This is a genomic window from Aequorivita aurantiaca (assembly GCF_030410135.1).
Lineage (GTDB): Bacteria > Bacteroidota > Bacteroidia > Flavobacteriales > Flavobacteriaceae > Aequorivita > Aequorivita aurantiaca.
On sequence record NZ_JAUGQQ010000004.1, the window covers coordinates 115,344 to 173,014 of the forward strand.

Here is a 57,671-nt window from a genome sequence, read left to right on the forward strand (position 1 = left end):
CCGAACGTGCCCGTTTTCACGGTTTTGTCCATTTCTTCTTCTAATTGAAAAATAAATTTTTCATAAATGGGAATGGCAATTTCAGGTTTTGCCGCTTTTATAAAAGAGGGACGGTTTCCCTTTTTGGTGCTTGCGTGAAGGGTGAATTGGCTAACAACCATACATTCGCCCTTCACATCCAAAACTGAAAGATTCATTGCTCCGTTTTCATCGGAAAAAATACGTAGCCGAGCTATTTTCGCAGTTAACCATTTAATATCTTCCATGGTATCTTCGGTTTCGATACCCAATAAAATAAGCAGTCCGTGCTCTATTTCAGAAAATATTTTCGCATCAATAGTTACAGATGCCGATTTTACACGTTGAATTAGGGCTCTCATTTTATCATTTCGGCTTTAGGGCAGCGGCTGCTGTTTCTGAGTTTAGCGTGTCGGTTGTTATTAAATTTTAAATATTAGGGATTTGGATTTTAAAATTTAGGATTTTACTTTTCATGAATATCCTTTCGGAAATGGTCCTCCTCTCCTTCCAAAATCTGCAAATAACTTTTGTAGCGCGACCAAGCAATCTCTTCATTTTCCAATGCCTTTTTTACGGCGCAGTGCGGTTCTTCCAAATGCAGGCAGTTGTTGAATTTGCAATCATTTTTCCTTTCGAAGAATTCGGGAAAGTAAACGCCAATTTCTTCTTTGTCCATCTCCACTACGCCAAAACCTTTAATTCCAGGGGTATCAATTATCTGTCCGCCAAAGGAAAGATCAAACATTTCTGCAAATGTTGTGGTGTGCTGCCCCTGCAAATGTTGTTCTGAAATTTTTGAAGTTTTAAGGTGGAGGCCGGGCTCCAACGAATTTATGAGTGTAGATTTCCCCACGCCGCTATGGCCCGAAAACATTGAAACCTTATTTTTCATCAATGCTGTTACCTTTTCAATATTTTTTCCAGTAATGGCTGAAATGCCAATGCATTCATAGCCGATTTTTCTGTAAAGCGCCGCCAGAAATTTTATTTCCAACAATTCGTCTTCGGTATAGGTATCAATTTTATTAAAAAGAAGTACTGCTTTTATGTGATATGCTTCCGCAGTAACCAAAAATCGGTCAATGAAAGTGGTGAAAGTGGGCGGATTATTTAATGTAACCAACAGAAAAGCAAGATCTATATTGGCCGCAATAATGTGGGTTTGTTTTGAAAGATTTACAGATTTGCGGATGATGTAATTTTCCCTTTCGTCAATATGTTTGATAACGCCCACGGTTTCATCACCCTTCTTCTCAATTTCAAAATCGACGTGATCGCCTACCGCCACGGGGTTTGTACTTTTAATCCCGCCAATCCGGAATTTACCTTTGATGCGGCAATCGTAAAAGCTTCCATTTTCCGCTTTCACGGAATACCAACTACCGGTGGATTTATATACGATTCCTTTCACAGCACAAATTTGCAAAACTTTTTAATCATTCATAACTTTTTTCTGATGATTGATGGACTCTTGGTGAATGGCTTTGTACAATTTCAGCACAAATTCCTCACTTAATTTGTTGTGTTCACCTTCTAAAATCATGCGTCCCAAAACTTCATTCCATCGTTTAACCTGTAAAATGGCCACATTATTTTTCTTTTTAAGAAGCCCAATATTATCAGCAATTTTCATTCGCTTCCCGAGCATTTCCATCAGTTGGTCGTCAATCAAATCTATTTGTGTGCGCAGGGTGTTCAAATGATTGTTAAATTCCGCTTCATTGCCTTCCATCTTCCGAATTTTCAAGTCCACCGTCATTTTGTCGAGTGCTTTCGGGGTAATTTGCTGTTTTGCATCGCTCCATGCATTGTCTGGATCGAAATGGGTTTCAACCATTAGTCCGTCGTAATTCAAATCTAGCGCGGTTTGGCAAAGGTCAAAAATAATATCCCTTCGGCCGGCAATGTGTGAGGGGTCCAAAATCAGTGGCAAATCGGGAAAACTATTCTGCAAATCTATCGGAATTTGCCATTCGGGATTATTTCTATACCGCGTTTTTTCATAAGTTGAAAAACCACGATGGATTACACCCAATTTCGAAATGCCGGCTTCATAAAATCGTTCCACCGCGCCCAGCCATAGTGCCAAATCTGGGTTTACGGGGTTTTTTACCAACACAATCTTATCGGTTCCCTTTAAGGCATCTGCAATTTCCTGCACGATAAACGGCGAAACAGTAGTGCGTGCGCCCACCCAAAGTATATCAACATCGTGCTTTAGTGCCAAATCTACGTGGTTTGCATTTGCGACTTCGGTTGCTGTCAATAAGCCTGTTTCGTGTTTTGCCCTTTGGAGCCATTTTAATCCCAGCGCGCCCACGCCCTCAAAATTTCCGGGGCGGGTGCGTGGTTTCCATATGCCCGCCCGCAACACGGAAGTATCAGTTTCTTTAAGTTGGTGTGCAATTTTGAGGACCTGCTCCTCGGTTTCGGCACTGCACGGGCCGGCAATTACCAACGGATGGCTCAGGCCGAATGCATCCAACCAATTTCGGAATTCCTTTTTGTTTTCCATATATTCAATTTCAAAAAAAAAGTCCCAATATGGGACTTTCAAAAGTATATTATAAAATACAACAATCCCTTTAGCTAACGCTTCTCAAAAGATGCCACCAAAAATTGGATGTATTGAAGATGTTATTTATGTTCATAGCGGCTAAAGTAGCCAATAAATGTGATTTTGAAAACGTTTTGGGAAAAATTTTAAAGGCCGAAGCGCCACCACTTCGGAAGAAATTTGTGTAGTTTTGTTTTCATAAAAATATGTCGATACAAGTAGAAAATATCACCAAAATTTACGGCCATCAAAAGGCACTGGACAATATTTCCTTTAAAATAGAAAAAGGAGAAATTGTGGGTTTTCTTGGGCCTAATGGCGCCGGAAAATCTACGATGATGAAGATTCTCACAACGTTTCTGCCAGCCTCGGATGGGGTTGCATTTGTTAATGGTTTTGAGGTGAACAAAGATGATATTGACGTTAAGAAAAGCGTGGGCTATCTGCCCGAGCACAACCCGCTTTATTTGGATATGTACGTTCGGGAATATCTTTTTTTCAACGCTGGAATTTATAATATTCCAAAAACTGAGGTTGAAAATGTAATTGAGAAAACGGGTTTATTGCCAGAAGCCAACAAAAAAATCGGTCAACTTTCAAAGGGTTACCGGCAGCGTGTTGGGCTTGCAAATGCGCTTTTGCACAATCCCGAAGTTTTAATTTTAGATGAACCAACCACGGGCTTGGATCCAAACCAATTGATTGAAATCCGGCAACTCATAAAAAACGTCGGAAAAGAAAAAACAGTTTTGCTTTCCACCCATATTATGCAGGAAGTTGAGGCCATTTGCGATCGCGTAATTATTGTTAATAAGGGTGAAATTGTGCTCGATAAAAAACTGTCAGAATTAAAAAACAATAAGCAGCAAATTATTGAAGTAGAATTTGATTATCGCGTGGAAGAGGTGGCCCTACAAAAAATTCCGAAGCTTGAAAAGATTGAAAATTCAATAGGTTTTGTGTATCAACTCTATTTCGAGACCGAACACGATATGCGCGGAAAGGTATTCGATTTTGCGCACGACAATGGTTTAAAAATTCTTCAATTGCACCAAAAAAATACTACTCTCGAAAAACTATTTTCTGAACTCACTATTCAAAAATAAGTTGACCGCTGTAAAGGACTTCAACCTCAACAATGGGGGGTCTATTTTTGCAAATAACGTTGCCCAAACTAACTATTTGACCTCTAATGGATTCTTGTGGATTTACCACTATAGGCCCGGTACTTCGATGGTAGACATTTAAATTCTGAACAATTAAGTTTTCCGAATAAATCCTACAATCACTCGCGTAAAGGCCAAAATTGGCGTTGGTCGCACTACCGCTTAAATAAAATTTTGATAGGCCATTGGCAACAATCGTAAGATTTTCAACATTCAAATTCAGTTTAAAATCCCCGTCAATATGATATTGGTCCTCGTTATGTTGATCTTCAGAAGCCAGGATTAAATTTGGAAATCCCAAGACACCGATACTTTCCACGGCCAAGCCGGTGCTACTTCTAATTTCGGTGAGATTTGGAGTGGTGATATATACGTGCGTCAATCCGTAGTCCCGCACCAAATTACAAGCGTTATTATTGTGGATTTGGAGAACGCCGTTTGCAACGGAAACTTCAATGTCGCTCATTAAATTTTCTCCTGTTTGCACCATCACTTTATGTTCCTCACCTTGCTTTACGAACAGTTTTATTCGTTCCCAAACTATAATTTTCTGAAAAGGTTGAATTGGCATTTCTTGTTGCACGGTTTTTCCTGCGGTTTGAATGCAGTCCCATCCATTTTCGGAATTACAACCAAAAAGAGCTAACACGAAAAAGAGGTAAAATATGTTCTTCATTTATGATTTTTATAAAACAAAAAATGTAGCAATTTACAGCCTGTAACCCACACCAAATTCTACGGCTTCTGCTTTTGCCCAATGTGCATGGACGGTTACGGCAGCGAAAATAGTGTCCTTCCAAAAATAGCGTTTAAGTCCCAAACGGTTATAAATTCGGTTTTCAAAAGCATACGGCCAATAGACATAATAACCCAATTGTGAGATGAACGCTGCTTTATTAAATCGCCATTCATGGCCCACAAAAAGCCCAACTCGCTTATAATCCTCATCGCCCGAAAGTCCGTCCTCGGGATAGGCGATGGAGCGATAGTTTATCAATTCTTTTAAAAAAGTGGAAAAGAAAATGTCTACTCCTCCGGTAAAAGTGCTTTTATAATTGATGCGTTTGTCCACAAAAGCCGAAATTACGTAAAACGGCTCTTGGCCCAATCCAACCACATCACTTTCATTAATTCCCGTTCTAAAAGCGAAGTTGTATTTAAACCTTTCGGCGTGAGTGCGACTTAGAGAATCTTCTTTTTTAATATATTCTGGGAATTCCTCATAATCCAATTGATAGCTGAGGCCAGCATTCAGCAAAAAAGAATTGGTGCTATTATTGGGCGCTTTAAAATTCGCATTGCTATAATGAATAATCGTAAATCCTGCATGGAATCCCAATCCTTTGTAAATATTTTCTCGAACGTAATTTCCCTTTAAAAAAGTAGTGCTTAAAAGTTGCGTGCCGTAGGCATTGTTATTGTAGTTTGAATTCGTATCAAAAGGACTCTCAGAATATGCAATTCCCTGTCCCACCCGAAGCATGAGGTGCCTATTTAAAAAATACCAATTCATATGGCCATACACGCCCCAAACATTGCCAAGGTATTCATTGTGCATGTCCTGATACGCCAGCGTAAATCCCCAATCGGGATAATTGTAGCGCCGCTCCCATTCATTGAAACCGTACGTTTTTCTGTTAAGGGAAAGGAAAAAACCAGTGGGGTGACCCGAAATTAAATGTTGAATGTCAGGATTGTGCTCGAGCACCGTGCCGTAAAAATAATCGGCTTCCAGAGAAATTGGTTTCAATTCCTTTTCCTGTGAAAAGATTGGAAAACTTAAAAGTAAGGCAGCGAATACGGAAAAGAGGTGCTTCATATTTTTCAACGCCGGTAAAGATAAACTAATCTTTAAATAATAAACGGCCGGTGAAAAATTCTTTTACCTCAACAACCGCAGGGCGGGAATAACTAACAATATCACCGGTTGCCATTATTTTCCCGACAATACTTTGTTGCGGGTTTACCACCATTTTGTTAGCACTTCTTTGAAAAACCTCAAGTTTATCTATCAATAAATTTTCGCCTTCAAAACGGGGCATTTCATCAGCAAAGTTCAAATTTGCTATTTCAGTGAAACCGGATATGTAGAAAACGCTTTGGCCGTTGGCGCTTACGCGGAATTCTTCACAAACAATATTCAAATAAAAATCGCCGCTTTTACGAATATTTTCCGGACCCGTACTGCTATTGCTAATCAATGTTAGTTTTGGAAAATTTAAAATTCCCTCGCCAATAACGTCATAAGCGGAACTGTTTCGAATTTCAACAATGTTCGGCGCAGTTACAAAAATCTTTGTAATTCCGTAATCGCGCACCAAATTGCAGGCATTTCTATCTTTTACAACCAACGTGTTTTCTTCAACAATTACTAAAACATCACTCAGAAGATTTTTGCCCGTTTCCAGTATTATTTCCTGGGTATTGCCCTGTTTTAAATATAATGTTACGTCGTCCTCAATGCGAATTTTTGAAAATTCTGAAACAACAAATTTCTTTGAAACAGTTTCTCCCGCCGTTTGGGTGCAATCCCAAGAATTTTCAGAATCACACGAAAACAGCAAAAATAGAAATCCGATAAACAGTAATTTCTTCATAATTTATATTCTAATCCCCACACCAAATTCAACACCTTCCACTTTTGCACCGTGCGATTTTAGGGTAATTGCACTAAAAAGTTTGTCGGTAAAATAATATTTCAAACCAACCCGAAAATACGTCCGGCCTTCGAAATCATACGGATAATAAACGTAAAAACCCGCTTGGGTAATTAAAGCCAAGTTATTGAATCGCAATTCATGCCCGGCAAAAATTCCCACGCGTTTATAATCCTCATCGCCTTTTACATCAAAACTTGGAAACGCCACGGAAAGGTATTCTATTTCTTTTTTTAGAAATGGCAAATAGAAAAAATCTCCTCCGAATTGCACTGTACTTTTATAGCTCAACCGCTTATCTGCAAATGCAGAAACCACGAAAAACGGATGTTGACCGAGATTCAAATAATCACTTTCATTCAAACCACCGCGAAGTATGAAGTTGAACTTTATGGGTTCTGAAATTTTCTGAGGATTCGAATCCGAAATATACGTCGAAGTTTCATCGGTCACGGAATATTGCACACCCACATTAAATGTGAAGGCATTCGTGCTGGAATTTGGCGCCTTAAAATTTCCGTTGGAATAATGCACCAAAGCAATCCCAGCCTGCACTCCGAAGTTTTTAAAGAGATTTTGTTTTTTATAATTCAGCATCAAATAAGTGGAACTCAACAAATGTGTCCCGTATGCATTGTTTTTGAAATTCGTTTCCAAATCAAACGGATTTGTATTGTAAGCAATTCCCTGTCCTATTCGGAAGAAAAGATTTCGCTTCAAAAAGTAAAAATTGAAATGCCCATAAAGCCCATAATTTTCACCCAAAACATCGTAATGCGCATTTTGATGCACGAAAGAAAACCCCCAATCGGGATAGTTATATTCTTGATGCCAACGTTCGGTTCCATACGTTTTTCGGTTAAAACCAATAATAAAACCATCGGGATGCGCTTTCACCAAATGTGAAATATCCTTGTTATGCCGAAGAATAGTTCCGTAGAAATAATTGGCGTCCACAAAGAAATCCTTGCTTTTTTCCTGCGAAAAAACAAAAGAAGTCGTGAAAAAAAACAGCAAAAGAGTGATTCGAGACATCACCGCAAATTAAAGCATTCTCAAAAAACCTGCGAGGCAATCTGCCTAATATTGCTGCTTTTTCCCATAGAATAATAGTGAAGAAATGGCACGCCAGCCTTCACAAGTTCCTTGCTTTGCTTTACGCACCAATCAATCCCAATCTGCCGAACAGCTTGATTGTCCTTTGCTTTTACCACTTCCATTACCAACGCATCCGGCAAATCGACCTTAAACCGATGCGGAATTAAATTGAGGTGCGACTTCACGGAAATAGGTTTCAAGCCCGGAATAATTGGAACGGTAATGTCTTCCGCTCTGCATTTTTTTTCAAACTGAAAGAATTTCTCGTTGTCAAAAAACATTTGTGTAACAATATATTCTGCGCCGTTTTTAATTTTCTTTTTCAAAAAATGGATATCGCTTTCACTGCTCGGTGCTTCCATATGTTTTTCGGGATAACCGGCAACGCCCACGCAAAAATCGGTGGGAAACGTATTTTGAAGTTCGTCATCCAAATAAGTGCCCCTGTTCATAAAATGTATTTGAGAAACAAGATCGCAGGCGTATTTATGCCCGTTTTTATTGGGGGTGAAATAGGTTTCGCTTTTCACCGCATCACCCCGTAGCGCCATTACATTGTCAATTCCCAAAAACTGAAGGTCGATCAAAAAATTTTCGGTTTCCTCTTTTGAAAAACCTCCACAAAGAATATGTGGCACGGCATCAACCTCATATCTATTTTGAATGGCGGCACAAATTCCAACCGTTCCGGGACGTTTACGAACTACTTTTTTCTCTATCAAACCATCTTTCAATTCCTTAAAAACATATTCTTCGCGATGATAGGTTACGTTGATGTACGGGGGTTTAAATTCCATCAACGGATCAATATTCTCAAAAATGGAGTGTATGTTTTCACCTTTTAAAGGCGGTAAAATCTCGAACGAAAATTGCGTTTTTCCGTTGCCGTTCTTTATGTGCTCGGTAACTTTCATTTAGTCTGCAAGGTTTGTTTTCAGCCAATTCGTGGCTTCGTCTAAATTCATATTTTTTCGGGTTGCGAAATCCTCAATTTGGTCTTCCTTAATTTTTCCAAGGCCGAAATAACGCGCTTCTGGATTCGCAAAATAATAACCCGAAACCGATGCCGCCGGCCACATCGCCAAACTGTCGGTGAGTTCTACCCCAATGTTTTCATTTACGTTTAAAACCTCCCAAATGGTGCGCTTTTCCAAATGGTCGGGACAGGCGGGATAACCCGGCGCGGGACGGATTCCTTTATATTTTTCTGAAATCAACTCTTCGTTGGAAAGAATTTCTTCGGAAGCGTAGCCCCAATAGTTGGTGCGGACTTCTTTGTGAAGATATTCCGCAAACGCTTCCGCCAAGCGGTCTGCCAAAGCTTTTACCATTATAGCATTGTAATCATCGTGATCCGCAACATATTTGGCGGCCAATTCCGCAGTTCCAAAACCGGCGCTCACGCAGAAACAGCCCACGTAATCTTGGATTCCAGTTTCTTTGGGCGCAATGAAATCTGCCAAAGCAATATTGGGTTTTCCTTTAGCCTTTTGGGATTGTTGGCGAAGAGTTCTAAAAAAATTCTGAATTCCGAATTCTGAATTCTGAATTATTATATCATCATTTACAGAATTCGCCTCAAAAATTCCAAAGACAGCGCGCGCTTCCAACAATTTTTCAGAAATTATTTTGTCGAGCATTTGTTGTGCATCCTTAAATAATTCCGAAGCTTGTTCGCCCACCACTTTATCGGTTAAAATATTGGGATATCTTCCGTGCAGCTCCCAACTTCTAAAAAAAGGCGTCCAATCTAAATAATCCAACAATAGATTTAAATCGAAGACTTTTAGAATGTGAACTCCCAACTGATTCGGTTTAACTATTTCAGAAGTTTTCCAATCTATTTGAAATTTATTTTTCCGTGCTTCGGAAATTGGGAGATATGTTTTTACCTTTTGGCGTTTTAAAAAATCCTTTCGGAATGTATCATATTCCTGTTTTATATTTTCTTTATAGGAAGTCGAAGTTTCCTTTTTCAGCAAATCGCCAACAACGGTAACCGCGCGGGAAGCGTCGTTTATATGTACGACTGCGCATTCATATTCGGGATCAATTTTAACTGCCGTGTGCGCACGGCTCGTAGTTGCACCGCCAATCAATAAGGGAACCTTAAAATTTTGCCGCTGCATTTCTTTCGCTAAAAAAACCATTTCGTCCAACGAAGGCGTAATTAATCCGCTTAAACCGATGGCATCCACATTTTCCTCTTTTGCGGTGGCGATTATTTTTTCCGGCGGCACCATTACGCCCAAATCGATTATTTCATAATTATTGCACGCCAAAACAACGCCGACAATGTTTTTACCGATGTCGTGTACATCGCCTTTCACAGTTGCCATCAATATTTTTCCCGCGTTTTTGGAATCCGTAATCTGTGGGTTTTTCAACTTTTCCTCCTCAATAAAGGGGAGCAAGTACGCCACTGCTTTTTTCATAACCCGCGCGCTTTTTACCACTTGCGGCAGAAACATTTTTCCGCTGCCAAAAAGGTCGCCGACCACATTCATCCCAATCATTAAATTCCCTTCAATTACTTCAATTGGTTTATTAGCGGCTTGTCTTGCTTCTTCAATATCTTCTAAAATAAATTCATCAATTCCTTTTACCAACGCCCTTGTAATACGGTTTTGCAACGATTCTTCGCGCCAAGAGAGATCAATTTTACTTTCCTTTGCACTTCCTTTTACGGTCTCGGCAAAATCGAGCAAACGTTCCGTTGCGTCTTCACGTCGGTCGAACATAACATCTTCAACGCGCTCCAATAAATCCTTCGGAATATTATCATAAACCTCCAGCATTGATGGGTTTACAATCCCCATATTCATCCCGGCTTGAATTGCGTGGTACAAAAACACGGAATGCATCGCCTCGCGGACGGGATCATTACCCCGGAAACTAAAGGAAACATTGCTCACCCCACCGCTTACGCTCACATGCGGCAGATTTTCCCGAACCCAGCGCGTGGCCTCGATAAAATCAATAGCGTTTTTTCGGTGCTCATCCATTCCCGTTGCAACGGGAAAAATGTTTAAATCGAAAATAATATCCTCGGGCGCGAATTTCACTTTGTTCACCAAAATGTCATAGGAGCGTTTGGCGATTTCTATCCTTCTGTCGTAATTATCGGCTTGGCCCGTTTCGTCAAACGCCATCACGATTACCGCCGCGCCGTAGCGTTTTATAAGTTTTGCGTGATGGATGAATTCTGCCTCACCTTCCTTTAAACTGATGGAATTCACAACACATTTTCCCTGCACAACCTGCAAACCGGCTTCAATAATTTCCCATTTACTACTGTCAATCATAATAGGAACACGGGAAATATCGGGTTCGGCAATCACAAGATTTAGGAATTTCACCATCGCTTCCTTTCCATCAATCAAACCATCGTCCATATTGATGTCAATGATTTGTGCGCCGTTTTCAACTTGATCCCGCGCAACGGCAAGCGCAGCTTCAAAATTTCGTTCTTTTATAAGACGAAGAAACATTTTTGAACCGGCGACATTGGTGCGTTCCCCCACGTTAATGAAATTACTTTCGGGGGTGATGACGAGCGGTTCAAGACCGGATAATTTCAGGTATTTTGGTTGTTGGTTGATAGTTGTTGGTTGATGGATTTTCATAATAATTTTTTGTAATAATTTATAAATCCGTTCAACAGTTTTTTACAACTTTCAATTTGAGAAATGATTTCCTTCAATTGATTTTCATTTATAAAATTTTGATCCAATGCAAGCAATAATTGCGTTTCCAATTCATAAAGTGAACCTCTTGAAATATATAAAAATTGAATTGTGTCTTTCGAGGTTCTTCTTCCACAGCCTTCGGCGATATTTGACGGTATGGAAACAGCACACCTTCTTATTTGATTCGTCAATCCATATATTTCCTCCCTCGGAAAACTTTTTGTCAACTCATAAATTGAATTGACCAGCTTTCGAGAAAATTTCCAAACATCCAAATCTCTATATTCCATATGGTTGTTAGTTCTTAGTTGATGGTTGATGGACTTTTCTTGTTATTTTTTGATATTGATAAATTCATTTTCCGTTTTCAATTTTCAAATTGCCATTTATAAAGTTTATTTGGTTTTATTGAATGCTTTTAACCATCAACTATCAACCAACAACAATCAACTAAAATGGTAAATTCTTTAAATCCACATTTCCTCCGGAAATAATAATTCCAACTTTTTTATTTTTAAACCGTTCTTTTTTCCGAAGCAAACCTGCAAAAGCTACCGCACTGCTTGGCTCAACTATAATTTTCATCCGTTCCCAAATAAGTTTCATTGCTGAAATGATTTCGGTTTCTTCAACACGAATTATTTCTGAAACATATTTTTTTATTATCGGAAAATTGACATCGCCGAGGAAGGTTTTAAGTCCGTCGGCAATTGTATTTGTGGTTTCATTGAATTCTATTTTTCCACTTTGAAGACTTCGAAATGCGTCGTCAACTCCAAATGGTTCGCCGCCGATTGTTTGGCAGTTATTTCCGAAATAATTCACAGAAAGGGAAGTCCCCGCAATCAATCCGCCGCCGCCAACGGGCGTGAAAACATAATCCAAATCCGGGTGCGTTTGCAGCAATTCCGCGGCTGAAGTTGAGTTGCCAAGAATTACATTTCTGTCATTTGATGGATGAATAAATGTTGCACCTGTTTCTTTTTGGATTCTTTCCGCTTCGGTTTCACGGGCGATTGGAGTAGATTCAGATTCCGTGATTATTCCGCCGTAACCTTTTACTGCTTCCTTTTTTACTTGTGGCGCATTTTCAGGCATAACGATATATGCTTTTACGCCAAGATTTCTCGCCGCCAAAGAAAGTGCCTGCGCAAAATTTCCTGAGGAATGTGTTACAACCCCAGCTTTTTTCTGTGCTCGCGAAAGTTGTAAAATAGCATTCGTCGCACCGCGCATTTTAAAAGCGCCCATCTTTTGAAAATTCTCGCATTTGAAGAAAACTTCGGCACCGGAAAGTTCATTTAAAAATGCAGATTTCAGAACGGGCGTGTTGTGAACATACGGTTTAACGCGATTGCACGCCTCTTCAACTTCTTGTTTTAATGGAATCATACAGCGAGATTTTCAGATTGAAAAACAGGGCGCGGTTTGTATTGGAAAGCAATTTCAGCAATGGCTTTAATATGTTCTGGAGTAGTTCCGCAGCAACCACCGATTATATTCACCAATTGTTTGTCTAAATATTCCTTAACCTGCGAAGCCATTTGGGTGGGGCTTTCATCGTATTCCCCGAACGCGTTTGGCAACCCCGCATTTGGATAGGCGCTCACGGCAAGATTGGTGCGGTTTGCAATCACTTCGAGATGGGGCGTAAGTTGTTTGGCGCCCAAGGCACAATTGAAACCTACGCTCAAAAGTGGAATGTGCGAGATTGAAATCAGAAAAGCCTCTGCCGTTTGACCGGAAAGTGTACGTCCGGAGGCGTCTGTAATTGTTCCACTTATCATTATTGGAATGTCGAGATTTCTTTCTTCTTTTATTTCATCGATTGCAAAAAGTGCGGCTTTTGCGTTCAGTGTATCAAAAATAGTTTCTACCAAAAGTAAATCCACGCCTCCGTCAATCAAAGCTTCGGCTTGTTGTTTGTAGGCTACACGCAGTTCTTCAAATGAAATTGCCCGAAATCCAGGATCGTTTACATCGGGGCTCATACTTGCGGTTTTGTTTGTCGGACCCATCGCTCCAGCTACAAACCGTGGTTTGTGTGGCTCTTTGGCGGTAAATTCTTCGGCTACTTTTTTTGCTATTTTGGCGGATTCATAATTAAGTTCATAAACCAAATCCTTCATATCGTAATCGGCCATCGCGATTGTGGTACTGGAAAATGTATTTGTTTCCACAATATCAGCGCCTGCAGCGAAATATTTTGAATGGATTTCAGCAATTGCCTGCGGTTGCGTTATTGAAAGCAAATCGTTATTTCCTTGAACCGATTTATGAAAATCCTTAAAACGTTCTCCACGGAAATCCTCTTCGGAAAATTTATAGCGCTGCAACATCGTGCCCATTGCGCCGTCGAGGATTAATATTCGGTTTTGAAGTGCTTGTTGTATTTTATTCATTTCTTGATTTTTGATTGAAATTCAAATTTGCGTGAGGGATTGAGGCTTTGTTTGAGCTCTTTATTTTTTTGAAAATAAAAATAAAAGCGAGTGCCGAAAGCCCGACCCGTTTTTCGCGGGGCACGCCATAAAAAAAATTATATCAAGAAAAGGTGAAGGAAAAACCTATTTGTTGTTATCTATTCCGCAAAAAACGGATAGAATGTAGCACCTTTTCCGAAAGTTCGGGAGGTTGCTAAGGCGTCAAAGGGTCTATTCCCTCGGCCTTTCTTGATAACATTTAACTATGAATATGAACTTGAACAAAGTAACGGTATAAATTTATAAATTCAAAAAAAGATTTGAATCTTTATAATTGTTTTCCGTTAAGTATAATGCTGTATGTAATTTTCACCGAAGCCTCCAATGTGATCGAAACTGAACAGTATTTTTTAAAACTGAGATCTGCAGCGCGGATGGCTTTGGCTTCGTCAATTTTGCCTTCCAAATAAAGTGTTACGTGTATTGCCTCAAACGGTTTTGCATCCCGCACTTCCTTTCGCAAACCTTCAACTTCCATTTTATAGGAAGTGATTTCCTGTCGCTGTTTATTCAAAATCATTACAACATCAATCGCGCTGCAACCGCCCACGCCCATCAATAAAAGTTCCATTGGGCTCGCGCCTTTTGAGGGTTCATCAGTTTTGTTGTCAATAAAAACGGATACGCCGGAAGCGCCCTTTGCTTCAAAAAGATAGTTGTCGTTTATTCTGTTTAGTGAGACTTTCATTGTAGTAATTTTAAACCTACAAGGTTTTTTAAAACCTTGCAGGAAGTTTAGTTTTCTTTGTCGCTAATTCTCAAAATATCCCCAAAAACACCTCTTGCCGTAACAGCTGCTCCAGCTCCTGCTCCTTGGATTACAATTGGATTATCACCATAGCTTTCGGTATAAATTTCAAAAATTGAATCACTGCCTTTTAGCGCTCCTAACACACTATTTTTGGGAACCGACACCAAACTTACATCCAAAAGCGCACCCGTTTCTTTTGATAAATCGCCGTGCAAATCTGCAACATATCTGAAAACAAAATCTTTCGATTGATTTTTCTTTTTTATTTGAAACGGAACGTCCAATTCCTGTACTCGAGTTAAAAATTCCTCTTTTGAAACGCTTCGCAAATCCTTTGGAATCAGGTTTTGAATCGAAATATCGGCAAACTCATTGTGCAAATCCAATTCACGAGCCAAGATAAGCAATTTCCGCCCAACGTCATTGCCACAAAGGTCTTCGCGCGGGTCCGGTTCGGTAAATCCTTTGTCGATTGCCGACTTTAAGACTGAACTAAATGATTTTTCTTCTTCCGAAAAAGTATTGAAAATATAGCTTAGCGAACCTGATAATACACCTCGAATTCGCGTGATATTTTCTCCCGAAAGATGCAAAAGTTTAATTGTATCAATCAACGGAAGCCCAGCGCCAACATTGGTTTCATATAAATACTGGCGTTTTTTTGACGTCAGCTTTTGACGAAGTTCTTTATAAAAATTCAAATCCAACGTATTTGCAATTTTATTCGACGAAACCAAATGAAAATCATTGTCAACAAAGGCTGAATAATTTTGAACAAACCCAGAATCGGCCGTATTATCCACTAAAATCAGGTTTTGCAGGTTGTTGGTTTTTGCAAAGGAAATCACTTCTTCGGGATGATAGTCTTTTCCCGATTTAATTTTTTCTTCTATCCAATTTTTGGTCAATCCATTTTGCTGAAGCAATACGGTTTTCGAATTCGCAATTGCGAAAATATTCAGTTCCAAATCGCGTCTTCGGGAAATTTCTTCTTTCGAGGAGATTATTTGATTTACCAAATGGCTGCCCACATTTCCGTGGCCGAAAATGGCAATGTTTATCTTTTTCTTTTTAATCTTTTCCAGATTTATCAATTGTTCCAAAGGAAGGTCTATTGTTTCTGCACTCATATTTTTCTATTTAATAAGTTAAAATTTCCTTGGATTTTTCAATGGTTCTAAAGGCTTCGGAAAGATCGCTTATCAAATCCTCGGCATCCTCAATTCCGCAGGAAAGGCGGATTAGCGAATCATTGATTCCGGCATTTAAACGAATTTCACGCGGAATGGAGGCGTGCGTCATTTGTGCGGGATGGCAAAGCAAACTTTTAACGCCTCCAAGACTTTCGGCCAATTTGAAATAGTCTGTACTGGTCACAAATTTCACGGCAGCTCCCTGCGTATCATCTTTGAGACTGAAAGAAATTATTCCGCCGAACAAACCATTTTGCTGCTTTTTTGCGATTTCGTGATTTTTGTGGGCTTTTAAACCTGGGTAATGCACTTTTTCAACAGCATCTTGGCTTTCCAAAAACAAGGCAACTTTCAGCGCATTTTCACATTGTTTTTTATAGCGAATATCCAACGTTTCAATTCCGCGAATTGTAAGGAAACAATCCCACGGACCTAAAATTCCGCCGGAAGCATTTTGAACAAATTTGATTTTTTCTGAAAGCTCTAGTGTATTTGTAATTACCAAACCAGCAACCAAATCGGAATGTCCGCCGATGTATTTTGTGCCACTGTGAATAACGATATCTGCACCCAAATCAATTGGTTTTTGGGCAATTGGCGAAGCAAAAGTATTATCAACAACCAAAAGCGCATTTACGCTTTTCGCCACTTTTGAAATCGCTTCAATGTCTGAAATTTTCAAGGTTGGATTTGTTGGCGATTCAATCCAAATCAACTTTGTTTTTTTAGAAACAGCGTTTGCTACGTTTTCAACTTCGGTGGCATCAACGTAGTTTACTTTTATTCCCAATTTTTCGTAAACATGGGTGAAAAGTCTATACGCACCGCCGTAAATATCGTCAACCGCTACGATTTCATCTCCCGCAGAAAGCAATTTCAAAACCGAATCAATTGCCGCTAAACCTGTTGCAAAGGCAAATCCGGAATGACCGTTTTCAAGATTTGCGACCACGTCTTCCAACACTTTGCGGGTTGGATTGTTACTTCGGGCATAATCAAAACCTTTGTTTACACCCGGCGCCTCTTGGATAAAGGTCGATGTTTGGTAAACCGGAACGGAAATAGCTCCTGTTAGCGGATCACTTGGAATGGAATGGATAATTTTTGTTGCACTCATTTTTCTAATTTTTTTGAGTTAATAAATAGATTAAAACAAAAGATCAATCCCGAACTAAATTCGGAACAATAGAAAAATGTTAAAAAGAAAAAATGAAAAGCAATTTCAGAAAAGAAATTGTCTTGTCGTTATCTATCGTCAATTCCGAAAATTTCAGAATCGTTGTAGAATGTAGCACCTTCTTTCCGGAGAAAGGGTTGCTAAGGCGTCATAGGGTCTATTCCCTCGGCCTTTCTTGATAACATTTCAATAAAGTTTTGAACTTTGTGAGAGCAAATATAGCGTCGGAAAAATTTAATAACCAAATTATTTGTCAAAAAACTTCAAATAAAATTGCCATTCGTTTAATTTTTTTACTTTTGCCCAAGACAATTTTAGAGGAAAAATTTGATTGATTGCAACCTCAATAAAAAATGCTAAAGGCAGTGAAAACTACCCTTCGGCGCTCTCGTCAAATCTTCTGTAAAATATAAATTTTTAAAACCATTTTATGGCCTATTTATTTACTTCGGAAAGTGTTTCCGAAGGACACCCAGACAAAGTTGCGGATCAAATTAGCGATGCGCTTTTGGATAATTTCTTGGCTTTCGATCCCGAAAGTAAAGTTGCTTGCGAAACTTTGGTTACCACCGGACAGGTTGTTCTGGCGGGTGAAGTGAAAAGCAATACGTATCTCGACGTTCAAACTATTGCGCGCGATGTGATCAATAAAATTGGTTATACAAAGGGCGCTTATAAATTCAGCGGCGATTCTTGCGGCGTAATTTCATTAATTCACGAACAGTCACAAGATATCAACCAAGGTGTGGATCGTGAAAACAAAGAAGAACAGGGCGCTGGTGACCAAGGGATGATGTTCGGATATGCCACAAAGGAAACCGAAAACTATATGCCGTTGGCGTTGGATATTTCGCATAAAATCTTGATTGAATTGGCTGCGCTGCGCCGTGAAGATTCTGAAATAAAATACTTACGTCCGGATGCGAAAAGTCAAGTAACTATTGAATATAGCGATGACAATGTTCCTCAGAAAATTGTTGCAATCGTAGTTTCTACACAGCACGACGATTTTGATGAAGATGAGAAAATGCTCTCAAAAATCAAAAAGGATATCACGGAAATTTTAATTCCGAGGGTAAAAAAACAACTTCCGGAATATGTTCAGAAATTGTTTAATGATGAAATAATTTATCACATTAACCCAACCGGAAAGTTTGTAATCGGAGGCCCACACGGAGATTCCGGACTTACGGGAAGAAAGATTATTGTTGATACTTACGGAGGAAAAGGCGCCCACGGTGGCGGTGCTTTCAGCGGAAAGGACCCGAGCAAGGTTGACAGAAGTGCTGCATATGCTGCACGTCATATTGCAAAAAACTTGGTTGCCGCAGGCGTTGCGGATGAAGTTTTGATTCAGGTTTCGTATGCTATTGGCGTGGTGGAACCAACTTCCATTTTTGTGAATACCTATAATTCCTCAAACGTAAAACTTTCGGATGGGGAGATTGCCAAAAAGGTTTCTGAAATATTTAATATGCGCCCAGCGGCCATTGAAAAAAGGTTGAAATTGAGAAACCCAATTTATTCCGAAACTGCTTCGTACGGACATATGGGAAGGGAGCCAAAAACCATCACTAAAACTTTCGAAAGCCCGTATAACGGAAAAATAGAAAAAGAAGTGGAACTTTTTACTTGGGAAAAGTTGGATTTTGTAGATGAAGTGAAGAAAGTTTTTGGAATTTAAATTTTAAATAATAAGCACCAAATTATTAATAAATTACCAAAGACAAAATCCCAAATTTAGATTGCCGCGCTTCGCTCGCAATTGGAATTTGGGATTTATATTTTTGTGATTTAAAAAATTTACATTCCTCCCTTTCTTTCGGGAACCCTAGGCGTAGGCCAAGTTTCACGTTCTCCAGTTTTATGGTCAATGGGCAAAATAACTTGCTCTCGCGAAGTTTTCGACTCATCCTCTGAAGCCATATACGCCATTATTGCAGTGAGAATTACGTTGCTCTGCACGTCGTCAAAAACAATTTTATCATAGGTATCGCGGTTTGTATGCCACGTATAATTCCAATAATCCCAGCTCAACGAACTTAAACTAAATGCAGGGGCGCCGGCGGCCGCAAAACTCGCGTTATCAGATCCGCCTCGTGAGGGCAAGCCAGGGAATGTGGTTTCAATATGCTTGCTGATGGTGTCTGGCACTGCTTCTAACCATCGCGAAATATAATCGTAGGAATGCAGGAAACCCGCCCCGTTAATTTTTGTAACTCGGCCGGTGCCATTATCTTGGTTGAAAACCGCCTGAATATTGCTTACAATTTCAGGATGGTCTTCGACGAATGCCGATGAACCGTTCAAACCTTGCTCTTCACTTCCCCAATGACCAACCAAAATAGTTCTTTTTGGATTTGGATATACTTTTTTCAGAATGCGCATGGCTTCCATCATAACCAAGGTTCCCGTTCCGTTGTCGGTGGCTCCCGTGCCGCCATCCCAAGAATCGAAATGTGCGGAAAGAATTACATATTCCTCAGGTTTTTCAGTTCCTTTTATTTCGGCAATTGTATTAAATGTTGGCACAACCCCTAAATCCTTGGATTCTGCCACCACGTGTATTTTCGGTTTGTCGCCGTGTTCCACCATTCTAAAAAGCATGGTGTAATCTTCCAATTCAAGATCGACAGTTGGGATTTTTTTGGTTCGGGCGCCGAAGATTTTATTCACCCCAAAACCTTTGGACCAATACGAATCCACAATTCCAACGGCTCCGGCTTCTTCCAATGCTGGAATAATGCTTCTTCTATCGTAACCGCTTCGTTTTATATTTTCGTCCCACGCTTTGGTCTGTGCCTCCCGTTCCTTTTTCATTTTTTCGAATGACTCGGGGGTTGCCCATTCTTTCCAGTTATCATCTGGTCTTCCAGTGGATTGGTTCATTGCAATCATAACGAATTTTCCCTTCGCATTTGGCAACCATTTTTGAAATGACAACGAATCTTTTATTTCCGGTAGTACTATCAATTCCGCAGTTACACCTTTTGAAGAAGTACCAGGATTCCACGCCAATTGCGTTCCATCCAAAGTCTGAACACGAGGATGTACCATATCAATATGCGTGATGCCCCGCTCCCAGCCTTTCCATTGGCCATATTGTTGGTTTTCTGCGGAAATTCCCCAGCCCTTATATTTTGCCACTGCCCAATCGTGGGCTTGCTGCATTTGTGGGGTACCCACTAATCTAGGACCGATATCGTCCAATAGTTCATGGGCAAGAATTTTTAGTTGTGAATTTTCGTAAGCTTCCTTTTGGATGTTTTCAATTACGGTATTTTGTGAAAATAATGTAAGGGTTGAAAATAATAAGAAGGTAAAGGAGAATAGTTTTTTCATAATAGTAGGTTTATTCTTCCGAAGAGATTTTCGGAAATAAAAACCCTAAAATTACAACTATTTTCAGGAAGTAAAAACCTTAAATAATATTGTGGTTTCGCGCCTTTTGAACGGCTTCAATCTTGCTGTGCACTTGCAATTTTTTGTAGATGTTTTCAATGTGTTTACGCACGGTGCTTGGCGAAAGGAAAAGATGGTCGGCGATCACGGTATAACTCAATCCTTTGCTCAATTGTTCCAAAACCTCCACCTCGCGCGAGGAAAGCGATATTTCCTCTTGGTCGCGTGGGTTTTGGATATTTATTGGATTTCTGAGAAGTTTCAAGGTTTTCATTGCAATGGAAGGGTTCATCGCCGCGCCGCCGTTCAGTGTTTCCACGATTCCTTCATATAGATCTTTTGGATTTATTTCCTTCAGCAAATAGCCATCCGCGCCGGCTTTTATTGCGTTGAAAATATGTTCGTCGTTATCAAAAGCTGTGAGCATTATTATTTTGATGTGCGGATATTTCTGCTTTACTATTTGCGTAGTTTCGATTCCATTTAAAACCGGCATTTCAATATCCATCAAAATCAAGTCGAGGTTATGGTTTTCCTGCAGTTTTGTGAGCAATTCGCTGCCGTTCAAAGAAGTGTGCTTCACAGCTATGTCATCAAAAAAAGAGAGTTTTTCCTTAATGGCGTGAATGAGGAAAGAGTTGTCGTCAACGATTGCGATCTTTAGCATCTCCAGTAGGTTAGTTGTTTTAAAGATACTGAAATTAGCTTATAAAAGACTACCAAAAAATAGGGCATATGTCGTATATCGAAATTTCAAAAATAATTTTTCACATTTTCAAAAATTGAGATACTTTCGCGCCGATTGTAACATAAACCAACTATTATGAAAGTTCTAAAACAACTTACCCTTTTACTTTTGTTAACCACCGTTTTTATTGGTTGTAATAAAGATGATGACGACAATAACGAGCCTACGCTCTTCGACTCTTGGAAAATAACCAGCGCCAAAAACAACAACCTACCGGAAGAACTTGATGCTTGTGACCTTAAGTTCACCATTACCTTTACCGAAACCAATATGAGTTTCAACGAGTATTACGGTGAAAATTGTGATTCCAACTATGGCTATACCATGGCCTATACCCGTAATGGAAATACGCTGATTGTAGGTACCGGATCGGATGCCGAGTCTATGGAAATAACCAAATTGACCGATACTACGCTGGAAATTACGGATGTGGACGGAACCGATATTTACGTAGAAACCTATACAAGACAATAGTCTGTTCAAACCTAAATAAGCCGCTGACTATTTAAATCAGCGGCTTTCTTATGGAAAATTTTTAGGTGTGGTATCTTTAATACCTAACAGTTTAGTTAGAAAGTCTTAACGAAATGCGAGTTCCTTTTTTGGAAGAGATAACTTGGAGTATGCCATCAATCTCCCGAGCACGTTTTTTCATATTGTTAAGGCCGTTGCCTGCATCGATAGTCTCTAGATTAAAACCTTTTCCGTTATCGGCAATCTCGATTTGGTATTGCTCGTGTTCTTTTAAAATATTCACCTCGATCTCGTCGGCGACGGCGTATTTCAGTGCATTGTTCACCGCTTCCTGAATTATTCTATAAATATTCATTCCTTCCACGGATGAAAAGACGTGGCCTTCATCAACATTTTCGTCAATGCTGAATGAAAAATCGGTTTTTTCCGAAGCGTTTTTGGCGTGCTCAATAAAGTTTGCAATTCGCGCCTGAAGGTCTTCAAAAGTGATGTTTTCCTTATTCATCGCCCAAATGGTATCGCGCAATTCATAAATAGTTTGGGAGGTGAAATTGCTGATACTTGTGAGTTTATTTCCCAATTTTTCGCCTATGTCCGAAAATCCATATTTAAGATTGTCGATGCTGGAAATGATGAACGTGAGCTGCGCGCCAATGTTATCGTGAAGGTCGCGCGATATTCGCAAACGCTGCTCTTGTAATTTGTTTTGGGTTTCAATTCTTGCCAAAGCGGTTTTCAACTCGCCCTCCTTTTGAAGTTGGCGGTTCTTTAATTTTTGTTGATTGTACAACAAATAGCCCAACAATCCCAAAACCAGAGCAAGACCTAAACTTCCAAAAATAAATGTGTTTTTTCGGCGCACCTCCAAATCCTTTTCGGCCAATTGTGCGCGTTGTTGCAGGATTTGGTTTTCCTTTTTTTCCGATTCGTATTTCTCCTCAAGTTCATTGGTGATTTTCAGGGCTTCCTCACCCACCATTTCCTCTTGAATTTGGGCATATTTTTTAGTGTAATATTGGGCACTGTCGGGTCTCTTTTCACTTGCGAAAACAGTAATATATTGCAGATAAAGTCTTGAAAGTTTTTCCTTTATACCTTCCTTCTTATAGAATGGCCTAATTTCATCCAACAACAATCGGGCCTTGGCATATTCACCTAAGGTGTTGTGAATGCCCGCCAATGTGAGTTTGGAGCTCATCAAATCCGCAATCATATTTGAATTGGCGCGATATTGAATTGATTTTGAAATGGCCTCTTTGGCTTGGTCGATTTTATTTTCAGCCATAAAAACTTCGCCAAGATTGTTATATGCCGAACCCAGCGTTTCAACATTATTGATGGCTTCCGAAATCTTAATACTTTCATTCAAAGTTTTGATGGCCGCCAAAGTATCTTTCATTACCAATTGAATGCTGGCCTTATTTACCAGCGCATTGCCCAGAAGTTTGTCTTCCTTGGTTTTTCTGAAAAATTTGATATTTTGTTCAAAATATCGCATCGCTTCGCCATAATTTTGTTGATTGAAATGCAAGGCCGCGATGTTGCTCTGGGCAGAATTGGCCAAAACCTCATTGCCCGTATCTTCATAATATTTGAGTGCTTTTAGATAATAGATCATCGCACTGTCCAACTGGGTTTTTTTGTGGTAGGCAGTCCCCATTTTGTAATGAAGTGAAGCTATTCCCGCGGAATCTGCCTGTTTTTTCCTAATTGCAAGCGACTGGTTGTATAAATTGATTGCATTTTTAAGATCTCCTTTTCCGTAATTTACAACGGCAAAATCGCTCAAGGCCTGGGCAATGAGGGTTGAATCGCCAATCTTTTTTGCAAGTTTTAGTGATTTTTCGCCATATACAAACGCTGAGTCTGTGTTGACCATGCTGTAATACCAGGTTAGATCTGCCACAATTTTTGCTTTATCAACGTTGGAAGTTGCTTGTGGAAGTTTGTTTTTAAGACTATCGATTATTTGTACAGGATCTTGCGAAAATGTTTTTCCGCCAAGAAAGAAGCAAAAGATTATTGGCAACAATACCCTATATATCATTATAACTTTCCATTAGAATTATTTCAGGCTGGACTACCAAAGCTTCCTCCAAATTATATTTTTGAAAGTCGTATCGATTCAGGTTTTCATTTCTAAAATTCAATTGAAAACGGGTGATGGAAATAGCATTTTCCAAAGTCAAAATATAGTGATTATGCGTTTTCGAAAGTGTATCTTTCGCATTAAAAAACCATACTAAAAGTCCGATGACCGCAATGGATAAGACTATAGTTATGGCAATTTGAAAAATCATATATAAAATTGGAATTAAAACTTAAAGATAGTTGAATTCTATCCTTGAAAATATAGGGCAATTGCCCTAATTATTTAATTTAAAAAACAAGTTCAACGGTGGTTCCTTTTCCTTCCTTTGAAATTATTTCAACCTTACCACCCAAATCATTTGCGCGTTTTTTGATGTTCGCAATACCGTTGCCGAAACTGGAATTTTCCAAATTGAAACCCTTTCCGTCGTCGTATATTTTTATTCTATATTTCCGAATATCGCCACCAGTTCCCTCTATTGGAAAAGCATCTTTTTCAATAGATAATTCAATGTTTTTTGGTTCAGCATATTTTAGCGCATTATTCACGGCTTCTTGAATAATTCTATAAATATTCATTCCTTCAACGGAAGTAAAATGTGCGTCAATTAAAACATCTTTATTCACATTAAAATGAAAATTGACATCGCTCGCCGCTCTTGCTTTTTCAATGAAATTTGAAATGCGTACCTGCAAATCTTCAATAGAAATATCGGTTTTGTTCATCGCCCAAATTGTGTCGCGAAGCTCATAAATAGTCTGCGATGCAAACTCGCTAATCTTGCCCAATTTTGTGGTCACATTATTGGCTGCGCCTTCCAAACCAAATTTTAAATTATCTATGGATGAAATAATAAAAGTGAGCTGCGAACCAATATTGTCGTGAAGATCGCGCGAAATTCGAAGCCGCTGCTCTTGCAATTCGTTTTGGGTTTCTATTTTTGCCAGCGCGGTTTTCAGTTGGCTTTCCTTTTGTAATTGGCTGTTTTTCAGTTTTTGCTGTCTGTACACCAAAAATCCTAATATTCCCAAAAAAATTGCCGCAGTAATTGCTCCAAAAATAAAAATGTTTTTCTGTTTTACTTCCAATTGGGTTTCGGCAAGATTGGCACGGGTTTCGGCTAAATTTCTTTCATTTTCCGAAACCTTGAATTTCGTTTCCAAATCGGCAGTTTTCTCCGCATTTTCGGTTGAAAAAATACTGTCTTTTGCAGCCAACGTTTTTTCAAAATAAGCATTTCCTTCCTTATAATTTTTATCCCTAAAATATGCCTGGGAAGCGGCACTATAAAAATCGACGGCGGAAACTTTCAACTCTGGGAATTCAACCAAAAATGCATTTCCCTTTTCAATGTAATTTTTCGCGGCATTTAACTGCCCATTTCGGGAATATGCAATTATAAGATTGGCAATGGCTGAAAGATTGGACCTTCGGTCAATATTGAGTCTATCTCTTTCTTTTATTGAAGTTTCCAAAATATGAATGGCCTTTTGATGCGTTCCATTTAAAATATAAAGCTCCGCCAATCCGTTTGACGCACTGTATAGAATGCCAAATTCGTTAACTTCCTTTGCAGTTTTTATGGCTTCCAGAAAAGATTTTTCAGCTTCTTTATAATTTTTTTTCAGCGTAAGACTAACTCCAATATTGTTAAGTGAAATGGCAACATCCTTTTTATTACCAATACCTCGCCGTATTTGTAACGCCTCATTATGATACTCCAATGCTTTTTCGGGCAATCCCATTTCTTGGTAAATGAGACCAATATTACTGTAGTAGGTATCGGCTGCCGATTTTGAAAGTTTGCTTTTGTTAATCTCCAGCGCTTGAAAAAAATAATCCAACGCTTCCTGATAATTGCCTTTGTTCCAGTGGAACATCCCGAGATTGTTTATTACCATTACGGTAATTATTTCGTAGTTGTTCTTTTTACTGATGCTCAGCGCTCTTTCGAAATAATATTTTGCGGAATCGGATTTTCCCGAAACGTCATAGTAAATTCCATAAGTGTTTACTAGCTCTGCTTCAGAAAAAGGAATTTTTTTCTTTTGGGAAAGCGCTATTCCTTGAACCAATAATTTTTTTGCACGTTCGGGTTCGTTGAAAATATAATAAAAGCTTATTCTATTGTAATGCCTCAGTTTAATGGAATCGTTTGAAGTTTCCGCAACCTGCATTAGGCTGTCCATTTTTTTTGCTGCTGACTGGGAAAAGAGTGTTGAAAGTCCAAAAGTTAAAAACAGAAAAACACTTAAAACACTTTTCATATATAATTTTTGCGGTTTTTTTAAAAGTACATAAAAAATAAACCCCATAGTTGAATATGGGGCTTCAAAACTGCAAATGCTCCTCACTTCATCTGCGGTTTGGGATAATTTGGTTAGGAGATTATTTTTTAAGATCGTATGCGAAAATCGAATTGGTATCTGCCTTATAATAAAGTATTCCGCCAATTTCATCCACTATATATTCGGGCTGTTTATCTTTCAGGACAATTTCCTTATCGACTTTTCCGGTGTCTTTGCTCAATTTTACAAGCCCCACACCGTCATCAAGTTTTGTTAATATGAATTGGTCATTTTGTGTGGCGGCGGTAGCCTTGAAACGTTTCAACATTTCTGAAATTGAAGCGCCCGTAGCCATTGCAAGCCCGCCGGCCAATTCGGCTTCGCGATCGGCCTGACTGTCGTACCCTTGCAATCTATTGTTCATTGACGAATTTGCGGCGGCAGTGGCAGCAGCGGCAGAGGCCACCGCAGAAACTCCGGCTAAGATTGCGCCCATAGCACTTTTACCCGGCGCACGGTAATATTCCTGCCATTGCTTTCCTCCATTCCAATCCATTAAAAGCATATTTTGTTCGCTGGTCAATAAAATTCCGCCGTTGCGAATTTCTACATGCGATGGCGCTTCCTTGCCATCAAATTTTGATTCTGCCAAAGTGCTCACTTCGCCGGAAGTTGCATCAACGGCGTACAGAGTTTCGTCTGCGCTGATTAAGTACCGATTGTTTTTACTGTCCAAAGTTGAACTTACTGCACCTGCTCTTTTGTATTTTAAGGGTTTATCCCAGACCTGCTCGCCTGTTTTTAGGTTTACAATATTGGCGTCTTCGGAAGTGATATAAATCAGTCCTTGTGGAGTTTCGGCCATCGTTAAAATATTCTCGCCAGTTTTCAATGGTTTTTTGAAAAGTGTTTGCCCATCAAAAGAAATTTTGTTGATTCCGCCTTGATAAATTCCGAAAAGAATTCCGTCTTCCATTACATAAAAATGTTGAACGTAGCCTTTCGTTTTTGGTGCTTTTTCCCAAAGATCTTCCCCGCTAGAAGCGTTTAAAAATGCAATATTAGATTCGTTGCTTGCCGCAAAAACACTATTGCTGCCGCCATCGCTTTGGTTGCTCACAACCGCAATTCCATTGGGAAGAATTTCAAAATTCACCACCTGGCCTTTTACTTTTTTGTCGTCTTTCCAAAGCTCTGCCCCGCTAACTCCCACTTTGTGGATGCGGGTATTCTTTCCTTGGTTTACACTTTCAAAACCGTAAATTTCCTTTTCATCGGCACTTGCAACCATCCAGTTGATGTCCTTTATTTCATTTTGCCAAAGAGTTTCGCCTGTTTGTGCTTTTTTAGCAACAATTCCCTTGGTAGTTGGAATAAGCAAATGGTCCTTTAATAGTAACGGTGTTCCCGAAACGGTCATTCCCGTTCCGCCCACGGTAACTTTGTTTGGGTCGGTAATATGAAAACGGTAGTCTTCCTTTCCAGTGTTTAGGTCATAAACCCCAAGGTCATAAGCAAACTTTTCTTCGGAACGGCGCTGCCCAATTACTACCAATTTATTTTGTGGCATCATAACATCGCAACTATAAACAGCCTTCCAACCATTACCCTCTGTGGAAAAAAGGGTTTTTCCCGAAATGTAATCTATTACTGTTTTTTTCGAAGTTATTCCCGCAAAACCTCCTTGCGATATCATTACGTAAGGCGCCTTTGGAATGAAATAAAGTTCTTCTGGCTTCACCCTGCCATATTCTGTAAAATTAAACAACAGTTGGTTGCTACCTGGTTTTATCCCCACAAGACCATCGTTGGTAGCAACCACCATTGTTCCTCCTTGCGTTAAAGACATTTCGTTTATTTTGGCACCGGTATCATAGCGATAATCCGGTTGCTCTGCTTTTTGTGCAATAATGGAGCTCGTCATAAAAAAAGCGAGACAGGCCATTGCGTAAAATTTTGTTGAAGTTTTCATAATTGTGGTTTTAAACGTTGACGGTTCAAAGATGCTTCCGAATAAAAGTGAAATCAATAGGGCAGTTGACGTATTTGGCGTCTCTCGACTACCCAAAGGGGAAGAATACTATTTCTGTGGAATTTCCCCTTTGGGGGTAAGGGGGCTAAAAAAAACCGGAAGCCAAACTTGCGTTTCGCCCCCGGCCCACGTAAAAACCCCAACTCTGAGATTTTCTTAAATGCTTGTGGCTATTGAAAATTTACATCGAATAAACCTTCTGTAATTTCCTTAAAGCTTCCGTCTGCATTTTTTCCTTTAAAATTAAAAGTACCCTTAATATTTGTAGTCGAAACTTCTGAAACATTTATTTCACCGGCTACGCTCTCATCATAAGGTGCTGACCAAATTTCGGCATCCATAGGGTTTGAAACATCCACTTCAGTGTAACTAGCGTTTACAAAAACATTCGCTCCACCGCCAATATTATAAGAGCCTACACCTTCAAATCCTGAAATAATTGACAAGCTAATATTTTTGCCATTCATAGTGTTCGCGGTAATCGTCACGCTACTGGTGCCACTTGCATCTGTGCGGATTGCGCTGGTTAACGAGGCGTCCGACTCATAATTTGCTCCTGCAACCTTCGCCTTTACCGTGCCCGAAGTTGCGCCTCCGCCTCCGCCGCCATCGTCATCTTTTTTACAAGAAGTTAAACTTATGGCCATTACCGCCATTAAAACTAAAATTGAGTTTTTGAAAATTTTCATAATGTTTGGTTTTATGTTCCGCGCTTGGCGAATACGTGATTAATGTTGAAGCAAAATTGCCCCAAACCTTAAGTTTTCACAATAAGGCATTTGACGTATTCTGTAATTATGAATGGAGAAGTAAGAATTCTGAATTAAAATTTTATCTGTGGAAAACGCTTTTCAATTGAAGCGATTTTCTGCTGCAGTTTTTCAGAAAATTGAAGATGTTCCGCGCTTTGCGGATTAAAAGGCCTGTGAAGCAAACCGGCTTGGATAACTGCTATTTCCTTTTGAAGCGCAATTGTTTCCGAAGAAATCCACACTTCCGAAAATTTCTGCCAGATTATTTCGATCGCTGTTCTGTTTGGGTGAAGCATATCCTCCGCATAAAAACGGTAATCGCGAAGCTGGTCCACCATAATTTCAAACGACGGAAAATATTTGGGTTGATGGTTGATAGTTGATTGTTGTTGCCCTTCGACAGGCTCAGCGTGACATATTGTTTTGTGAATTGCAGAAATGAGATGTGCTTTGCTTAACGAATTTTCCACAAAACCATCCTTTATATGCCGAACTGGGGAAACGGTATTTATGATAATCGCTTTCGGATTTATTTCAGAAATTCTAATGAAGATATTCTGCATGCTTTTTGAAATATCTTCGATGGAAAGCAATTCCTTTGTAAAATTTTGCTGTGGAATTTTATGGCAATTGGCCACAATTTCATTGGATTTTATATTCCTATAAACCCACGAAGTCCCGAAGGTGAAAATAATGTGTGTGGATGAAAAAAGTGCTTCGCGTAAATTTTGAAGTGCGGCATTTAAAATTTGAAGAAATTCATCTTTTTCCAACCTAGAAATTTCTGAATGCGTCTCAAAACATTTCCAAATTCCATTATGCTGAAAAATATCTTTTTCTGAAAAAGTTTCGTTTTCAACTGCTCGAACAACAAGCTTTTCAATGGAAACAGGATTGAAAATTATACCAAAAGGATTTTGTAGATTCTGAAATTTAAAATACTCAAACTTCGCCCCAATATTTTCCGAAAAACAACTTCCCAACAAAAGTACTTTTGAAGAATAATCTATTTGATTTTCTTCGGGTTTTAGAGGTATTTCGGTTTGTAGTTTCATTCATTAATATTCAGTTGGAAGTAGCAGTTGGCAGCACTGTATCTTGAAACTGCCAACTACTACTTCAAAAACTCTTTCGCTTTTTCCAAAGCTCCCTCAATTCCCGCAGGATTTTTACCGCCCGCGGTTGCGAAGAATGGTTGTCCGCCGCCGCCTCCTTGAATGTATTTACCCAAATCACGAATAATTTTTCCAGCATCGAGGTTTTTTTCCGAAGCCAATTCCTTTGAAATATAGCAGGCCAGCAACGCTTTTTCGTTTTGTTCGGCACCAAAAACCACAAACAAATTTTCCGTTTCGCCGCCCATTTCAAAAGCCAAATCCTTCATTCCGCCGGCATCCAAATCAATTTTTTTGGCTAAGAAATTAACCCCATTTATTTGTACGATTTCGGCTTTTAATTCCCCTTTTAAATTCTTCGCTTTGTCCTTCAACAATTGCTGAATCTGTTTTTGCAGATTGCTGTTTTCTTCCTGCAAACTTTCCACAGCTTTCACAGGGTCCTGCGCATTGTTCAACGCCTTTTGTAGCGATGCAAAAGATTCACTTCTATCAATAAAATATTGTTTTGCGGCATCGCCAGTTATTGCTTCAATCCTTCGAATTCCAGATGCAACCGCGCCTTCGGAAGTAATGATAAAATGCCAAATATCATTCGTATTTTGAACGTGCGTTCCGCCGCACAGCTCCATGGATTTTCCAAATTTTATCGCTCGCACGGCATCGCCATATTTTTCTCCGAAAAGCGCAATGGCACCTTCGTCAATGGCCTGTTGGTACGGAATATTTCGTTTTTCTTCCAAAGCGATTCCTTCGCGGATTCTTGCATTCACAAAATCCTCAACCTGTTTCAATTCCTCATCGCTCACCTTTGCGAAATGTGAAAAATCAAAACGCAAGTTTCGGCTGTGGACCATACTACCCTTTTGTGCCACGTGTTCACCCAAAATATTTCGCAAACCTTGGTGAAGCAAGTGGGTTGCGGTGTGATTTGATGCGGTTCGGCTTCGTTGATTTTCGTCGACTACTGCCTTAAAAGTAGCTTCAGGATTGCGCGGAAGATTTTTTGCGAAATGAATAATTAAATTGTTTTCCTTTTTGGTGTCAACAATATAAGTAACGCCCCCATCGGCTGCCTCCAAATAGCCTTTATCGCCCACTTGCCCGCCGCCTTCGGGATAAAATGGCGTAAGGTTGAAAACGAGTTGGTACATTTCGCCCTCCTTTTTGCTTTCAACTTTTCGGTAACGGGTTATTTTTACATGGGTTTTCAACGTATCGTAGCCCACAAATTCCTCATCATCGTCCTTTTCCAAAACCACCCAATCACCGGTTTCGACTTTTGTCGCGGCACGGGAACGGTCCTTTTGTTTTTGAAGTTCTTCATCGAATTCCTTTTCATTTAACGAATAACCTCGTTCGCGAAGAATCAATGCCGTTAAATCTATTGGGAAGCCGAAGGTATCGTATAATTCAAAAGCCTTTTTTCCCGAAATTTCTTTGGAATCGGCAGTTTCTATCACATTTTCAAGCAGCACCAAACCTTGATCGAGTGTTCGTAAAAAAGAATTTTCCTCTTCGCGAATTACATTCGTAATCAGGTTTTTCTCATTTATTAATTCTGGGAAAGCCTCGCCCATTTGCGCGCTCAGAGTTTCAATCAATTTATAGATGAAAGGCTCTTTTTTGTCCAAAAACGTAAATCCATAGCGGATTGCCCTTCTCAAAATTCTTCGGATTACGTAACCCGCACCCGTATTACTGGGAAGTTGTCCGTCAGCAATTGAAAATGCCACGGCGCGAACGTGATCTGCAATCACTCTCGTGGCAATATCTTTCTTTTCGTCTTTTCCGTAGGTTGTATTTGTAATTACTCCTATTTCACGAATCAATGGTGTGAAAACATCGGTGTCGTAATTGCTTGTTTTATTTTGGAGCGCCATGCACAAACGCTCGAAACCCATTCCCGTATCCACGTGCTGCGCCGGTAATTTTTCAAGGCTTCCATTGGCTTTTCGGTTGAACTGCATAAAAACCAAATTCCAAATTTCCACAACTTGTGGATGGTCATTGTTCACCAAATCTTTCCCAGGAATTTTCGCTTTTTCTTCCGCAGATCGAATGTCAACGTGAATTTCGCTACACGGCCCGCACGGACCTTGGTCGCCCATTTCCCAGAAATTATCTTTTTTGTTTCCGTTTAAAATTCGGTCTTCGGGTACAAATTGTTTCCAAAGATTGTAGGCTTCGGTATCGCGCTCCAATCCTTCACTTGCATCGCCTTCAAAAATGGTTACGTATAGTTTGTCTTTATCAATTTTATAAACTTCGGTTAAAAGTTCCCACGCCCACTCGATGGCTTCTTTTTTAAAATAATCGCCAAAGCTCCAATTGCCCAACATTTCGAACATAGTGTGGTGATAGGTGTCCATTCCCACCTCTTCCAAATCGTTGTGTTTTCCGCTTACGCGAAGGCATTTTTGGGTGTCGACAATTCGGTTATTTTTGGGTTTCCCATTTCCTAGAAAATATTCCTTAAAGGGCGCCATCCCACTGTTGATGAACATTAACGTGGGATCGTTCTTCACAACCATCGGCGCGGATGGCACGATTAAATGTTGCTTCGACTTGAAAAATTCTAAAAATTGGGAACGGATTTCCTTGGAATTCATTTCTTATAAAATTATGCTAAAATTAAGGGTTGGTCGCGGTGGCAAACAATTTCTATATTTGTAAAAACGTTACCTTTACTTCGCGCGAAAAAACAATGCGCAAAAATAGCAATTTTTTAATGCATGTCTAAGGTTAAATATTACTACGATAGCGAAACGCTTTCGTACCAAAAAATAGAGAAGAAGAAAGGTAGAAGACTGAAAATTTTTGCCCTCAGCCTTTTGGGAATGTTTTTAAGTGGCTTCCTCTTGTTATTGGTATATATAAATCTTCCCGCCGTACAAACACCCAAAGAACTGGCGCTTCAACGCGAGCTTCACAATATGGAGCTTCAATTTGAACTTTTGAACAAAAAGATGAACCAGGCGCAAGCCGTGCTTGCTGAAGTTGAGGAACGCGACAATAACTTGTACCGTGTTTATTTTGAAAGTAATCCCATTCCGGAAGAACAACGAAAAGCAGGTTTTGGAGGTATTAATCGCTATAAGGATTTAGAAGGTTTTGACAATTCAAAATTGATTATAAATACTACCCGCAGCTTGGATATATTGACAAAACAGATTGTGGTTCAGTCAAAATCATTGGATGAAATTGCCAAACTCGCAGAAGAAAAAGAAAAATTATTGGCTGCTATCCCAGCGATCCAACCTGTGAAAAATGAAGACCTTACGCGAATGGCTTCGGGTTTTGGATATAGAACAGATCCATTCACCAAAGCAAGAAAATTTCATTATGGAATGGATTTTACCGCCCCTCGCGGGACGCCTATTTACGCCACCGGTGACGGGAAAGTAATTCGTGCCGATAACAATGCCACAGGCTACGGAAATCACGTGGTTATTGATCACGGTTATGGCTATGAAAGCTTGTATGGCCATCTATATAAATATAATGTACGGCCCGGGCAAAAGGTGCAGCGGGGCGACATTGTAGGATTTGTGGGCAGCACTGGAAGAAGTGAAGCCCCTCATTGCCATTATGAAGTTTCGAAGGATGGAGAGCGCATAAACCCAATAAATTTTTATTACGGAAGTTTAACGGCGGAGGAATTTTCTGAGGTCTTGAAAAAATCACAGGAAGAAAACCAATCTTTAGATTAAAAGTTTCAAAATAAAATGAATGGCAAATACCAATCTCTTCTGTCGTCAAATTGAATGCAGTCGAACGGAAAAAACAAAAAACCATAACCCTTAACCCATTACTCATAACGAAGCCAAATGCATATCGAATTGCCCGAAAAACTATATTACAACATTGGCGAGGTTGCTGGGGCTTTTGGCGTTAACACTTCACTGATACGTTTTTGGGAAAAGGAGTTTGACGTTTTAAAGCCAAAAAAAAATGCCAAAGGCAATCGAAAATTTACCCCCCAGGATATTAAAAATCTCGAATTAATTTATCATTTGGTGAAAGAACGCGGCTTTACCTTGGAAGGGGCGAAAATTCATTTAAAGGAAAACAAACAAAAAACACTGGACCAATTTGAAATTATCCGCAAATTGGAATCGGTAAAAGCAGAACTAATAAAAATAAAAGAACAACTCTAAAAACAACCTCATCATGAAAAAATGGTTACCCATTATTATTATCCTTGGCATTATTCTCCTTATCGGCGCCTATATGGCGAGTCTAAACAACAAATTGGTAGTTTTGGACCAGAAGGCAACCGCGCAGTGGGCTAATGTGGAAAGCTCCTACCAGCGTCGGGCAGACCTTATCCCAAACATTGTTAGCACCGCAAAAGGCTATGCAGAATTTGAGCAATCAACCCTAATTGCCGTTACAGAAGCACGAAGCAAGGCAACGTCCGTAAATATTGATCCTTCTAATATTACTCCGGAGCAACTTGCGCAATACCAAGAGGCACAGGCGGGAGTAACCTCCGCCCTTTCGCGTCTTTTGGCAGTTTTTGAAAGATATCCTGACCTGAAGGCGAATGAAAATTTTAAGGAATTAATAAATGAGCTGGAACGAACAGAGAACCGCATAAACGTTGAGCGAAACAGATTTAATGAAGAAGCTCGCCTGTTCAATACCGAAATCAACCAATTCCCCACGAAAATGTTTGCCGGAATGTTAGGTTTCAATGAAAAAGCATATTTCAAGGCCGATGCGGGCAGCGAAAAAGCACCGGAAGTAGATTTTGATTTCGGGAAAGATAAATAAACCGGATGGAAGGTTTTTTGACATTTAGCATAAGAATATCCTTTGTCAAAAGTCTTACCGTCTTAAGTCAATAATAATATGTCAAAAGTTGAAAAATTTCTTTCTTCGGAAGAAGAAACCGAAATAATTGATGCCATTCGGAGTGCCGAGAAAAATACCTCCGGAGAAATTCGGGTACATTTGGAACCCACATCCGTTTCCGCAGAAGAGCCCAATGAACCTATTGATGCCTTTGACCGTGCTGCCGAAGTATTTGAAATGCTTAACATGGATAATACAAAGGAACGCAACGGAGTGCTAATTTATGTTGCGGTGGAAGACAGAACGCTAGTTATAATGGGCGATAAAGGCATAAACGATATTGTTGGGCAGAATTTCTGGGAAAGCACTAAAGATATTATCATCGCGCATTTTAAAAATGGAGATATGGGGCGAGGTTTGGTAGAAGGTATTTCAAAAGCCGGTGAGCAATTAAAAAAACATTTCCCTTTTAAAAAGGATGACACGAACGAACTGCCGGATGATATTTCCGTTGGCTGAAATTTGGTTGAAGGTTGCAAGTTGCCGGTTGAATATTCCGAATTCCAGTTTTAGAAAAAATGGTTTTTAAACTTCTAAACCTATAAATTTTTAAACCTTTAATTTTTAAACTTTTAAACTCTTAAACCTCTAATCTCATCAACATTCTAAAAAAATACCCTTTTTTACTTTCGTTTCTTGCGATAATAATTTTTGCTGAAAATGTTTGGGCGCAGTATGAAATTCCGCCAAAACCTTCGGTGCAGACTTCGGTTTATGATTATATAAATCTGCTCACGCCACAACAGAAATCTTCACTTGAGAACAAATTGCTGCGCTATGCAGACTCTACTTCCACACAGATAGTATGTATCATTATCGGCTCAACGAATGGCGAGGATATTTCTATACTTGGGGCGGAATGGGGACAAAAGTGGGGCATTGGTCAAGGCGGGGAAGATAACGGAATTGTTATAACCCTCGCCAAGGACGACCGAAAAGTGGATATAAACACTGGCTACGGCATTGAATATAGAATTACCGATTTAATGGCCGAACGAATAATTAATAGAATAATGATTCCGGAATTCAAAACTGGGAATTATTACGCTGGGCTCAATAACGGAAGTGATGCAATATTTGCGGCACTAAAAGGCGAATTTAAGGAAGAACGTGATTTTGGCGAAAAGGGAGGTTTTAAAATTCCATTTTTTATCATCTTTATTTTTATCATTATTATCATCGCCCTAATTCGTAAAGGGGGAAAAGGAGGAAATGGCGGGCGCAATAGCGGCGGTGGTTTGCTCGATATCCTAATTCTTAGCAGTTTGGGTCGTGGCGGTTTCGGCGGCGGCGGTGGAAGTTTTGGCGGTGGCGGAAGTTTTGGCGGTGGCGGCGGCTTTGGCGGAGGTTTTGGTGGCGGTGGCTTTGGTGGCGGTGGTGCTAGCGGTGGTTGGTAAACTATGGATTAGAAATAAGCCACAATTACTTTTAAAACCATTTCTAATTTGCGAAGTTTGCCAAAAATTTTCAATGCTTTTCCATGGACCAATCTAATGCCCGCAGCGCGCAAAAATTAATTAGATATACATTTTATTTTTTGGGACTTATTTGCTTTGGCCTGGGCGCAGCGATTACCGTGAAAGTACAATATTTGGGATTGCATCCGTGGGATGTTTTAAACGTAGCGCTATTTGAAAAAATTGGATTTTCCATTGGCACTTGGAGTATACTGGTTGGCTTGGTTTTAATTTTGATTTCATTGCTTTTCAGCAAGAAATATGTTAACCTCGGTACATTTTTAAACGCGTTGCTCATAGGTCCGATAATGGATTTCTTTCTGTGGTGGGACGTTCTTCCAAATGCAACTAATAGCTGGATAGATTATTTAATACTTTTGACAGGCATTTTTTTAATCGGAATTGGTGGAGGACTTTACGTTTCGGGTGGAATTGGAGCGGGACCGAGAGATGGATTTATGCTTTCCATTTCAGAAAAAACTGGATTGTCCGTTAGTCGTGCCCGGATTATGGTAGAAAGTCTAGTGCTGGTAATTGGGTATTTTTTGGGCGGACCGGTTTTTTGGGTAACGTTTATCTTCACTTTTGTGTTAAGCCCCATATTTCAGTTTTCACTAAAATACTTTACCCAACTTCGCTATTCTTTAGAAGGAAAACCATTTCTGAATAAATAGAAAATGTAACTCATTCCTTCCTGGCAAGCACAAAAAATTTAATTGTTGGCTAAATTACTTCTTTCTGAAATAAACCGTAATAGGAACCCCCGAAAAATCAAAATTCTCCCGTAATTTATTCTCAATAAAACGTTTGTACGGATCTTTCACATATTGCGGAAGGTTACAGAAAAACGCAAAACTTGGGTACGGCGTCGGTAACTGCGTACAGAATTTAATTTTCACATATTTCGCCTTATAAGCCGGCGGTGGGTAGGCTTGGATTATAGGAAGCATCACCTCGTTCAACTCGCTTGTCTTCACTTTTTTGCTTCGGTTTTGATAAACCTCGACAGCAGTTTCAATGGCTTTAAAAATTCGCTGTTTTGTCAATACGGAAATAAACACAATGGGCACATCCACAAAAGGTTCAATTTGCTGGCGGATGTATTTTTCATAATCCTTTACGCTACTGCTCTCCTTGTCCTCTACCAAATCCCATTTGTTGGCAAGTATCACGATCCCTTTATTGTTGCGTTGCGCGAGCCAAAAAATATTTTCAACCTGCCCATCAAAACCGCGGGTGGCGTCAAAAATAAGAATAATAACATCGCAATGTTCAATGGCGCGAACGCTTCGCATTACGGAATAAAATTCTAAATCTTCCTTTACTTTGCTCTTTTTACGAATTCCGGCGGTATCCACTAAATTAAACTCAAACCCAAAACGGTCGTATTTCGTATCGATGCTATCTCGTGTAGTGCCTGCAATATCAGTAACAATATACCTGTCCTTTCCAATTAAAGCATTGATGAAAGAAGATTTTCCGGCATTCGGGCGGCCAACCACCGCAAAACGTGGCAATTCGCTATTGTCTTCCTCTTCGCGTTCCGGCAAGGCTTTTACTAAATCATCGAGTAATTCGCCAGTTCCGCTACCATTAATACTGGAGATATTGTATTGATTTTCAAACCCAAGGGAATAAAATTCCAAGGCATCATTTACTCGTGAGGCAGCATCTACTTTATTGATGGCAAGAAAAATGGGTTTTTTAGAACGGCGTAATAGCTTCGCAACATCTTCATCCATTCCGGTTACGCCACTTTCCACATCTACCATAAAAATTATTGCATCCGCTTCATCAATGGCAAGTTCTACTTGTTTGTCAATTTCGGCTTCAAAAATATCATCGCTTCCTTTTACATATCCGCCTGTATCAATCAACGAAAATTCCTTTCCGTTCCAATCGCTTTTTCCATAATGGCGGTCGCGTGTAACGCCACTCACCGCATCAACAATGGCCTCACGGCGCTGTATCAATCTGTTGAAGAAAGTGGATTTCCCCACATTCGGTCTTCCTACCACGGCAACAATGCTCATAATCTCTTTTTTAGGGTGCAAAAATAGGTTTTAGTTGGCAGAAAAAATACTATTTTAACCCCTTAAAAAATAAAAGCCAAGGAATGCTTCCAAATGAAATAATTTTAAGACCCCGATTCAAGCTGGAAGTTGAACAGCCTTGTTCACACTTGTTTGCAAAATTTTCCGAAATAAAAAAATCGCAAAGAAGGTTTGTGGTTTCTTGTATTGACGATCATATTTTCATCAAACTTCCCAATGGACAACAGCATTTTTGGTCGCCCCAATTGCATTTGGAGCTATCAGATTTAGCCCGAAACAAATGTTTGCTGCAAGGTTTTTTCGGGCCAAACCCCACTGTATGGACCATGTTTATGTTTTTGCACGTAGCCGTGGGAATTCTGTTTATGGTGAATTTGACGTGGCTTTATTCCAATTTCAATCTGGGAAATTCATTTGGGTTACAAATTGCTATTACCGTGATTTTAATCCTCCTCTGGATTCTGCTTTACGTTGCCGGAAGAATTGGCAAGAAAAAAGGGAAACCGGGAATGCGCGATTTGTATGATTTTATGGACGAAATTATAAATTCTGAAACTTAAAATTGGGCAAATGGCTCATTGATTATATCCAAATCTGCGCAATTGCCTTTCATTACTGCGCCAATCTTTGTTCACTTTTACATATAGTTCGAGATGGATTTGCTTTCCGAAGAATTTTTCCAAATCCTTTCTCGCCTCAATCCCCACGCGCTTTAAGGCTGAACCTTTGTGGCCGATAATAATTCCTTTTTGGGTTTCGCGTTCAACCATAATTACGCTACGGATGCGGATGATGTTTTCTTCCTCAAAAAACTCCTCCGTATCAATTTCTACGGAATATGGAATTTCCTTTTTATAGTGAATTAATATTTTTTCGCGAATCGCCTCATTTACGAAAAACCGCTCGGGTTTGTCAGTCAATTGATCTTTTGGATAAAATGGTGGCGATTCGGGCAGCAATTCAATTATCCGATTGAAAACTTCAGAAACGCCAAAATTTTGAAGTGCCGAAATAGCAAAAATCTCAGCATTCGGAACTTTTTCCTGCCACATCTTTAAAGCTTCGGAAAGCAGCTCCTCATTGCCTTTGTCAATTTTATTTATAAGAAGTAAAACGGGAATTTTGGAGTTTGTAATTTTGTTGAAAAACGCTTCATCCTTCAATTCCTTTTCGCCCAATTCAACCAAATACAGCAAAATATCGGCATCTTCGAAAGCAGATTTTACGAAGTCCATCATACTTTCCTGAAGCTGATACGCAGGTTTAATAATTCCCGGCGTGTCGCTCAATAATACTTGAAAATCATCGCCATTCACAATGCCCAAAATTCGGTGGCGCGTGGTTTGCGCTTTGGAAGTGATAATGGAAAGCCGTTCGCCTACAAATGCATTCATCAGCGTACTTTTACCAACGTTTGGATTTCCTATTATGTTCACAAATCCGGCCTTGTGCTTCGTCATAACTGTATTGTTTTATTACAAATTTAAGGCATAAATTTCTAACCCGTGGATTTGCTCTCTTTTTAAAACTTTCAATATTGAAATCCTTACTTTTGTGAAATGCTTTTTCCAAAGAAAAATATACCCCTCGAAGAAGGCGATTATTACCTTACGCCCGAAGGCTACAAATGTTTTACGGCGCAGTATCATTTAAAACGTGGCTATTGCTGCCAAAGCGGTTGCCGCCACTGCCCGTATGGGTTTGATAAAAGTAGGCTGTAGGCTGTAGGCTGTAGGCTGTAGGCAAAAATATTTCTTATAAACTAAACTTTTAAACGCATAAACTTTTAAACTTAAAATATCAACTCATAAACTAATCGACTCATTGACTACTAATGACTTTTAAAGAACAAATACAACAAGGAATTCCTTCGGTTTTACCTGAAAAGAAATCTTACGATCCAAACATAAACCACGCGCCAAAACGCAAGGAAATTCTTTCAAAGGAAGAAAAGGAACTTGCGCTTCGCAATGCGCTTCGCTATTTTGAACCAAAACATCACGCCACGCTCCTCCCCGAGTTTCGTGAGGAATTGGAGAAATACGGACGTATTTATATGTACCGTTTCCGTCCCGATTATAAAATTTACGCCCGGCCAATTGAGGAATATCCCGGAAAATGTGACCAAGCAAAGGCAATAATGCTGATGATCCAAAACAATCTGGATTATGCAGTTGCACAACATCCGCACGAATTGATTACTTACGGAGGAAATGGAGCAGTTTTTCAAAATTGGGCGCAATATCTTTTGGTGATGAAATACCTTTCGGAAATAACCGATGAGCAAACTTTAGCTGTGTATTCGGGCCATCCGCTCGGGTTGTTTCCTTCGCATAAAAATGCGCCAAGGGTTGTGGTTACAAATGGAATGATGATCCCGAATTATTCAAAACCGGACGATTGGGAAAAATTCAATGCTTTGGGAGTAACCCAATACGGACAAATGACGGCGGGAAGCTATATGTACATCGGTCCGCAGGGAATTGTTCACGGCACGACGATTACGGTTTTGAATGGTTTCAGAAAAATAAAAAAAGAACCAAAAGGTGGTCTTTTCGTAACGTCCGGACTGGGCGGAATGAGCGGCGCGCAACCAAAAGCCGGGAATATCGCTGGCTGCGTAACGGTGTGCGCCGAAGTAAATAAAAAAGCTACTGAAACGAGGCACAGCCAAGGTTGGGTTGACGAAGTGATTTCAGATTTGGATGCACTTTCCAAACGTGTGAAAGAAGCAATGGCGAAAAAAGAAACCGTTTCAATAGCTTACGATGGAAATGTGGTTGAAGTTTGGGAAAAGTTTGATAAAGATAATATTCATATCGATTTGGGAAGTGATCAAACTTCGCTTCACAATCCCTGGGCTGGCGGTTATTATCCAGCGGGATTGACGTATGGGGAAGCCAACGAAATGATGGCAAACAATCCAGAGCAATTTAAAAAAGAAGTGCAAAAAAGCTTGCGCCGCCAAGTGGAAGCAATCAATAAACACGCAGCAAAGGGAACTTATTTCTTCGACTATGGAAATGCGTTTCTTTTGGAAGCTTCGCGTGCCGGGGCCGATGTTCTGTCCGAAGAAAAAAACAAAGAATTTAAATATCCATCATACGTTCAAGACATAATGGGCCCGATGTGTTTTGATTACGGCTTCGGACCATTTCGCTGGGTTTGTGCTTCCGGAAAACCTGAAGATCTTCAAAAAACCGATGAAATAGCTTCCGAAGTTTTGGAACGATTAATGAAAAACTCGCCAAAGGAAATCCAGCAACAAATGCAGGATAACATTACTTGGATTAAAGGTGCTCAGGAAAATAAATTGGTCGTGGGTTCGCAAGCACGAATACTTTATGCAGATTCTGACGGGCGGGTGCAGATTGCTTCGGCTTTCAACAAAGCCATTTCCGAAGGAAAAATTGGCCCGGTTATTTTAGGACGCGACCATCATGACGTTTCCGGAACTGATTCGCCCTACCGCGAAACTTCAAATATATATGACGGTAGCAGATTCACGGCCGATATGGCGATACAAAATGTAATTGGCGATAGCTTCCGCGGCGCTACTTGGGTGAGCATTCATAATGGCGGCGGAGTTGGTTGGGGCGAAGTAATAAACGGAGGTTTCGGAATGGTTCTTGATGGTAGTGAAGATGCGCAACGACGTTTGGAAAACATGCTTTTCTGGGATGTAAATAACGGAATCGCAAGACGCAGTTGGGCACGAAATGATGAAGCTGTTTTCGCCATAAAGCGCGCGATGGAAAACAATCCGCAGTTAAAGGTTACGCTTCCTAATTTCGTTGACGACAATCTTTTCAAATAAATTTCTTTAACTTTAAAAGAAAACGACAGTTATAAAAATTGTTCGTTTCAACTTAAAAAATTGCATTATGAAAGCACTTAAATTTCTACCCCTATTATTGCTTTTTGTGTTCGCCTCCTGCTCCACCGTTCGCGTGGCGACAGATTTTGACAAAGAAGCAAATTTTACCCAATACAATTCCTTCGCATTTTATAAGCCCGGAATTGACAAAGCCGAAATCAGCGATCTCGACAAAAAACGAATTCTTCGCGCTATTGAGGAAAACCTTACTTTGAAGGGAATGTCAAAATCTGAAACGCCAGATTTACTTGTTAGTATTTTCACTAAAGAACGCGAACGTGTGGATGTTTACAATAACAATTTTGGCTACGGCTGGGGTTGGAATCCTTGGTATTACGGAGGATATTACGGAAGTAGCAGTGTTTCTCGAACCGCTGAGGGTACACTTTTCATTGATTTAATTGATGCTAAAACCAACAGTTTAGTTTGGCAAGGTATGGGAAGTGCCGATTTGGTAACTGCCGATATGGAAAGAAAAGAAGAGCGAATCCGCGAAATAGTGATGAAAATTTTAGCGGAATACCCACCGGGGGCGATGAAAAAGTAAGCCCGAAAAAATCCTCAACCAACAAAATATTCTTCTGAAAAAATTCAGGTTCCCAAGAGCTTACTTGTGGAACGAACTGTAACAATCTACCTCATCGATTTAAAAATTAAAAAGAAAAAGGTATGAAAACATTTAAATTAGTATTGCTGGTATTGCTCACAAGTTTTGGAATACAGGCACAAGAACTCGTTAGTGGAAAAGCTACTTTAACAAAAGTAAAAGAAGGAATATTCGAAATAAAAATAGAAGGTGGCCCAATAAAAGAAATTGATATACGACCCAATGTTGAAGAACATCTTCAGGGCACCTTGGCTGTTCTTTTTAAAGATTGTGAGGAAATAAGACAATCGGTTTTTGATCTAAAATTTATAACGGAAACCGATTTGATAAATACCGTGCAACAATACAATACCTGCAATTACACGCCCTTTGAGCCTACAGAAAATGAAGTGGAGCGAGCTGAAAATTTTCAGGAAGATAAATATAGATTCTTTGCAAGCATTGGCGCTTCCATGAATCGTATCAGTTTTTTCAATTTGGACGATTATGAAAATTTGGCCCAAGGTCAATTAAGTTTCGGGCTGGCTGCGACACCGGGTTTTTTGGGATCGCTGCAGGAAAATTTATATTTTACTTTGGAGGCGAGCGCAGCTTTTTCGGGCGATAAGGATTTTGGCAATTCGCCCTTCGCAACAAATTTTAATAAAAATTCTTTCAGGACAAATTTGGGAACCGAGTTTCATTTCAACAAAAAGGGTTCTATAAATCCACTAATAGGTATTGGCATTGGCCTTGTTCGCGATCATTACGATGGAAATTATAACGATTTCAAAATTAATCAAACGGAAGGAAGTGTTTATTGGACGCCAAAAGCCGGGGTATTGTTCAAGTTGGATAACAAAAAATCGCTGGGTGTAATTGTAAGTTATATTCCCGAATATGAAAACGATCTTTCATTTCTCGCAAATGACGAAATAGTACCTTTGATTATCGATACGTATTATATTAATGCAGGTTTGTATTTCTATTTCTAAAAACTCACAAAATGAAAAGCCTCCAGATTATAGAAGCTTTTCATAAAAGCATAGTTTAATAAAGATTTTTAATTAATAGTTTAACACTTCCAAAATCTTCTTCTTCACCTTTTCCGTGGAAGGAATCATCGTTTCCTCAAGCGTTGAATTAAGTGGAATTGCGGGCATATTTTCAGAACCAATCAACATCACCGGTGCATCCAATTGCTGAAAGCATTCCTCTTGGATTCTTCCCTGCAAACCGCGTGAGAATCCATTTTCTGAAGGTTCTTCGGTTACAACGAGACATTTTCCACATTTTTTTACAGATTTGAAAACTGTTTCATAATCCAAAGGATGAAGTGTTCGAAGATCGACAACTTCAATTTTATCCTGCATTCCAAGCTCTTCGGAAGCATTCATAGCCCAATGCACACCCATTCCGTAGGTAATAATTGAAAGGGTTTCCTCCTCTTCCTGTTTCCAGATTTCCTGCAAAACCCAAGCTTTTCCGAATGGTAAAACATAATCTTCTGCGGGCATTATAGACGTGGCGCCTTTGGTTCCTTTCACTTTACTCCAATACAAACCTTTATGCTCAAAAATCACAACCGGATTTGGATCGTAATAAGCGGCTTTCAACAATCCTTTTAAATCTGCGCCATTGCTTGGATAGGCAATTTTAAGTCCGCGAATATTTGTAACTACACTTTCCACGGAAGAAGAATGGTACGGCCCGCCGCTGCCATAAGCTCCGATGGGAACTCGCAGTATCATTGAAACCGGCCATTTTCCGTTCGAAAGATAACAGCTTCGGGAAACCTCGGTAAAAAGCTGATTGAGCCCTGGCCAAATATAATCGGCAAACTGAACCTCAACAATCGGTTTCAAGCCAACAGCACTCATTCCAACGGTGCTTCCAACGATAAATGCTTCTTGAATTGGCGTATTAAAAACGCGATTATCACCAAATTTCTGAGCTAGTGTCGCGGCTTCACGAAACACGCCGCCCAATCTTCCACCAACATCCTGGCCGTACAATAAACATTCTTTGTGTTTCGACATCAATTCCTCAATGGCGAAAAGTGCACAATCCACCATCACCACTTTTTCACCACCTTTGGGAGAACGTTCGCCCTTTTCTTCGGTAATTTCCGTTGGAGCAAAATCATGCGTAAAAAGATCTTCGGGTTTTGGGTCTTCCGCTTTTAGCGCTTTTTCCAACGAATTTTCAACTTCGATTTTGATTTCGCTTTCGATTTCTGAAAGTTCTTTGTCTTTAAACCCATTGTCCAATAACAATTTTTTCAATTTCGGATACGGATCCCGACTTCGCGCTTCCTCCAAATCATCCCGATAAAATTCCATGCGCACCCCCGAAGTGTGATGGTTCAATAATGGAACTTTTGCGTGTACTAAAAATGGTCTTCTTTCGGTTCTGATTTTTGAAATTATATTTTGAATGGTATTGTAACTTTCCTCAAAATCGGTTCCATCGATTGTAACAGCTTCCAAACCGTGAAAACCTGCGGCGTATTCAAAAGCATTTTGCGCCCGTGTTTCCGCCGCATTTGCTGAAATATCCCACCCGTTATCCTGCACTAAATACAAAATGGGCAATTGTTTTAAAGCTGCCATTTGAAAAGCTTCAGCGACTTCGCCTTCGGTCACCGAGGCATCACCTAAACTACAAACCACAATCCCGCGAAGGCGGGATTCTGTCGAACTGGAAGAAATATCATTTTTTTCAAAATATTCAGCAACCGCATTTCTATTAGCGTTTTTAGTTTGATTCATAGGATTACCGCCTTCGCGGTAATGCAACCCCATAGCAACACCCGTTGCCGGAATAGCCTGCATGCCGGTGGCCGAACTTTGATGTGGAATTTTTGGTTTATCATCATCCTTCAAACTTGGATGGGAATAATAGGTTCTACCGCCCGAAAATGGGTCATCCTTTTTAGCTAAAACCTGCAGCATAAGCTCATACGGTTTCATTCCAATGGAAAGCAACATAGAATCATCGCGATAATATGGAAAAGCGTAATCCTGCGGCAAAAGCTGCATTCCCACGGCTATTTGAATTGTCTCGTGTCCGCGTGAAGTTGCGTGCACGTATTCTGAAACGGTTTTAAAATTTTCTTCATAAATCTTTGTCATTGCTTTTGCAGTGACGAGGGTTTTGAAGGCCTTCTTTAATATATCTTTTGAAATATTCACTTTTTTATTCTTAACGAGGTCTCGACTGCGCTCGACCTGACATTATTAAATTTTTCTGTTAGTATCAAACTGTTCCATATAATCGGCGATTCTTCTTAAAAAAGAACCGGCCAAATAACCATCAACTATTCTATGATCGAAAGAGAGCGATAGATACATCATTTGTCTAATTTCAATTGTATCGCCTTCTTCTCTTTCCATTACTTCGGCGCGTTTTTTAATGATTCCCGTTGCCAAAATTGCAGCTTCGGGTTGGTTGATTATGGGTGTGCCCATTAAACTTCCAAAGGTTCCCACATTGCTAATTGTGAAAGTGCTTCCTTTTGTTTCATCGGCCTTTAATTTATTATCTCGGGCTTTTCCAACCAAGTCGTTTGTCGCAGCAGCCAATTCATTTAAATTCTTTTTATCGGCATTTTTAACAACGGGCACGATTAAATTTCCCGACGGAAGTGCAGTTGCCATCCCTATATTTATATCGTCCTTTACAATAATATTTTTTCCATCCAAAGTGGAATTAATCATTGGAAAATCCTGGATTGCCTTCGCCACACATTCAATAAAAAGCGGGGTAAATGTTAGTTTTTCATTGTACTTTTTTTGAAAAGCTTCTTTATTTTTATTTCGCCAATGTACCATTTCGGTTAAATCTGCTTCCACATATGCTGTAACGTGCGGCGCAGTGCTAGCGCTGAAAACCATATGGTCTGCAATCATTTGGCGCATACGGTCCATCTCTACGATTTTGCCTTTTCCTTTGTCGAATTTTAAATCTGGAACCTGAAATCCTGAAACTTCCGGAACAGCTTGCGCAAACTGAAACGGGCGTCCATTTACTAAATAATTTGAAACATCACTTTTTCGTAAACGGCCATCTTTTCCGGTACCTGAAATTCGAGCTAATTCTTCGTAACTAATGTGATTTTTTCGGGCAATGCTATCAACCAAAGGGGAAATGAAAACGTTTTCGTTTATTTTAAATGATTTCGAAGATGAAGAAGAAGATTTTTCTATTTTTTTCTTTTCTGCAGATGTTGAAGTTTTTGAAATTGCTTTTTCTGAAGATTTGTTCGAAGGTTTTGCAATTCCCTTTTCTCCCGAAAGCTCTAAAATCGCAATCACTTCCCCAACGGGAACAACATCCTGCGCCTTAAATTTATGTTCCAGCATTTTTCCGGACGCTGGGGCGGGTACTTCGTTATCTACTTTATCGGTTGCAACCTCTAAAAGAATATCGCCTTCTTCAAAAGTTTCGCCCTCGTTTACCAACCAATTGATAATCGTTCCTTCGGAAATTGATTCGCCCATTTTGGGCATTTTGAATTCTGTATTCGACATAGTTGTCTCTATTCTTTGTTCTCTTTTCTATATTCAGAAATGGTTTTATAAAAATCTTCCTGCACAGGTCGGTTCTTCGGAATTTCCCGTAACGGTTCCACTTCCCGCAAACTTTCGTGGCAATCGCTGGGTAATTGTTGGTATAATCTTGTTCCGGCTGTTTTCCAGGCAATCATTTCATCTGAAATATTCTTTATTGCTTTTGCAGGATTTCCAACAATCAGTTTTCGTCTTGGAAATTTTTCATCTGCTTTCACAAAACTCATTGCCCCTACGATGCATTCATCGCCAATTTCGGCATCGTCCATAATTACGCTGTTCATTCCAATCAAACAATTTCTGCCCAAATTCGCTCCGTGAATTATTGCTCCGTGGCCCACGTGCGCGCCTTCTTTCAAAACAATACTTTTTCCCGGAAACATATGCACAGTGCAATTTTCCTGCACATTTACGCCATCTTCGAGAATAATCTCACCCCAATCGCCGCGAATTGCCGCGCCGGGACCGATATAGCAATTTTTCCCAATAATCACATTGCCCGTAACGGCAGCGAGGGGATGTACAAAACTACTTTTATGAATTACCGGGATATGGCCCTTAAAACTAAAAATCATTTTTTAATATTTTGCTAAGACAAAACTAAGCCCAAGTTGATTTACTTTATACGTGATTTCAAACAAAAATACTATGAAAATTGTAGTTTATGACCTTAACCAAACTTTATATAAAAAATCGTCGAAGGATTCTTTTTTTAAGTTCGTTTGCTATAAACGTGAACTGAAAATTTTTTATCTGTTCCAACTATTTTGGATCCAGTTTCTGCACAAAACCAATATGATTGGAAAAACTACTTTTAAAGAAAATTTTTACAATTATTTGAACGGATTGCCGCCGGAAAAAGTTCAAAAATATGCTGAACAGTTTTGGAATATGGAATTTCCAGAATTATTCAATTCGAAAATGTTGGCTGACATTAAAAAGTTTGATTCAGAAGGAATTAAAGTATTCATTGTTACAGGCGGATTTGAAGTCTATATCAAATATTTGGAAAAAATTTTGCCGGTGAAAGTGATCGGAACCAAAGCAGAATATCGCGACGGAACCTATAAAGTTATCGGGGAAGCCTGTAATGGCGAAGAAAAAATTAAACGTTTAAATGCCGAGATTAAGGAAGATTATGAAATAATCGAAGCCTATTCCGATGAAAAAGAGCCCATTCTATTCAAAGCAAAAAAAGGGTATTATATTGATGGGGAGAAAATAACCCTCATTCATCAAAAGTAGTTTTGCCAATAATTATTCAAACCTCTTCAAAGTGTTTTTAGTAAATTCTGAAAGTACTAATCTTCCGGAAATCACGGCACGTTCCGCAAGTAATTCATCCCAATTTTCTGTGCCGCTCCAAAATACTTTTTTCATTTCCTTCATCGCTTCGGGATTGTAATTGCACAGATTTTCAGCAAATTTTTGAACCGCTTCATCCAATTCCTCTAAAGAATCAAAAACCTGATTGTACAATCCTTTTTGGCGGGCCCATTCGGCTTCGTAAAAGGAATTTGCATCGATGGCTATTTGGCTCATAGCACTCAAACCCAATTTGCGTTCAACGGCGGGACCAACCACAAATGGGCCAATTCCCACATTTAATTCGCTTAATTTAATCGAAGCAAATTTTGTGGCCATACAATAATCTGTAGCCGAAGCAACCCCAACGCCACCACCAACGGTTTTTCCTTGAATTCTTCCGATGATGAATTTTGGGCATTTGCGCATTGCGTTTATAACGTTTGCGAATCCGCTGAAAAAAACCTTTCCGGTTTCGGCATCATTAATACTTATAAGTTCATTAAAGCTTGCACCGGCACAAAAAGTTCTGTCGCCGCCACTTTTCAGAATAATAACATTTACTTCGTCATTGTTACCAGCTTCAGTAATTGTATTTGCGAGTTTCGCCAACAAATCTCCCGGCAAACTATTGTGTGCTGGATGGAAGAATTCGATAGAGGCAATTTTGTTTTCGGTTTTTATGTTTACGTATGGTTGTTCCAAAATATTTTAAATTTAAATTATTCCAAACTGTTCAAAGTGATGGTTCAAATGCTTTCGCTCCAGTAAATACCACTCGTAGCGATTCATTTCGCCAAAAACCAGATTGTTCAATTTGGCATCGGGATTTTCTTTGAAATAGTTTTTATATGCTTCCCGTTCTTCCAGAAATTTCTCTTTCGCCGTTCCTAAATCGGGATGCTTCAGTTCATCTAAAGTATCTTTTTCCAATTGCGGAAAATTCGTGTTCCGCGGAAATTTATCGTAATTGTAAAGGCTCGCGTGTACTTTTTCCAAAATCTTTTCTGGCGTCGCAACATCAAAATCCTGAATTTTCCCCGAAGCAATTTTATAGGTATATTCCAAATGTTCCAACATATGTTGGGGCGTCATAATACCCCATTTCGGTTTGGAATCTTCGGATAATTTATTCAACGATTCCTGAATTTTTTCATCGGTCATTTCAACAAAGGTTTCTTGCTTCTTTTGAACCATGGTGAGAATTGTTGCCACTGCCACCAATTCGTCCTCCGCATCAAAAACCTCTACAAACCATTTTACGATTCCGCTGGGATGTTCAGCCGAAGCGACATCGCGATCTACTTTTTGCTTGCACGTTAACCGTACATAAATTGTATCGTTATGATATAGCGGACGCAAAAAACGACAGTCTTCCAAACCGTAATTGGCTGCAACCGGCCCTTTGTTGGGATAAACGAAAAGTCCCGCTGCCGCCGCGATGATAAAATATCCGTGAGCAGTGCGCTTTTCAAAAATATTTCCGTCGAGCGAGGTGATATCGGTATGTGCATAAAAATGATCCCACGTAAGATTTGCAAAACTTATAATATCTGAATCCGTTAACGTGCGCTTGTGTGTTTTTAGCGACATTCCGGGTTTTATATCTTCCCAGTGATATTTAAACGGATGCTGTTCTGCCTCTTTATATTTGGCATTTGCCTGATAAATTCCGGTGATTTCAGTTAAGGTAGTTGGCGAACCTTGAATTGCAGTTCGTTGCAAATAATGCTTTATGCCGCGAACGCCGCCCATTTCCTCACCGCCACCCGCACGTCCCGGACCGCCATGGACCAAACTTGGTAATGGCGAACCGTGGCCTGTACTTTCCTTTGCGCTTTCGCGGTTTAACACTAAAATGCGACCGTGATGCGAAGCTGCATTAATTACATATTCTTTTGCAATTTTATCGTCATTTGTAGCGATTGAAGAAACCAAAGATCCTTTCCCCATTTGCGCCAAAGTAATGGCCTCATCTAAATTTTTGTACGGCATAATTGTGCTCACCGGTCCAAATGCCTCAGTTTCGTGAACAGACAAGTTCTTAAACGGATTGTTTTCGCGAAGTAAAATGGGAGCCAAGAAAGCACCTTTTTTTGCATCGGCGCCAATTACTTCTATTTTATCTAAATCGCCATACACGATATTTGCAGTTTTTGACAATTTCTGCACGCGCTCCCGGACTTCTTTTACTTGGTCTAAACTTACCAATGAACCCATACGCACTTCCTTTAAACGCGGATCGCCGATGGTTACTTTTGAAAGGGCATTTCCGAGGGCAATTTGCACATCTTCAACTAAATTTTCAGGAACGATTACACGACGGATGGCGGTACATTTTTGGCCGCATTTTACCGTCATTTCATTTCGGACTTCTTTTATAAAAATATCGAATTCGGGAGTTCCGGGAACAGAATCTTCGCCCAAAACCGACGCGTTTAAACTATCGGCTTCCATTGTAAATGGCACGGCTTCTTCAATAATTCTTTTATGCGATTTCAGCATTCTTCCCGTCGTTGCAGAACCGGTAAAGGTTACCACATCCTGCGATTCAACGCTATCTAAGATAGTTCTAGCCGAACCTGTAATCAATTGCAAGGCGCCTTCGGGCAAAATTTTGGAAGCAATTATTTCACGAACTACGGCTTCAGTTAAAAAGGAAGTATTTGTAGCTGGTTTTACCACCGCTGGCACACCCGCCATCCAGTTTACCGCACATTTTTCCAACATTCCCCATACCGGGAAATTAAACGCATTTATATGAATGGCAACCCCACGTTTTGGTACCATTATATGATGCGCCATAAAACGACCGCCTCTTGACAAATCTATAGGATCGCCTTCAACGTGGTAGGATTGATTCGGAAATAATTTCCGAAGGGAAGCGTTTGCAAAAAGATTTCCGAAACCGCCTTCAATATCAATCCAACTATCAACTTTTGTGGCGCCGGTGCGGTAGCTTATTTCATAAAAATCGGCTTTCTTTTTCACCAAATGGAGGGCTAAGGATTTTAGCATATTGCCACGCTCCTGAAACGTCATTTTCCGAAGTACCTCTCCTCCTTTTGTTCTTCCATAATGCAGGATTTCGGCAAAATCAAGACCCTCGGTATCCGAAAGCGCAATGACTTCACCAGTAATGGCATCGTGCATCGGTACGCCTTCGCCACTTCCTTGAAGCCATTGTCCTGTTACGTAGTTATGTAGTTTTTTCATGGATAATCAATATTTTATTATTTTATCAAGTCCTTCTTTTACAAAATTAAAATCGGACTTTGAAATTGAGCCCATCTTTTTCAAAAATCGTTCTTTTGACAAGGAACGAATGTGAATTATCATAACTTCCGATGTTTTTGATAATCCATTATTGACAGATGGCTTCAAAATTAAATTGCCATGGTAGTTTTTTAGTTTCGAAGTTAGAGGACAAGCAATTAATGTTTTCAGATTAGAATTTGCCAAATTTCCAGATACGATTAAGGCAGGACGTTTTCCTGCCTGTTCACTTCCCAAGACTGGGTCAAAGAATACTTCCCAAATTTCACCTTGTTTCATTCGGCTTCCAAATCTTCTAACTGTTTGAAATAGTCCGCCATGCCTTCTTCGGCCAAAGCAAGTATATCAGGATCATTCGCCATTTTCCTATAGCTTTTCAAATATGCTGCCTTGTCCAATTGTTCCAAATAAATTTTAAGAGCTTTTTCTAAAATTTTGTTTTTAGGCATTTTAAGCTCTTTGGCCATTTTTGAAAGATCTTCGAGAAGATCGTCCGGTAAAGATGATGTGAATGTTGCCATAATATATTTATAAAACGTAAATATAAAACATATTTCAATTTAAAAAAAATTGAAAATCGAAAACTTATAGGTTTACATTCTCAATAATAGCAGCATAACCTTGCCCCACGCCTACGCACATTGTGATTAGCGCATATCTTTTATTTTGAAGTTGCAGTTCCAACGCTGCCGAATAGGCAAGTCGCGCACCAGTAACACCGAGTGGATGACCGATGGCGATAGATCCGCCGTTTGGATTGATACGAGGGTCATCATCTTTCAATCCCCATTCGCGAATGCACGCCAAAGCTTGGGAAGCAAAAGCTTCGTTCAATTCAATCACATCCATATCTTCCATTTTCAAACCTGCTTTTTCGAGTGCTTTATTGGAAGCCTCCACGGGACCAATGCCCATTATTCGCGGTTCTACGCCGACAACCGCTGAACTTACAATGCGCGCCATGGGCTTCAAATTATATTTTTTTACAGCCTCTTCTGAGGCAATTATGGTCGCGGCGGCGCCGTCATTCAAGCCTGAGGAATTTCCCGCGGTTACGCTCCCATCTTTTTTGAATGCCGGACGCAATTTGGCCAAAACTTCTTTTGTGGTTTCGGGACGTATAAATTCATCCTCAGAAAAAATTACAGCCTCGGCTTTGCGCTGTGGAATTTCAACCGGAACGATTTCCTTTTGAAAGCGCCCCATTTGTTGCGCTTTGTGCGCCTTCATTTGTGAATTGTAGGCAAACGCATCTTGGTCTTCCCGAGAAATATTGTGCTTTTCAACCAAATTTTCAGCGGTATTTCCCATTCCATCCGTACCGTACATTTCGGCCATTTTAGGATTTACGAAACGCCAGCCGAAACTGGAGTCGTACATTTTTGCATCGGTCCCGAAAGCGGAAGATGGTTTTGCAACAACGTATGGGCCGCGCGTCATATTTTCAACGCCACCCGAAATAAAAAGGTCGCCATCGCCAGCCTTTATCGCACGGTTAGCGTGAATGATTGCTGAAAGTCCGCTGCTGCAAAGTCGGTTTACGGTTTCACCGGGAACTGTTACCGGCAAACCTGCCAAAAGTGACGCCATTCGGGCCACGTTTCGGTTATCTTCACCTGCTTGGTTTGCGCAACCGAGAATTACATCGTCATACGCTTCTTTTGGGATGTTTGGATTCCGTTTTACAATTTCGGCAATTACCAAAGCCGCCAAATCATCTGTTCTAACAGCACTGAGCGTTCCTTGGTAACTGCCTATTGCTGTTCGAATTCCATCTATTATATATGCTTCCATAAAGGACTTTTATTATTAATTGATAATTTTTGACGTGAAAAATAATTCGAAAATCAAAAATCGTTAATCTGAAATCGTTAATTCAATAATTCTGAAAAGGTATCGCCTTGATTTATATCGCCGGTTTTATAACCTTTCATAAACCATTTCATGCGTTGTTCGGAGCTTCCGTGGGTAAAGCTGTCTGGCACCACATCGCCCTGTGTTCTTTTTTGAATGGCATCGTCACCCACGGCATTTGCTGCGCTCAGCGCTTCCTCAATATCACCTTCTTCCAGATATTCCTTGTTGTAATGCGCCCAAACCCCTGCATAAAAATCTGCTTGAAGTTCCAACGCAACGGAAAGTTGGTTGGCGGCGTTTCTATTTTGTTGTTGCAATTGTCGTACTTTTTGTGAAGTGCCAACCAAGGTTTGCACATGATGACCAATTTCGTGAGCGGTTACATAAGCAATCGCAAAATCGCCACCCTTTGCACCAAACCGGGTTTTTAATTCATCAAAAAAAGCCAAATCCATGTACACTTTTTGATCTGCGGGGCAGTAGAACGGTCCCGAGGCTGAACTTGCATTTCCACAGGCAGTGCTTACGGCATCTGTGAACAAAACCATTGTAGGTTCTGCATAATCCCCCAGATTGTTATCGGCAAAAATTTGGTTCCAAACATTTTCGGTATCTGCCAAAACAGTTCCCATAAAATTGCCCATTTCCTTTTCTTGGGCCGTTAGTTCACGTTGCTCCACGGTTTGTGATTGGCTGCCGCCCAATTGCTCTACAATTGGCGCCAATTGTTGTCCAGTTTCGCCGCCGAAAAACTGCAGGGTCAAAACAATAATTGCAATTACGCCACCGCCGGCGACTAGTTTTCCTTTGCCGCTCATCCCTCTGCGATCGTCAAGATTTCCGCTTTGTCTTCTGCCTTGCCATTTCATAATTTTCGGTATTAGTTATTTGTTAATGGTTATTTGTTTTAAATGAAATCGAAATTCAAATCGATTAAATTCATTTAATATTTCATCACTCCCAATCTTTTGAGGTTCTATAAACCACTCCTTTAAATAAAGCTACCAATTCATCGCCTCGTTTTACCTCAACAATATTAAAGCCCAATTTATTGACCACTTTTTCTATTACGGATTCGGCGGTTAAATAGTCGCCTTCGTTTAAAGCTTCAATATGATTTATGGATGTTTCAATGGAAACCGCATATTTTCCGTGGGTATTCGCGGCAAAGCCGAATGCGGTATCTGCCAAAGAATAGCTAATTCCGCCATGGGCATTGTTCATGCTATTGAGCATTTCCTTTCGGATCGTTAATCCAACTTTTACCCTTCCAACCTCACATTCTATAATTTCTATTCCCAACCAACTGCTAAACGCATCTTGACTTAACATTTTATGTGGTATTTTCTTACCTTCCATATTTTTATATGTGTTGTTGACCAGTATCAATTTCTTATTGACAAGCTAAAACCTACAAGGTAGCCTGCGGCAATACCTTGCAGGAAATCTCCCGTATTTCTCCATTGTTTAGTCAAAAAACCTACTACCTGAATTTTTCATTTTCCGCAACAAAGGCGAACAACGATAGCGGTCTTCGTGGTATTCATTGTAAAGTTCGTCCATTTTTTTAACGCACCAATCAATTCCCTTTTCATCTGCCCAGCCCAATAATCCCTTCGGATAATTTACGCCTTTTGTCATCGCGTTGTCAATATCTTCTGAGGAAGCAATGTTCCAAAAAAGAGCGTCGGCAGCTTCATTTATTAGCATTATAAGAATTCTTTCGAAAATCATGTCATTAGATATTTTTTCCTCGGAATTTAAACTCGATTGCAATCGAACTGACATTTGTCCATTTTCAGAGTAATCGTAATACCCTTTTCCACTTTTTCTTCCCAAATATCCAGCTTCGGCAAAACGCTTTTGGGTAAAAGAGGGTTTGTAGCGTGGATCGAAATAAAAAGCTTCGAAAACGGTTTCGGTTACTGTATAATTTACATCATTTCCGATGAAATCCATCAATTCAAATGGGCCCATTCGGAAGCCGCCGATTTCTTTCATCGCTTTATCTATTTCTGAAAACGATGCAATTCCTTCTTCATAAATGCGAAGTGCTTCTCCGTAGAAAGGGCGTGCAACTCTATTTACTATAAATCCGGGTGTATCTTTCGCTACGGCAACGGTTTTTCCCCAATCTTTAATAGTTTCCACTGAAAAATTCAGTGTTTCTTCGGAGGTTTGAATGGACGGAATTACCTCGACCAATTTCATCAATGGCGCAGGATTGAAAAAGTGTATCCCGATACAACGCTCCGGTTTTTGAAGGGATGAAGCGATTGACGCAATTGATAAAGAAGAAGTATTTGAGGCAATAATGCAATCATCGCTCACAAATTTTTCGAGTGTGGAGAAGACGTTCTTTTTGATATCGAGATTTTCAACAATCGCTTCAATCGTTAAGTCGGAATCTTTTAATTCCTTTAGTGAATTAACGTATTTTATATTAGTTTGAATTCGCTGTTTTTCTTCGGAATCGATTTTTCCTTTTTCAACCAAACGGTGCATTATTTTTTCCAAATCAGATTTGGCTTTTTCAAGTGCGGCAGTTTTGGTGTCGTATATTTTAACAACGCAGCCGGCTGTGGCAGCTACTTGCGCGATGCCCGCCCCCATTGTTCCAGCACCTATTATTCCAACTTTTTTAATCATTTTATTTATTTCATATATAAAACCCTTCGACTGCGCTCAGGGTGACAATTTACTTTCCTTTAAAATTTGGTTTCCGTTTGTTTACAAAAGCATCAACTCCTTCAGCGTAATCTTCACTCTGGGCGGATTCTATTTGCAATTTGCTTTCTAAATTTAATTGTTCTTCCAGCGAATTTTGCATGGAATTGTTTAGCAAGCGTTTCGTTAATCCCAATGCTTTGGTGGGCATATTCGCCAAAATAGAAGCGATATTATTCACCTCTTCCATAAAGTTTTCTGAAGGGACCACTTTGTAAACCATTCCAAGTTTTTCCGCCTCAATAGCCGAAATTTTATCGCCTAACATCATTAATGCCGAAGCCTTTTGAAAACCGATCAATCGCGGTAAAAAGAAGGTTCCCGCGCTGTCCGGCACCAAACCGATTTTACTGAATGCCTGAATAAAACTTGCGTTTTCCGAAGCAATTACAACATCGCAAGCTAAGGCAATATTTGCACCTGCTCCAGCCGCAACTCCATTGATTGCGCCAATAATTGGCTTTTCAATATTCCGAATTCTTTGAATAATGGGATTGTAATGTTCTTCGAGAATTTTCTTAAAACCTGGATTTAATTCGGGGGAAGTTACTTCCTTTAAATCCTGCCCTGCACAAAACGCTTTTCCGCTGCCGATGATAATTATAGCGCGGACTTCTGGATTTTTTTCACAATTGTCCAATTCATCTTGAAGCAACAGTGCCATTTCGCGATTGAAGCTGTTAAAAACTTGGGGGCGATTAAGGGTTAATCTAGCTACTTTATTTTCTATTTGGGTGGTTATGCTTTTATTCACTTTTTATAGATTTAATAAACCCTTCGACTGCGCTCAGGGTGACATTTAGAAATTTATTTCAAACATTTAAAATAATCAAATGGTTCGTGGCAATCGTCACATTTAAACAGTGCTTTACAGGCCGTTGAACCGAATTGACTCACTAAATGTGTGCTTGTACTTCCGCATTGTGGGCATTTTACCAATTTTTTATCGCCCAACAAAACATCTTTATCGTGCGTTTCGGAAAGCGGACGCGCAATACCGTATTCCTCCATTTTCTGAAGCCCTTCTTCACTAATCCAATCCGTGGACCACGCTGGGGAAAGTACCAATTCAACTTCTGTCCTTTTTCCAATTTCAGAAAAAGCAGCTTTTAAATCGTCTGCAATTACATCCATCGCTGGGCATCCGGAATAGGTTGGTGTAAGTTTTATTTGAACTATCCCATTCACTTCCACAGCTTCGCGAATTACACCCAAATCCAAAACTGAAAGCACAGGAATCTCAGGGTCTGAAACGGTTTTCAGAATTGGGATTAAATGTGATTCAATATTTAAATTTTCAACTAACAATTATCAATACTCAATTTTCAATTATTTTTTCGATTTCGCTGTTAGAATACTTTTTGAGAAAATGGCGATTAATTCCTCGCATTCTTTTAAACTTTTTT

The 57,671-nt window shown here is 39.8% G+C and carries 55 protein-coding genes and 2 riboswitches (2 of these 57 cut by a window edge); of the genes, 15 read left to right on the plus strand and 40 right to left on the minus strand.

Features of this window, described 5'->3' with window-relative positions:
- The 3 genes from dtd to QRD02_RS08185 all read right to left on the minus strand — a co-directional run.
- Positions 1-380: the 5' portion of a D-aminoacyl-tRNA deacylase gene (gene dtd / locus QRD02_RS08175; RefSeq protein ID WP_290254443.1), read on the minus strand. Its footprint begins 73 nt before the window's first position; the window shows 380 of its 453 coding nt (coding positions 1-380); the start codon lies at positions 378-380; its stop codon lies off the left edge, out of view.
- A 104-nt stretch (positions 381-484) separates the two neighbouring features.
- Positions 485-1,432 carry a ribosome small subunit-dependent GTPase A gene (rsgA, locus tag QRD02_RS08180; RefSeq protein WP_290254444.1) on the minus strand — a complete coding sequence of 316 codons (948 nt, stop codon included), beginning with the start codon at positions 1,430-1,432 and terminating at the stop codon, positions 485-487.
- Positions 1,433-1,453: 21 nt separating this feature from the next.
- A complete protein-coding gene (locus QRD02_RS08185) occupies positions 1,454-2,536 on the minus strand; it encodes a bifunctional 3-deoxy-7-phosphoheptulonate synthase/chorismate mutase type II (RefSeq protein WP_290254445.1) in 1,083 nt (360 codons plus the stop codon).
- Positions 2,537-2,784: 248 nt separating this feature from the next.
- On the opposite strand from QRD02_RS08185, the gene gldA reads away from it, so the two are divergent.
- The gene (gene gldA / locus QRD02_RS08190) at positions 2,785-3,684 is read left to right on the plus strand and encodes a gliding motility-associated ABC transporter ATP-binding subunit GldA (protein ID WP_290254446.1); all 900 of its coding nucleotides are present in this window, start codon (positions 2,785-2,787) and stop codon (positions 3,682-3,684) included.
- On the opposite strand, the gene QRD02_RS08195 is transcribed toward gldA, so the two are convergent.
- The 12 genes from QRD02_RS08195 to QRD02_RS08250 all read right to left on the minus strand — a co-directional run bounded on the left by QRD02_RS08195 (position 3,671) and on the right by QRD02_RS08250 (position 16,732).
- A complete protein-coding gene (locus QRD02_RS08195) occupies positions 3,671-4,420 on the minus strand; it encodes a head GIN domain-containing protein (protein ID WP_290254447.1) in 750 nt (249 codons plus the stop codon). The genes gldA and QRD02_RS08195 overlap by 14 nt on opposite strands.
- A gap of 33 nt (positions 4,421-4,453) precedes the next feature.
- Positions 4,454-5,563 (minus strand): acyloxyacyl hydrolase, encoded by a 1,110-nt coding sequence (locus QRD02_RS08200; RefSeq protein ID WP_290254448.1) that lies wholly within the window; start codon positions 5,561-5,563, stop codon positions 4,454-4,456.
- A 25-nt stretch (positions 5,564-5,588) separates the two neighbouring features.
- Complete coding sequence (locus QRD02_RS08205) at positions 5,589-6,341, minus strand: head GIN domain-containing protein (protein ID WP_290254449.1); 753 nt, start codon at positions 6,339-6,341, stop codon at positions 5,589-5,591.
- A gap of 3 nt (positions 6,342-6,344) precedes the next feature.
- Complete coding sequence (locus QRD02_RS08210; protein ID WP_290254450.1) at positions 6,345-7,436, minus strand: acyloxyacyl hydrolase; 1,092 nt, start codon at positions 7,434-7,436, stop codon at positions 6,345-6,347.
- A 20-nt stretch (positions 7,437-7,456) separates the two neighbouring features.
- Positions 7,457-8,413, minus strand: coding sequence for a methylenetetrahydrofolate reductase [NAD(P)H] (gene metF, locus QRD02_RS08215; RefSeq protein WP_290254451.1), 957 nt, complete (start codon positions 8,411-8,413; stop codon positions 7,457-7,459).
- Positions 8,414-11,125, minus strand: coding sequence for a methionine synthase (gene metH / locus QRD02_RS08220; RefSeq protein ID WP_290254452.1), 2,712 nt, complete (start codon positions 11,123-11,125; stop codon positions 8,414-8,416).
- Positions 11,122-11,478 (minus strand): four helix bundle protein, encoded by a 357-nt coding sequence (locus QRD02_RS08225; RefSeq protein WP_290254453.1) that lies wholly within the window; start codon positions 11,476-11,478, stop codon positions 11,122-11,124. Before QRD02_RS08225 ends, metH begins: the two co-directional genes overlap by 4 nt.
- 160 nt (positions 11,479-11,638) lie before the next feature.
- Positions 11,639-12,580, minus strand: coding sequence for a pyridoxal-phosphate dependent enzyme (locus QRD02_RS08230; RefSeq protein ID WP_290254454.1), 942 nt, complete (start codon positions 12,578-12,580; stop codon positions 11,639-11,641).
- On the minus strand, positions 12,577-13,590 hold the full coding sequence (locus tag QRD02_RS08235; protein WP_290254455.1) for a homocysteine S-methyltransferase family protein: 1,014 nt from the start codon (positions 13,588-13,590) through the stop codon (positions 12,577-12,579). Before QRD02_RS08235 ends, QRD02_RS08230 begins: the two co-directional genes overlap by 4 nt.
- 172 nt (positions 13,591-13,762) lie before the next feature.
- A riboswitch (SAM riboswitch) is annotated at positions 13,763-13,870 on the minus strand.
- A gap of 69 nt (positions 13,871-13,939) precedes the next feature.
- A complete protein-coding gene (locus QRD02_RS08240; RefSeq protein ID WP_290254456.1) occupies positions 13,940-14,359 on the minus strand; it encodes an OsmC family protein in 420 nt (139 codons plus the stop codon).
- A 47-nt stretch (positions 14,360-14,406) separates the two neighbouring features.
- On the minus strand, positions 14,407-15,552 hold the full coding sequence (locus tag QRD02_RS08245) for a homoserine dehydrogenase family protein (protein ID WP_353959574.1): 1,146 nt from the start codon (positions 15,550-15,552) through the stop codon (positions 14,407-14,409).
- 10 nt (positions 15,553-15,562) lie between these two features.
- Positions 15,563-16,732, minus strand: coding sequence for a trans-sulfuration enzyme family protein (locus tag QRD02_RS08250; RefSeq protein ID WP_290254457.1), 1,170 nt, complete (start codon positions 16,730-16,732; stop codon positions 15,563-15,565).
- A 125-nt stretch (positions 16,733-16,857) separates the two neighbouring features.
- Positions 16,858-16,977, minus strand: a riboswitch (SAM riboswitch).
- Between the two features lie 245 nt (positions 16,978-17,222).
- On the opposite strand from QRD02_RS08250, the gene metK reads away from it, so the two are divergent.
- A complete protein-coding gene (gene metK / locus QRD02_RS08255) occupies positions 17,223-18,476 on the plus strand; it encodes a methionine adenosyltransferase (protein WP_290254458.1) in 1,254 nt (417 codons plus the stop codon).
- Between the two features lie 119 nt (positions 18,477-18,595).
- Here metK and QRD02_RS08260 read toward each other — a convergent pair whose 3' ends face one another.
- Together QRD02_RS08260 and QRD02_RS08265 are read right to left on the minus strand one after the other, a co-directional pair.
- Positions 18,596-20,134, minus strand: a complete 1,539-nt coding sequence (locus QRD02_RS08260; RefSeq protein ID WP_290254459.1) for a M20/M25/M40 family metallo-hydrolase — start codon at positions 20,132-20,134, stop codon at positions 18,596-18,598.
- A 79-nt stretch (positions 20,135-20,213) separates the two neighbouring features.
- Entirely contained in the window at positions 20,214-20,861 is a 648-nt protein-coding gene (locus QRD02_RS08265; protein WP_290254460.1) for a response regulator, read from the minus strand.
- A 156-nt stretch (positions 20,862-21,017) separates the two neighbouring features.
- Here QRD02_RS08265 and QRD02_RS08270 point away from each other — a divergent pair, with 156 nt between their 5' ends.
- Positions 21,018-21,416 carry a lipocalin-like domain-containing protein gene (locus QRD02_RS08270; RefSeq protein ID WP_290254461.1) on the plus strand — a complete coding sequence of 133 codons (399 nt, stop codon included), beginning with the start codon at positions 21,018-21,020 and terminating at the stop codon, positions 21,414-21,416.
- Positions 21,417-21,507: 91 nt separating this feature from the next.
- Here QRD02_RS08270 and QRD02_RS08275 read toward each other — a convergent pair whose 3' ends face one another.
- From QRD02_RS08275 to alaS, 7 genes are all read right to left on the minus strand, one after another.
- A complete protein-coding gene (locus QRD02_RS08275) occupies positions 21,508-23,463 on the minus strand; it encodes a tetratricopeptide repeat-containing sensor histidine kinase (protein ID WP_290254462.1) in 1,956 nt (651 codons plus the stop codon).
- Positions 23,453-23,716 carry a hypothetical protein gene (locus QRD02_RS08280; RefSeq protein WP_290254463.1) on the minus strand — a complete coding sequence of 88 codons (264 nt, stop codon included), beginning with the start codon at positions 23,714-23,716 and terminating at the stop codon, positions 23,453-23,455. The genes QRD02_RS08275 and QRD02_RS08280 overlap by 11 nt, the downstream gene beginning before the upstream one ends.
- A gap of 79 nt (positions 23,717-23,795) precedes the next feature.
- Positions 23,796-25,775: a tetratricopeptide repeat-containing sensor histidine kinase gene (locus tag QRD02_RS08285; RefSeq protein ID WP_290254464.1), complete on the minus strand. Its 1,980-nt coding sequence runs from the start codon at positions 25,773-25,775 to the stop codon at positions 23,796-23,798.
- A 121-nt stretch (positions 25,776-25,896) separates the two neighbouring features.
- Positions 25,897-27,768, minus strand: a complete 1,872-nt coding sequence (locus tag QRD02_RS08290) for an outer membrane protein assembly factor BamB family protein (RefSeq protein WP_290254465.1) — start codon at positions 27,766-27,768, stop codon at positions 25,897-25,899.
- Positions 27,769-27,998: 230 nt separating this feature from the next.
- The gene (locus QRD02_RS08295) at positions 27,999-28,517 is read right to left on the minus strand and encodes a DUF6252 domain-containing protein (RefSeq protein ID WP_290254466.1); all 519 of its coding nucleotides are present in this window, start codon (positions 28,515-28,517) and stop codon (positions 27,999-28,001) included.
- Positions 28,518-28,651: 134 nt separating this feature from the next.
- On the minus strand, positions 28,652-29,635 hold the full coding sequence (locus QRD02_RS08300; protein ID WP_290254467.1) for a GSCFA domain-containing protein: 984 nt from the start codon (positions 29,633-29,635) through the stop codon (positions 28,652-28,654).
- Positions 29,636-29,694: 59 nt separating this feature from the next.
- Positions 29,695-32,307 (minus strand): alanine--tRNA ligase, encoded by a 2,613-nt coding sequence (alaS, locus tag QRD02_RS08305; protein WP_290254468.1) that lies wholly within the window; start codon positions 32,305-32,307, stop codon positions 29,695-29,697.
- 123 nt (positions 32,308-32,430) lie between these two features.
- Between alaS and QRD02_RS08310 the strand changes: the two genes are divergently transcribed.
- The 6 genes from QRD02_RS08310 to QRD02_RS08335 all read left to right on the plus strand — a co-directional run bounded on the left by QRD02_RS08310 (position 32,431) and on the right by QRD02_RS08335 (position 36,686).
- Positions 32,431-33,408, plus strand: a complete 978-nt coding sequence (locus QRD02_RS08310) for a M23 family metallopeptidase (RefSeq protein WP_290254469.1) — start codon at positions 32,431-32,433, stop codon at positions 33,406-33,408.
- Positions 33,409-33,525: 117 nt separating this feature from the next.
- Positions 33,526-33,855 (plus strand): MerR family transcriptional regulator, encoded by a 330-nt coding sequence (locus QRD02_RS08315; protein WP_290254470.1) that lies wholly within the window; start codon positions 33,526-33,528, stop codon positions 33,853-33,855.
- A gap of 13 nt (positions 33,856-33,868) precedes the next feature.
- Positions 33,869-34,474 carry a LemA family protein gene (locus QRD02_RS08320; protein WP_290254471.1) on the plus strand — a complete coding sequence of 202 codons (606 nt, stop codon included), beginning with the start codon at positions 33,869-33,871 and terminating at the stop codon, positions 34,472-34,474.
- 78 nt (positions 34,475-34,552) lie between these two features.
- Positions 34,553-35,014 carry a TPM domain-containing protein gene (locus QRD02_RS08325; RefSeq protein ID WP_290254472.1) on the plus strand — a complete coding sequence of 154 codons (462 nt, stop codon included), beginning with the start codon at positions 34,553-34,555 and terminating at the stop codon, positions 35,012-35,014.
- Positions 35,015-35,151: 137 nt separating this feature from the next.
- Complete coding sequence (locus QRD02_RS08330; protein WP_435373028.1) at positions 35,152-35,952, plus strand: TPM domain-containing protein; 801 nt, start codon at positions 35,152-35,154, stop codon at positions 35,950-35,952.
- A gap of 83 nt (positions 35,953-36,035) precedes the next feature.
- Positions 36,036-36,686, plus strand: a complete 651-nt coding sequence (locus QRD02_RS08335) for a YczE/YyaS/YitT family protein (protein WP_290254473.1) — start codon at positions 36,036-36,038, stop codon at positions 36,684-36,686.
- 54 nt (positions 36,687-36,740) lie between these two features.
- Here the strand turns inward: QRD02_RS08335 and der are convergent, their stop codons facing one another.
- Complete coding sequence (gene der, locus QRD02_RS08340) at positions 36,741-38,048, minus strand: ribosome biogenesis GTPase Der (protein ID WP_290254570.1); 1,308 nt, start codon at positions 38,046-38,048, stop codon at positions 36,741-36,743.
- Positions 38,049-38,128: 80 nt separating this feature from the next.
- Here der and QRD02_RS08345 point away from each other — a divergent pair, with 80 nt between their 5' ends.
- Positions 38,129-38,626 (plus strand): GTP-binding protein, encoded by a 498-nt coding sequence (locus QRD02_RS08345; RefSeq protein WP_290254474.1) that lies wholly within the window; start codon positions 38,129-38,131, stop codon positions 38,624-38,626.
- 15 nt (positions 38,627-38,641) lie between these two features.
- Here the strand turns inward: QRD02_RS08345 and era are convergent, their stop codons facing one another.
- Positions 38,642-39,526 carry a GTPase Era gene (gene era, locus QRD02_RS08350; RefSeq protein ID WP_290254475.1) on the minus strand — a complete coding sequence of 295 codons (885 nt, stop codon included), beginning with the start codon at positions 39,524-39,526 and terminating at the stop codon, positions 38,642-38,644.
- A gap of 99 nt (positions 39,527-39,625) precedes the next feature.
- Here era and QRD02_RS08355 point away from each other — a divergent pair, with 99 nt between their 5' ends.
- The 4 genes from QRD02_RS08355 to QRD02_RS08370 all read left to right on the plus strand — a co-directional run bounded on the left by QRD02_RS08355 (position 39,626) and on the right by QRD02_RS08370 (position 43,524).
- Positions 39,626-39,787, plus strand: coding sequence for a C1orf53 family protein (locus QRD02_RS08355; RefSeq protein ID WP_290254476.1), 162 nt, complete (start codon positions 39,626-39,628; stop codon positions 39,785-39,787).
- A gap of 113 nt (positions 39,788-39,900) precedes the next feature.
- Positions 39,901-41,883, plus strand: coding sequence for a urocanate hydratase (gene hutU / locus QRD02_RS08360; protein WP_290254477.1), 1,983 nt, complete (start codon positions 39,901-39,903; stop codon positions 41,881-41,883).
- Between the two features lie 67 nt (positions 41,884-41,950).
- Complete coding sequence (locus QRD02_RS08365) at positions 41,951-42,490, plus strand: DUF4136 domain-containing protein (RefSeq protein WP_290254478.1); 540 nt, start codon at positions 41,951-41,953, stop codon at positions 42,488-42,490.
- Positions 42,491-42,612: 122 nt separating this feature from the next.
- Positions 42,613-43,524, plus strand: a complete 912-nt coding sequence (locus QRD02_RS08370) for a hypothetical protein (protein ID WP_290254479.1) — start codon at positions 42,613-42,615, stop codon at positions 43,522-43,524.
- 72 nt (positions 43,525-43,596) lie between these two features.
- Here the strand turns inward: QRD02_RS08370 and QRD02_RS08375 are convergent, their stop codons facing one another.
- The 3 genes from QRD02_RS08375 to QRD02_RS08385 form a co-directional block, all read right to left on the minus strand.
- Positions 43,597-45,663 carry an alpha-ketoacid dehydrogenase subunit alpha/beta gene (locus QRD02_RS08375; protein ID WP_435373029.1) on the minus strand — a complete coding sequence of 689 codons (2,067 nt, stop codon included), beginning with the start codon at positions 45,661-45,663 and terminating at the stop codon, positions 43,597-43,599.
- Between the two features lie 105 nt (positions 45,664-45,768).
- Positions 45,769-47,061, minus strand: coding sequence for a dihydrolipoamide acetyltransferase family protein (locus tag QRD02_RS08380; protein WP_290254481.1), 1,293 nt, complete (start codon positions 47,059-47,061; stop codon positions 45,769-45,771).
- Between the two features lie 8 nt (positions 47,062-47,069).
- Positions 47,070-47,675 (minus strand): acyltransferase, encoded by a 606-nt coding sequence (locus tag QRD02_RS08385; protein WP_290254482.1) that lies wholly within the window; start codon positions 47,673-47,675, stop codon positions 47,070-47,072.
- Between the two features lie 73 nt (positions 47,676-47,748).
- Between QRD02_RS08385 and QRD02_RS08390 the strand changes: the two genes are divergently transcribed.
- Entirely contained in the window at positions 47,749-48,345 is a 597-nt protein-coding gene (locus tag QRD02_RS08390) for an HAD family hydrolase (protein WP_290254483.1), read from the plus strand.
- Positions 48,346-48,357: 12 nt separating this feature from the next.
- On the opposite strand, the gene QRD02_RS08395 is transcribed toward QRD02_RS08390, so the two are convergent.
- The 11 genes from QRD02_RS08395 to QRD02_RS08445 form a co-directional block, all read right to left on the minus strand.
- The gene (locus QRD02_RS08395; protein ID WP_290254484.1) at positions 48,358-49,110 is read right to left on the minus strand and encodes an enoyl-CoA hydratase/isomerase family protein; all 753 of its coding nucleotides are present in this window, start codon (positions 49,108-49,110) and stop codon (positions 48,358-48,360) included.
- Between the two features lie 12 nt (positions 49,111-49,122).
- On the minus strand, positions 49,123-51,621 hold the full coding sequence (gene paaZ, locus QRD02_RS08400; RefSeq protein ID WP_290254485.1) for a phenylacetic acid degradation bifunctional protein PaaZ: 2,499 nt from the start codon (positions 51,619-51,621) through the stop codon (positions 49,123-49,125).
- Between the two features lie 6 nt (positions 51,622-51,627).
- On the minus strand, positions 51,628-51,960 hold the full coding sequence (locus tag QRD02_RS08405; RefSeq protein ID WP_290254486.1) for a type II toxin-antitoxin system PemK/MazF family toxin: 333 nt from the start codon (positions 51,958-51,960) through the stop codon (positions 51,628-51,630).
- Entirely contained in the window at positions 51,957-52,202 is a 246-nt protein-coding gene (locus QRD02_RS08410) for a ribbon-helix-helix domain-containing protein (RefSeq protein WP_290254487.1), read from the minus strand. The genes QRD02_RS08405 and QRD02_RS08410 overlap by 4 nt, the downstream gene beginning before the upstream one ends.
- Before the next feature lie 64 nt (positions 52,203-52,266).
- Complete coding sequence (gene pcaF / locus QRD02_RS08415) at positions 52,267-53,475, minus strand: 3-oxoadipyl-CoA thiolase (RefSeq protein WP_290254488.1); 1,209 nt, start codon at positions 53,473-53,475, stop codon at positions 52,267-52,269.
- A gap of 77 nt (positions 53,476-53,552) precedes the next feature.
- Positions 53,553-54,407, minus strand: a complete 855-nt coding sequence (gene ypfJ / locus QRD02_RS08420; protein WP_290254489.1) for a KPN_02809 family neutral zinc metallopeptidase — start codon at positions 54,405-54,407, stop codon at positions 53,553-53,555.
- Positions 54,408-54,492: 85 nt separating this feature from the next.
- Positions 54,493-54,897, minus strand: a complete 405-nt coding sequence (locus QRD02_RS08425) for a PaaI family thioesterase (protein WP_290254490.1) — start codon at positions 54,895-54,897, stop codon at positions 54,493-54,495.
- A gap of 108 nt (positions 54,898-55,005) precedes the next feature.
- Positions 55,006-56,187 carry a 3-hydroxyacyl-CoA dehydrogenase NAD-binding domain-containing protein gene (locus tag QRD02_RS08430; RefSeq protein WP_290254491.1) on the minus strand — a complete coding sequence of 394 codons (1,182 nt, stop codon included), beginning with the start codon at positions 56,185-56,187 and terminating at the stop codon, positions 55,006-55,008.
- 49 nt (positions 56,188-56,236) lie between these two features.
- Positions 56,237-57,019 (minus strand): enoyl-CoA hydratase-related protein, encoded by a 783-nt coding sequence (locus QRD02_RS08435; RefSeq protein WP_290254492.1) that lies wholly within the window; start codon positions 57,017-57,019, stop codon positions 56,237-56,239.
- A 53-nt stretch (positions 57,020-57,072) separates the two neighbouring features.
- Positions 57,073-57,573, minus strand: a complete 501-nt coding sequence (paaD, locus tag QRD02_RS08440) for a 1,2-phenylacetyl-CoA epoxidase subunit PaaD (protein ID WP_290254493.1) — start codon at positions 57,571-57,573, stop codon at positions 57,073-57,075.
- A gap of 21 nt (positions 57,574-57,594) precedes the next feature.
- A protein-coding gene (locus QRD02_RS08445; protein ID WP_290254494.1) for a four helix bundle protein crosses the window boundary here: on the minus strand, positions 57,595-57,671 show its 3' portion. 331 nt of this gene lie beyond the right edge of the window; only the last 77 of its 408 coding nucleotides appear in the window; its start codon lies off the right edge, out of view; its stop codon occupies positions 57,595-57,597.

Excerpts from the sequence above, each read along its gene's own strand:
- QRD02_RS08185 (WP_290254445.1), bottom strand. The coding sequence starts at position 2,536 with ATGGAAAACAAAAAGGAATTCCGAAATTGGTTGGATGCATTCGGCCTG.
- gldA (WP_290254446.1), top strand. The coding sequence starts at position 2,785 with ATGTCGATACAAGTAGAAAATATCACCAAAATTTACGGCCATCAAAAG.
- QRD02_RS08195 (WP_290254447.1), bottom strand. The coding sequence starts at position 4,420 with ATGAAGAACATATTTTACCTCTTTTTCGTGTTAGCTCTTTTTGGTTGT.
- QRD02_RS08200 (WP_290254448.1), bottom strand. The coding sequence starts at position 5,563 with ATGAAGCACCTCTTTTCCGTATTCGCTGCCTTACTTTTAAGTTTTCCA.
- QRD02_RS08205 (WP_290254449.1), bottom strand. The coding sequence starts at position 6,341 with ATGAAGAAATTACTGTTTATCGGATTTCTATTTTTGCTGTTTTCGTGT.
- QRD02_RS08210 (WP_290254450.1), bottom strand. The coding sequence starts at position 7,436 with ATGTCTCGAATCACTCTTTTGCTGTTTTTTTTCACGACTTCTTTTGTT.
- metF (WP_290254451.1), bottom strand. The coding sequence starts at position 8,413 with ATGAAAGTTACCGAGCACATAAAGAACGGCAACGGAAAAACGCAATTT.
- metH (WP_290254452.1), bottom strand. The coding sequence starts at position 11,125 with ATGAAAATCCATCAACCAACAACTATCAACCAACAACCAAAATACCTG.
- QRD02_RS08225 (WP_290254453.1), bottom strand. The coding sequence starts at position 11,478 with ATGGAATATAGAGATTTGGATGTTTGGAAATTTTCTCGAAAGCTGGTC.
- QRD02_RS08230 (WP_290254454.1), bottom strand. The coding sequence starts at position 12,580 with ATGATTCCATTAAAACAAGAAGTTGAAGAGGCGTGCAATCGCGTTAAA.
- QRD02_RS08235 (WP_290254455.1), bottom strand. The coding sequence starts at position 13,590 with ATGAATAAAATACAACAAGCACTTCAAAACCGAATATTAATCCTCGAC.
- QRD02_RS08240 (WP_290254456.1), bottom strand. The coding sequence starts at position 14,359 with ATGAAAGTCTCACTAAACAGAATAAACGACAACTATCTTTTTGAAGCA.
- QRD02_RS08245 (WP_353959574.1), bottom strand. The coding sequence starts at position 15,552 with ATGAGTGCAGAAACAATAGACCTTCCTTTGGAACAATTGATAAATCTG.
- QRD02_RS08250 (WP_290254457.1), bottom strand. The coding sequence starts at position 16,732 with ATGAGTGCAACAAAAATTATCCATTCCATTCCAAGTGATCCGCTAACA.
- metK (WP_290254458.1), top strand. The coding sequence starts at position 17,223 with ATGGCCTATTTATTTACTTCGGAAAGTGTTTCCGAAGGACACCCAGAC.
- QRD02_RS08260 (WP_290254459.1), bottom strand. The coding sequence starts at position 20,134 with ATGAAAAAACTATTCTCCTTTACCTTCTTATTATTTTCAACCCTTACA.
- QRD02_RS08265 (WP_290254460.1), bottom strand. The coding sequence starts at position 20,861 with ATGCTAAAGATCGCAATCGTTGACGACAACTCTTTCCTCATTCACGCC.
- QRD02_RS08270 (WP_290254461.1), top strand. The coding sequence starts at position 21,018 with ATGAAAGTTCTAAAACAACTTACCCTTTTACTTTTGTTAACCACCGTT.
- QRD02_RS08275 (WP_290254462.1), bottom strand. The coding sequence starts at position 23,463 with ATGATATATAGGGTATTGTTGCCAATAATCTTTTGCTTCTTTCTTGGC.
- QRD02_RS08280 (WP_290254463.1), bottom strand. The coding sequence starts at position 23,716 with ATGATTTTTCAAATTGCCATAACTATAGTCTTATCCATTGCGGTCATC.
- QRD02_RS08285 (WP_290254464.1), bottom strand. The coding sequence starts at position 25,775 with ATGAAAAGTGTTTTAAGTGTTTTTCTGTTTTTAACTTTTGGACTTTCA.
- QRD02_RS08290 (WP_290254465.1), bottom strand. The coding sequence starts at position 27,768 with ATGAAAACTTCAACAAAATTTTACGCAATGGCCTGTCTCGCTTTTTTT.
- QRD02_RS08295 (WP_290254466.1), bottom strand. The coding sequence starts at position 28,517 with ATGAAAATTTTCAAAAACTCAATTTTAGTTTTAATGGCGGTAATGGCC.
- QRD02_RS08300 (WP_290254467.1), bottom strand. The coding sequence starts at position 29,635 with ATGAAACTACAAACCGAAATACCTCTAAAACCCGAAGAAAATCAAATA.
- alaS (WP_290254468.1), bottom strand. The coding sequence starts at position 32,307 with ATGAATTCCAAGGAAATCCGTTCCCAATTTTTAGAATTTTTCAAGTCG.
- QRD02_RS08310 (WP_290254469.1), top strand. The coding sequence starts at position 32,431 with ATGTCTAAGGTTAAATATTACTACGATAGCGAAACGCTTTCGTACCAA.
- QRD02_RS08315 (WP_290254470.1), top strand. The coding sequence starts at position 33,526 with ATGCATATCGAATTGCCCGAAAAACTATATTACAACATTGGCGAGGTT.
- QRD02_RS08320 (WP_290254471.1), top strand. The coding sequence starts at position 33,869 with ATGAAAAAATGGTTACCCATTATTATTATCCTTGGCATTATTCTCCTT.
- QRD02_RS08325 (WP_290254472.1), top strand. The coding sequence starts at position 34,553 with ATGTCAAAAGTTGAAAAATTTCTTTCTTCGGAAGAAGAAACCGAAATA.
- QRD02_RS08335 (WP_290254473.1), top strand. The coding sequence starts at position 36,036 with ATGGACCAATCTAATGCCCGCAGCGCGCAAAAATTAATTAGATATACA.
- QRD02_RS08345 (WP_290254474.1), top strand. The coding sequence starts at position 38,129 with ATGCTTCCAAATGAAATAATTTTAAGACCCCGATTCAAGCTGGAAGTT.
- era (WP_290254475.1), bottom strand. The coding sequence starts at position 39,526 with ATGACGAAGCACAAGGCCGGATTTGTGAACATAATAGGAAATCCAAAC.
- QRD02_RS08355 (WP_290254476.1), top strand. The coding sequence starts at position 39,626 with ATGCTTTTTCCAAAGAAAAATATACCCCTCGAAGAAGGCGATTATTAC.
- hutU (WP_290254477.1), top strand. The coding sequence starts at position 39,901 with ATGACTTTTAAAGAACAAATACAACAAGGAATTCCTTCGGTTTTACCT.
- QRD02_RS08365 (WP_290254478.1), top strand. The coding sequence starts at position 41,951 with ATGAAAGCACTTAAATTTCTACCCCTATTATTGCTTTTTGTGTTCGCC.
- QRD02_RS08370 (WP_290254479.1), top strand. The coding sequence starts at position 42,613 with ATGAAAACATTTAAATTAGTATTGCTGGTATTGCTCACAAGTTTTGGA.
- QRD02_RS08375 (WP_435373029.1), bottom strand. The coding sequence starts at position 45,663 with ATGACAAAGATTTATGAAGAAAATTTTAAAACCGTTTCAGAATACGTG.
- QRD02_RS08380 (WP_290254481.1), bottom strand. The coding sequence starts at position 47,061 with ATGTCGAATACAGAATTCAAAATGCCCAAAATGGGCGAATCAATTTCC.
- QRD02_RS08385 (WP_290254482.1), bottom strand. The coding sequence starts at position 47,675 with ATGATTTTTAGTTTTAAGGGCCATATCCCGGTAATTCATAAAAGTAGT.
- QRD02_RS08390 (WP_290254483.1), top strand. The coding sequence starts at position 47,749 with ATGAAAATTGTAGTTTATGACCTTAACCAAACTTTATATAAAAAATCG.
- paaZ (WP_290254485.1), bottom strand. The coding sequence starts at position 51,621 with ATGAAAAAACTACATAACTACGTAACAGGACAATGGCTTCAAGGAAGT.
- QRD02_RS08405 (WP_290254486.1), bottom strand. The coding sequence starts at position 51,960 with ATGAAACAAGGTGAAATTTGGGAAGTATTCTTTGACCCAGTCTTGGGA.
- QRD02_RS08410 (WP_290254487.1), bottom strand. The coding sequence starts at position 52,202 with ATGGCAACATTCACATCATCTTTACCGGACGATCTTCTCGAAGATCTT.
- pcaF (WP_290254488.1), bottom strand. The coding sequence starts at position 53,475 with ATGGAAGCATATATAATAGATGGAATTCGAACAGCAATAGGCAGTTAC.
- ypfJ (WP_290254489.1), bottom strand. The coding sequence starts at position 54,407 with ATGAAATGGCAAGGCAGAAGACAAAGCGGAAATCTTGACGATCGCAGA.
- QRD02_RS08425 (WP_290254490.1), bottom strand. The coding sequence starts at position 54,897 with ATGGAAGGTAAGAAAATACCACATAAAATGTTAAGTCAAGATGCGTTT.
- QRD02_RS08430 (WP_290254491.1), bottom strand. The coding sequence starts at position 56,187 with ATGATTAAAAAAGTTGGAATAATAGGTGCTGGAACAATGGGGGCGGGC.